Source organism: Motilimonas sp. 1_MG-2023 (assembly GCF_030547455.1).
Lineage (GTDB): Bacteria > Pseudomonadota > Gammaproteobacteria > Enterobacterales > CBDFNC01 > Motilimonas.
Genome location: NZ_JAUOPX010000023.1, coordinates 1 through 57,671 on the forward strand (window position 1 = coordinate 1; position 57,671 = coordinate 57,671).

The 57,671-nt window shown below is 42.9% G+C and carries 54 protein-coding genes, 1 other RNA gene and 1 pseudogene; 31 read left to right on the plus strand and 25 right to left on the minus strand.

Annotation, left to right across the window (positions count from 1 at the left end):
- Positions 1–128 precede the first annotated feature (128 nt).
- Positions 129–1,514: a PLP-dependent aminotransferase family protein gene (locus Q4519_RS12830; protein ID WP_303512807.1), complete on the minus strand. Its 1,386-nt coding sequence runs from the start codon at positions 1,512–1,514 to the stop codon at positions 129–131.
- A 96-nt stretch (positions 1,515–1,610) separates the two neighbouring features.
- Here Q4519_RS12830 and Q4519_RS12835 point away from each other — a divergent pair, with 96 nt between their 5' ends.
- The gene (locus tag Q4519_RS12835; RefSeq protein ID WP_303512810.1) at positions 1,611–2,504 is read left to right on the plus strand and encodes an EamA family transporter; all 894 of its coding nucleotides are present in this window, start codon (positions 1,611–1,613) and stop codon (positions 2,502–2,504) included.
- Positions 2,505–2,799: 295 nt separating this feature from the next.
- Here Q4519_RS12835 and Q4519_RS12840 read toward each other — a convergent pair whose 3' ends face one another.
- Positions 2,800–3,273 (minus strand): GNAT family N-acetyltransferase, encoded by a 474-nt coding sequence (locus Q4519_RS12840; RefSeq protein WP_303512811.1) that lies wholly within the window; start codon positions 3,271–3,273, stop codon positions 2,800–2,802.
- Between the two features lie 396 nt (positions 3,274–3,669).
- Between Q4519_RS12840 and Q4519_RS12845 the strand changes: the two genes are divergently transcribed.
- Complete coding sequence (locus tag Q4519_RS12845; RefSeq protein WP_303512814.1) at positions 3,670–4,515, plus strand: ADP-ribosylglycohydrolase family protein; 846 nt, start codon at positions 3,670–3,672, stop codon at positions 4,513–4,515.
- A 101-nt stretch (positions 4,516–4,616) separates the two neighbouring features.
- Here Q4519_RS12845 and Q4519_RS12850 read toward each other — a convergent pair whose 3' ends face one another.
- From Q4519_RS12850 to Q4519_RS12860, 3 genes are read right to left on the minus strand one after another with little or no spacing between them, the layout of a single operon-like run.
- The gene (locus Q4519_RS12850; protein ID WP_303512817.1) at positions 4,617–5,354 is read right to left on the minus strand and encodes a tRNA-uridine aminocarboxypropyltransferase; all 738 of its coding nucleotides are present in this window, start codon (positions 5,352–5,354) and stop codon (positions 4,617–4,619) included.
- 36 nt (positions 5,355–5,390) lie between these two features.
- A complete protein-coding gene (locus Q4519_RS12855) occupies positions 5,391–5,852 on the minus strand; it encodes a CreA family protein (protein WP_232803263.1) in 462 nt (153 codons plus the stop codon).
- Positions 5,849–6,610 carry a hypothetical protein gene (locus Q4519_RS12860; RefSeq protein WP_232803262.1) on the minus strand — a complete coding sequence of 254 codons (762 nt, stop codon included), beginning with the start codon at positions 6,608–6,610 and terminating at the stop codon, positions 5,849–5,851. Before Q4519_RS12860 ends, Q4519_RS12855 begins: the two co-directional genes overlap by 4 nt.
- A 160-nt stretch (positions 6,611–6,770) precedes the next feature.
- Between Q4519_RS12860 and Q4519_RS12865 the strand changes: the two genes are divergently transcribed.
- A complete protein-coding gene (locus Q4519_RS12865) occupies positions 6,771–7,397 on the plus strand; it encodes a dUTP diphosphatase (protein WP_232803261.1) in 627 nt (208 codons plus the stop codon).
- A 7-nt stretch (positions 7,398–7,404) separates the two neighbouring features.
- Here the strand turns inward: Q4519_RS12865 and Q4519_RS12870 are convergent, their stop codons facing one another.
- Positions 7,405–7,992, minus strand: a complete 588-nt coding sequence (locus Q4519_RS12870) for a single-stranded DNA-binding protein (protein ID WP_232803260.1) — start codon at positions 7,990–7,992, stop codon at positions 7,405–7,407.
- Between the two features lie 275 nt (positions 7,993–8,267).
- Here Q4519_RS12870 and Q4519_RS12875 point away from each other — a divergent pair, with 275 nt between their 5' ends.
- The 6 genes from Q4519_RS12875 to nspC all read left to right on the plus strand — a co-directional run bounded on the left by Q4519_RS12875 (position 8,268) and on the right by nspC (position 15,623).
- Positions 8,268–8,951 carry a DUF3334 family protein gene (locus tag Q4519_RS12875; RefSeq protein ID WP_303512938.1) on the plus strand — a complete coding sequence of 228 codons (684 nt, stop codon included), beginning with the start codon at positions 8,268–8,270 and terminating at the stop codon, positions 8,949–8,951.
- A gap of 150 nt (positions 8,952–9,101) precedes the next feature.
- Entirely contained in the window at positions 9,102–9,641 is a 540-nt protein-coding gene (locus tag Q4519_RS12880) for a YSC84-related protein (protein WP_232803259.1), read from the plus strand.
- Between the two features lie 693 nt (positions 9,642–10,334).
- Positions 10,335–11,750 (plus strand): diaminobutyrate--2-oxoglutarate transaminase family protein, encoded by a 1,416-nt coding sequence (locus Q4519_RS12885; protein ID WP_303512824.1) that lies wholly within the window; start codon positions 10,335–10,337, stop codon positions 11,748–11,750.
- Positions 11,743–13,200, plus strand: coding sequence for an aspartate aminotransferase family protein (locus Q4519_RS12890; protein ID WP_303512826.1), 1,458 nt, complete (start codon positions 11,743–11,745; stop codon positions 13,198–13,200). The genes Q4519_RS12885 and Q4519_RS12890 overlap by 8 nt, the downstream gene beginning before the upstream one ends.
- Positions 13,201–13,215: 15 nt before the next feature.
- Complete coding sequence (locus Q4519_RS12895; protein WP_303512828.1) at positions 13,216–14,436, plus strand: carboxynorspermidine synthase; 1,221 nt, start codon at positions 13,216–13,218, stop codon at positions 14,434–14,436.
- A 53-nt stretch (positions 14,437–14,489) separates the two neighbouring features.
- Positions 14,490–15,623, plus strand: a complete 1,134-nt coding sequence (nspC, locus tag Q4519_RS12900; protein ID WP_232803255.1) for a carboxynorspermidine decarboxylase — start codon at positions 14,490–14,492, stop codon at positions 15,621–15,623.
- An 80-nt stretch (positions 15,624–15,703) separates the two neighbouring features.
- On the opposite strand, the gene Q4519_RS12905 is transcribed toward nspC, so the two are convergent.
- From Q4519_RS12905 to sppA, 3 genes are all read right to left on the minus strand, one after another.
- Positions 15,704–16,288 carry a hypothetical protein gene (locus Q4519_RS12905; RefSeq protein ID WP_303512833.1) on the minus strand — a complete coding sequence of 195 codons (585 nt, stop codon included), beginning with the start codon at positions 16,286–16,288 and terminating at the stop codon, positions 15,704–15,706.
- A gap of 122 nt (positions 16,289–16,410) precedes the next feature.
- A complete protein-coding gene (locus Q4519_RS12910; protein WP_232803253.1) occupies positions 16,411–16,944 on the minus strand; it encodes an aminoacyl-tRNA deacylase in 534 nt (177 codons plus the stop codon).
- A gap of 81 nt (positions 16,945–17,025) precedes the next feature.
- Positions 17,026–17,973 carry a signal peptide peptidase SppA gene (sppA, locus tag Q4519_RS12915; protein WP_303512835.1) on the minus strand — a complete coding sequence of 316 codons (948 nt, stop codon included), beginning with the start codon at positions 17,971–17,973 and terminating at the stop codon, positions 17,026–17,028.
- A 253-nt stretch (positions 17,974–18,226) separates the two neighbouring features.
- On the opposite strand from sppA, the gene Q4519_RS12920 reads away from it, so the two are divergent.
- Both Q4519_RS12920 and Q4519_RS12925 read left to right on the plus strand, forming a co-directional pair.
- A complete protein-coding gene (locus Q4519_RS12920) occupies positions 18,227–18,580 on the plus strand; it encodes a GFA family protein (protein ID WP_303512837.1) in 354 nt (117 codons plus the stop codon).
- Positions 18,581–18,609: 29 nt separating this feature from the next.
- Positions 18,610–18,915: a hypothetical protein gene (locus Q4519_RS12925; RefSeq protein WP_303512840.1), complete on the plus strand. Its 306-nt coding sequence runs from the start codon at positions 18,610–18,612 to the stop codon at positions 18,913–18,915.
- Positions 18,916–18,987: 72 nt separating this feature from the next.
- Here the strand turns inward: Q4519_RS12925 and add are convergent, their stop codons facing one another.
- The 3 genes from add to Q4519_RS12940 all read right to left on the minus strand — a co-directional run bounded on the left by add (position 18,988) and on the right by Q4519_RS12940 (position 22,458).
- Positions 18,988–19,986 (minus strand): adenosine deaminase, encoded by a 999-nt coding sequence (gene add / locus Q4519_RS12930; protein WP_232803249.1) that lies wholly within the window; start codon positions 19,984–19,986, stop codon positions 18,988–18,990.
- 85 nt (positions 19,987–20,071) lie between these two features.
- The gene (locus tag Q4519_RS12935) at positions 20,072–20,815 is read right to left on the minus strand and encodes an outer membrane protein OmpK (protein WP_303512848.1); all 744 of its coding nucleotides are present in this window, start codon (positions 20,813–20,815) and stop codon (positions 20,072–20,074) included.
- A gap of 260 nt (positions 20,816–21,075) precedes the next feature.
- Positions 21,076–22,458, minus strand: coding sequence for a hypothetical protein (locus tag Q4519_RS12940; RefSeq protein ID WP_303512850.1), 1,383 nt, complete (start codon positions 22,456–22,458; stop codon positions 21,076–21,078).
- A 206-nt stretch (positions 22,459–22,664) separates the two neighbouring features.
- Here Q4519_RS12940 and Q4519_RS12945 point away from each other — a divergent pair, with 206 nt between their 5' ends.
- The 5 genes from Q4519_RS12945 to Q4519_RS12965 all read left to right on the plus strand — a co-directional run bounded on the left by Q4519_RS12945 (position 22,665) and on the right by Q4519_RS12965 (position 27,553).
- Positions 22,665–22,835, plus strand: a complete 171-nt coding sequence (locus Q4519_RS12945) for a XapX domain-containing protein (protein WP_232803242.1) — start codon at positions 22,665–22,667, stop codon at positions 22,833–22,835.
- Positions 22,836–22,859: 24 nt separating this feature from the next.
- A complete protein-coding gene (deoD, locus tag Q4519_RS12950; protein ID WP_232803240.1) occupies positions 22,860–23,570 on the plus strand; it encodes a purine-nucleoside phosphorylase in 711 nt (236 codons plus the stop codon).
- 11 nt (positions 23,571–23,581) lie between these two features.
- The gene (tal, locus tag Q4519_RS12955; protein ID WP_232803238.1) at positions 23,582–24,544 is read left to right on the plus strand and encodes a transaldolase; all 963 of its coding nucleotides are present in this window, start codon (positions 23,582–23,584) and stop codon (positions 24,542–24,544) included.
- A 32-nt stretch (positions 24,545–24,576) separates the two neighbouring features.
- Positions 24,577–25,797, plus strand: coding sequence for a phosphopentomutase (locus Q4519_RS12960; RefSeq protein WP_232803236.1), 1,221 nt, complete (start codon positions 24,577–24,579; stop codon positions 25,795–25,797).
- 514 nt (positions 25,798–26,311) lie between these two features.
- On the plus strand, positions 26,312–27,553 hold the full coding sequence (locus Q4519_RS12965) for a NupC/NupG family nucleoside CNT transporter (RefSeq protein WP_232803234.1): 1,242 nt from the start codon (positions 26,312–26,314) through the stop codon (positions 27,551–27,553).
- Between the two features lie 103 nt (positions 27,554–27,656).
- On the opposite strand, the gene ybaK is transcribed toward Q4519_RS12965, so the two are convergent.
- Together ybaK and Q4519_RS12975 are read right to left on the minus strand one after the other, a co-directional pair.
- Entirely contained in the window at positions 27,657–28,145 is a 489-nt protein-coding gene (gene ybaK, locus Q4519_RS12970; RefSeq protein ID WP_303512854.1) for a Cys-tRNA(Pro) deacylase, read from the minus strand.
- Between the two features lie 111 nt (positions 28,146–28,256).
- On the minus strand, positions 28,257–30,629 hold the full coding sequence (locus Q4519_RS12975) for a glycosyl hydrolase family 18 protein (protein ID WP_303512857.1): 2,373 nt from the start codon (positions 30,627–30,629) through the stop codon (positions 28,257–28,259).
- Positions 30,630–30,827: 198 nt separating this feature from the next.
- Here Q4519_RS12975 and trxC point away from each other — a divergent pair, with 198 nt between their 5' ends.
- Positions 30,828–31,256, plus strand: a complete 429-nt coding sequence (trxC, locus tag Q4519_RS12980) for a thioredoxin TrxC (RefSeq protein WP_303512858.1) — start codon at positions 30,828–30,830, stop codon at positions 31,254–31,256.
- On the opposite strand, the gene Q4519_RS12985 is transcribed toward trxC, so the two are convergent.
- On the minus strand, positions 31,244–31,450 hold the full coding sequence (locus Q4519_RS12985; RefSeq protein WP_303512860.1) for a DUF4250 domain-containing protein: 207 nt from the start codon (positions 31,448–31,450) through the stop codon (positions 31,244–31,246). The genes trxC and Q4519_RS12985 overlap by 13 nt on opposite strands.
- A gap of 124 nt (positions 31,451–31,574) precedes the next feature.
- The gene (locus tag Q4519_RS12990) at positions 31,575–31,982 is read right to left on the minus strand and encodes a hypothetical protein (RefSeq protein ID WP_303512861.1); all 408 of its coding nucleotides are present in this window, start codon (positions 31,980–31,982) and stop codon (positions 31,575–31,577) included.
- Between the two features lie 250 nt (positions 31,983–32,232).
- Here Q4519_RS12990 and leuB point away from each other — a divergent pair, with 250 nt between their 5' ends.
- From leuB to Q4519_RS13005, 3 genes are all read left to right on the plus strand, one after another.
- Positions 32,233–33,339 carry a 3-isopropylmalate dehydrogenase gene (gene leuB, locus Q4519_RS12995; RefSeq protein ID WP_232803222.1) on the plus strand — a complete coding sequence of 369 codons (1,107 nt, stop codon included), beginning with the start codon at positions 32,233–32,235 and terminating at the stop codon, positions 33,337–33,339.
- 223 nt (positions 33,340–33,562) lie between these two features.
- Positions 33,563–35,191: a murein L,D-transpeptidase gene (locus Q4519_RS13000; protein ID WP_303512862.1), complete on the plus strand. Its 1,629-nt coding sequence runs from the start codon at positions 33,563–33,565 to the stop codon at positions 35,189–35,191.
- 207 nt (positions 35,192–35,398) lie between these two features.
- Positions 35,399–35,944 carry a YcbK family protein gene (locus tag Q4519_RS13005; protein WP_303512865.1) on the plus strand — a complete coding sequence of 182 codons (546 nt, stop codon included), beginning with the start codon at positions 35,399–35,401 and terminating at the stop codon, positions 35,942–35,944.
- Between the two features lie 58 nt (positions 35,945–36,002).
- Here the strand turns inward: Q4519_RS13005 and Q4519_RS13010 are convergent, their stop codons facing one another.
- Positions 36,003–36,449, minus strand: a complete 447-nt coding sequence (locus tag Q4519_RS13010) for a TerB family tellurite resistance protein (RefSeq protein WP_303512868.1) — start codon at positions 36,447–36,449, stop codon at positions 36,003–36,005.
- A 180-nt stretch (positions 36,450–36,629) separates the two neighbouring features.
- On the opposite strand from Q4519_RS13010, the gene Q4519_RS13015 reads away from it, so the two are divergent.
- From Q4519_RS13015 to Q4519_RS13050, 8 genes are all read left to right on the plus strand, one after another.
- Positions 36,630–37,493, plus strand: coding sequence for a fructosamine kinase family protein (locus Q4519_RS13015; RefSeq protein ID WP_303512871.1), 864 nt, complete (start codon positions 36,630–36,632; stop codon positions 37,491–37,493).
- 23 nt (positions 37,494–37,516) lie between these two features.
- The gene (locus Q4519_RS13020; protein ID WP_303512873.1) at positions 37,517–37,711 is read left to right on the plus strand and encodes a CPXCG motif-containing cysteine-rich protein; all 195 of its coding nucleotides are present in this window, start codon (positions 37,517–37,519) and stop codon (positions 37,709–37,711) included.
- 219 nt (positions 37,712–37,930) lie between these two features.
- Positions 37,931–39,355 (plus strand): basic amino acid/polyamine antiporter, encoded by a 1,425-nt coding sequence (locus Q4519_RS13025; protein ID WP_303512875.1) that lies wholly within the window; start codon positions 37,931–37,933, stop codon positions 39,353–39,355.
- A gap of 176 nt (positions 39,356–39,531) precedes the next feature.
- Positions 39,532–40,320, plus strand: coding sequence for a sulfite exporter TauE/SafE family protein (locus Q4519_RS13030; RefSeq protein WP_303512876.1), 789 nt, complete (start codon positions 39,532–39,534; stop codon positions 40,318–40,320).
- A 184-nt stretch (positions 40,321–40,504) separates the two neighbouring features.
- An RNA gene (gene ffs / locus Q4519_RS13035) (signal recognition particle sRNA small type) lies at positions 40,505–40,601 on the plus strand.
- Between the two features lie 843 nt (positions 40,602–41,444).
- Positions 41,445–42,440 (plus strand): AAA family ATPase, encoded by a 996-nt coding sequence (locus Q4519_RS13040; protein WP_232803205.1) that lies wholly within the window; start codon positions 41,445–41,447, stop codon positions 42,438–42,440.
- Positions 42,441–42,443: 3 nt separating this feature from the next.
- On the plus strand, positions 42,444–43,724 hold the full coding sequence (locus Q4519_RS13045) for a VWA-like domain-containing protein (RefSeq protein WP_303512884.1): 1,281 nt from the start codon (positions 42,444–42,446) through the stop codon (positions 43,722–43,724).
- A complete protein-coding gene (locus Q4519_RS13050) occupies positions 43,721–46,693 on the plus strand; it encodes a hypothetical protein (protein WP_303512887.1) in 2,973 nt (990 codons plus the stop codon). The genes Q4519_RS13045 and Q4519_RS13050 overlap by 4 nt, the downstream gene beginning before the upstream one ends.
- Positions 46,694–46,731: 38 nt before the next feature.
- Here Q4519_RS13050 and Q4519_RS13055 read toward each other — a convergent pair.
- Positions 46,732–46,832 (minus strand): annotated as a pseudogene (locus Q4519_RS13055) (type II toxin-antitoxin system prevent-host-death family antitoxin); the annotation flags it as partial.
- A 160-nt stretch (positions 46,833–46,992) separates the two neighbouring features.
- Here Q4519_RS13055 and Q4519_RS13060 point away from each other — a divergent pair.
- A complete protein-coding gene (locus Q4519_RS13060) occupies positions 46,993–48,147 on the plus strand; it encodes a hypothetical protein (RefSeq protein WP_303512890.1) in 1,155 nt (384 codons plus the stop codon).
- 345 nt (positions 48,148–48,492) lie between these two features.
- Here Q4519_RS13060 and Q4519_RS13065 read toward each other — a convergent pair whose 3' ends face one another.
- The 6 genes from Q4519_RS13065 to Q4519_RS13090 all read right to left on the minus strand — a co-directional run bounded on the left by Q4519_RS13065 (position 48,493) and on the right by Q4519_RS13090 (position 53,374).
- A complete protein-coding gene (locus tag Q4519_RS13065) occupies positions 48,493–49,071 on the minus strand; it encodes a hypothetical protein (protein ID WP_303512893.1) in 579 nt (192 codons plus the stop codon).
- Between the two features lie 148 nt (positions 49,072–49,219).
- Positions 49,220–49,675 carry a hypothetical protein gene (locus tag Q4519_RS13070; protein WP_303512895.1) on the minus strand — a complete coding sequence of 152 codons (456 nt, stop codon included), beginning with the start codon at positions 49,673–49,675 and terminating at the stop codon, positions 49,220–49,222.
- Entirely contained in the window at positions 49,672–50,967 is a 1,296-nt protein-coding gene (locus Q4519_RS13075; protein WP_303512897.1) for a DUF58 domain-containing protein, read from the minus strand. The genes Q4519_RS13070 and Q4519_RS13075 overlap by 4 nt, the downstream gene beginning before the upstream one ends.
- Positions 50,954–51,934: a MoxR family ATPase gene (locus Q4519_RS13080; protein ID WP_303512899.1), complete on the minus strand. Its 981-nt coding sequence runs from the start codon at positions 51,932–51,934 to the stop codon at positions 50,954–50,956. Before Q4519_RS13080 ends, Q4519_RS13075 begins: the two co-directional genes overlap by 14 nt.
- Before the next feature lie 10 nt (positions 51,935–51,944).
- On the minus strand, positions 51,945–52,514 hold the full coding sequence (locus Q4519_RS13085; protein WP_303512901.1) for a hypothetical protein: 570 nt from the start codon (positions 52,512–52,514) through the stop codon (positions 51,945–51,947).
- On the minus strand, positions 52,511–53,374 hold the full coding sequence (locus Q4519_RS13090) for a DUF4129 domain-containing protein (RefSeq protein WP_303512903.1): 864 nt from the start codon (positions 53,372–53,374) through the stop codon (positions 52,511–52,513). Before Q4519_RS13090 ends, Q4519_RS13085 begins: the two co-directional genes overlap by 4 nt.
- Before the next feature lie 380 nt (positions 53,375–53,754).
- On the opposite strand from Q4519_RS13090, the gene Q4519_RS13095 reads away from it, so the two are divergent.
- A complete protein-coding gene (locus tag Q4519_RS13095) occupies positions 53,755–54,822 on the plus strand; it encodes a zinc-binding alcohol dehydrogenase family protein (RefSeq protein WP_303512905.1) in 1,068 nt (355 codons plus the stop codon).
- A 431-nt stretch (positions 54,823–55,253) separates the two neighbouring features.
- The gene (locus tag Q4519_RS13100; RefSeq protein WP_303512907.1) at positions 55,254–56,549 is read left to right on the plus strand and encodes a glycerophosphodiester phosphodiesterase family protein; all 1,296 of its coding nucleotides are present in this window, start codon (positions 55,254–55,256) and stop codon (positions 56,547–56,549) included.
- A gap of 469 nt (positions 56,550–57,018) precedes the next feature.
- Here the strand turns inward: Q4519_RS13100 and Q4519_RS13105 are convergent, their stop codons facing one another.
- The gene (locus Q4519_RS13105) at positions 57,019–57,636 is read right to left on the minus strand and encodes a sugar O-acetyltransferase (RefSeq protein ID WP_232803187.1); all 618 of its coding nucleotides are present in this window, start codon (positions 57,634–57,636) and stop codon (positions 57,019–57,021) included.
- Positions 57,637–57,671 lie beyond the last annotated feature (35 nt).

Below are 57,671 nucleotides of genomic sequence, written 5' to 3' on the forward strand. Positions count from 1 at the left end.
TCAGCCAATGGTGATCTGTCACCAGTGGAGTTTGAAAATTCTCAACTAAAGGTGTCCAGTTTTGGTTGACCAGAACATTAGCTTTTTGGGGCAAAAAGTAGACTAGCCCCTATTCACTTTGATCTGGGTCAGCACGCTTGCTTAATCGCCTCCACCAACTTCACTAACTCTGCTTTGACCTCATTGGTTAGCTCAAAGCCTATGTTGATTCTTAAGCAATCATTATAAAGCGATAGCGTGCTGAACAGTCTTCCCAAGCGAATATCAATTTGATTCTTTGCCATCAAGGATTCGAACTTTTCCGAGTCCAGATCGGGTACTTGTAACCAAAGCACCATTCCCCCTTGAGGGTTACTGATGTTGACCTTCTCAGGCAAATGCTCGGTAAGAAAACCAAGGTAAGCTTGCCTCAAATTAAGCAATTTAGTGCGGCGACGTTTTAGCTGCTTGGCGTAGTGCCCTGATTCGATAAAGTCTGCAATACCAAGCTGAGTTGGTAGAGACACCCCAAAGCTTGAAGCGCTATGTTGCTGACGATAACGTTCTATATAGCACCCAGGTAGACACCAGCCTAAACGGTAGCTAGGTGATAAACTTTTCGACACTGAACCACACCACAAGATGTAGCCACCTTGGTCATAATACTTGGCTGGCAATGGTGTATGCTCGGCGTAAGAGAGCTCTAGATAGACGTCATCTTCGATGATAGGCACTTGGTACTGATTGGCAAGCTCAGCCAACGTTTGCTTTTGCTGGGCTGACATAGTGATCCCTTGTGGATTCATGTGAGAGGTACAAAAAATGCCTGCTTTGACACTACTTTGCTTGAGATGAAATTCAAGCTGAGCCAAGTCGATGCCGTCTTCCAGTGATGGGATCTCAACAATCTTGCGACCCATTTGACCCAGTAAATCCAAAATACCGCTAAAACACGGCGAGCTAATCGCTATCGCATCCCCCACTTGGGTACACGATTCTAACGCAGACTTAATCGCAGGCATGCAACCAGAAGTGATGACCAACTCAGCTGGGTTAATATGCAGTCCACGCTTGGCAAAATGGGCACTCAGCGCATTTCGCAAAGACGGTTCACCTTGAGTATTCGGGTACTGATTGAGCCTGCTATTACCTAAACGCTTACTGGCTCTGCGAAAGCTGCGCTCTAATTCATTCAACGCTTGTTCATCAATGTCCGTGCTAGAGACGCCAAGCGGCCCATTATATTCAGAATGAATCGCAAAGCTTTGGTCAACGCTCGAAACCTTACTGATGAATGGCACGATTTGCGGCGTTCGATGTTGGCTTTTACGAGCCGACACGTAATAACCCGCTTGAGGGCGAGCATGAATCCACCCTTGTGATTCCAGTTCTTGGTAACAGCGTACTGCCGTAGACATGCTCACAGACTGCTGTTTTGAAATCTGCCTAAGTGAGGGCATACGACTACCTTGTGGCAATTTACCTGACTCAATTTCACGAACAAACTGGCTCGCCATCATTCTGTACATAGTCATAAGCGAAAATTGTACCTTATTTTTATTAAAAAATTGTATCTGTACCTATAACTGTACTCAAGCAATAATGTTTTTCAATAATAAGGGAGTACAGTTATGATGCGTAACGATTTATTTTTAGCGGTGCTAGTAATGGCGATCTGGGGGTTCAACTTCTCGATGATTAAAATGGGCATTACCGAAGTTCACCCACTATTAGCAACGGCAGCAAGGTTCTCATTCGCTGTTTTACCAGCGCTCTTTTTTATTCGCAGACCAAATGTGGCTTGGCGCTACCTCATTAGCTACGGCATCGTATTTGGCGTGGGTATTTGGGGCATGGCTTCTTGGTCAATTACAGCTGGCCTTTCTTCAGGCATGTCATCGGTTTTACTCTCATCGAATGCCTTAATCAGCATGGCGGTAGGCGTTTTTATCCATAAAGAGATGACATCAAAACGTAAGGTCACAGGTGCAATTACGGCTCTGGTTGCTCTACTGATTTTGGCATACGCCACCAATGGCAACATTACCCCTCAAGGTCTGGCACTTATTATGATTGCCGCAACGTGTTGGACGATCATGGGGATGATCGTGAAAGCATCTAAAACCACTCAAGCTTTTGCTTTTAATGTTTGGGGGATGTTGTTTGCGCCAGTTCCGCTGGTACTGTTTGCGGTCAGTATGCATGGTCCGAGCATCGTAACCCATGCCTTTGACGTTTGGGATACTAGCACAACTATCGCCGTTGGATTTCAAGCTTACCCAACCACGCTATTTGGTTACTGGGTATGGAACCGTCTGCTGATCCTCTACCCACTAAGCATGACAGCCCCACTGACTTTACTTGTTCCTGTGTTTGCGCTGATATCAGGCTACTTCATGTATGACGAAGTGCTCAGCGTAGCTCAAATAATAGCTTGTACACTGTTTCTGATTGGTATTGGCTTAATCGTGAAACCACCTCAACCACAGAGATCAGTAAACGCTAAGCCAGTAACTCAAAGGTAACATTGCCTCGTACGTGCCGAAGCTGTCAACAAGAAAGGTGGGAGCTGGCCTTTCTTTTTGCCCTACCTAATCTTATCCGAAAGCTAGCCAACTCCGAGAAATCGTAACAAGCTTTTGTCCAGCTTCGAGTTAGTCGGATCTGGGCTGGCACATTTTATGCCCCAAAATGAGTTTGGGGTGACCAGAAATAGTCCTGTATAGGCATCAGCCAAATAATCAAACTAGGTGTCAGTGAACGTCTCACCGTTGCCTGTGGTATCACGAGCGCCTTGTAGAACAAAGAATCATAAATGAGTTACGACAATGCTTGTCTCATTTTACGGCCACCAACAGGGTTCAAACCGTTTTTTTGATAAAAGTTTAACGTACGTTCAAATTCAGGTAGAGGTGGCGTACATAATTCAATACATGCCCATTCATGCTTATTGCCATACTTTTTCACCTGTTCTATTAACATTGAACCTACACCTGAAGCTCTAAAATCAGGTAGAACGTAAAACTCTTGTATGACACCAATTTTACCACCGGCATATAATGCATATGTTTCTGAAATAGTCGCGACTGCAATTGGCGTCTCGTTATGACGTCCAATAATTGCGGCATAGTGACCACCGTTAATTAATTTTTCACAACGTTCAATAGTGCCTGATAAATCGATATCAAAATGTGCTGCATTAGTTAATTCACATATTTCAGCTGTAAGATCTACAACTAAAGAACCTATTAATTCAGCATCATTTACGGTTGCTACTCTAAAGCTAATTTCCATATACCTACTCGATTATTGCTAACGTTGCGATAAAAAGGCGAGCGCTAGCAAGTCCAACCCGCATTTTTTCGGGGGTGAATTGATGGCGATTTAACCCTGTCATTTAAACTAAGTTGTCGTCTTTTGACAAAAAAAACTTTATTCAAATTAAACCGTCCACCACCTTTTTATTTCAAAGAGTAATATATTGATTATTCTGTAACCTGATCGGTTGCTAACCCGTTCGCAGAACGCTTTTAACCTTCTTTTTTGCGACATGCTTCAAATTTAGAAGGGAGTCCTGTCTTTTGCAGCGAGAGAGTGCTAAGTAAACAAAGCGTTGCATGATAAGTATTTAAGAGTTAAACATATCAACTGAAAATAATTTACTGATCTAAATTAAATAAAGGAATAGATATGCTACTTGATATTGCAATTGGAGATGCCTATGGGGCGGGTTTTGAGTTTGCTGAGCGAGAGAAGATAGATTCCTTCAACAATCTGACTACGTACCAAGAGCATGGATTAGGTATTCCAGCCGGAAATTATACTGATGATACCCAAATGTCATTAGCACTTGCAGAATTAATACTGGAATCAGCTGAGTGGAATCAAGAGAATATAGCTGACAAATTCGTAGAGTGCTTTAAGCGCGATATTAGAATCGGTTACTCAAAAGGTTTTTACAACGTTCTCTCAACGGTAAATTCTGGTGAAGAATTGATATCGAAGGTTAAACCAGTTAGTACAGCTAACGGCGCAGCTATGCGGTCTGTTCCTTTAGGTGTGATTAATGAGCTGGAAGCTTTGAAAAATATGGCTAAAATTCAAGCAAGCATAACTCATAATACAGAGGCTGGTATAAAATCATCCCAAGCTATTGCATTAGCTAGTCATTTTTTTATCTTTAAACTTGGTAAACCAAATGAGTTGTTTCAGTTTGTATGTGAGCAAACAAACTACAAATGGATTAACAACTGGGAAAAAGAAGTTGCATGTTGCGGTATTGAAACTGTAAATGCTGTTTTAACTGTGTTGGGAAAATGTAAAAGCCTTAGCGATATGCTTCTATCTAGCGTTGAGTTCGGCGGAGACGTAGATACGGTTGCGGCTTGTGCTCTGGGTATTGCTAGTTTAAGTGATGATTATCATCATGACCTACCCGAATTTCTTTTCAAGGAGCTGGAGAATAATCAATATGGGCATGATTATTTGGTTGATGTTAGTAGTAAATTAATGAGTTACGTAAAAACTAATCGGTAGCTGGAGATCGCTAACTTTCAGCCCCGCCTATCATGTGAGTCTATAATAGGTGGTTTATCCTTTGGGCGATAAAAGGCTTTCAAACGCCTTCAATTACTTAGTTAAGCAATATCAGCAGCGTTATTACCTTGTAATAACGCTAAACGTTGCAGTGCCCCTTGTTCGGGTAGCTGGCGTTGCATTTTGCCGGTAAGGTAATGTTCTTTAAATACGTCAAACCAAGCGTTCATTAACGCGCCATTTTTGGGCTCATTTATACTGTCGTAAACCAGCGCTGCCACTTCAGCTGTCGCGAGTTGATGGTCTTGAACACTTTTTCGAATTAAATAACGCGATACCAAATCAGGTGCAAAAGACAACACCGGCAAGTGGGCAAGCCAAGGGCTCTTCTTGAACATTTTCCGCGCTTGGCTCCAACTTGCATCCAGTAGAATAAATAGCGGAATTTTACCTAGCGGAACTTCTGGCTGGCTCACCACTCGCTCTGACGCGGCATACTCACCGGGAAAAACAACAAACGCTTGGTATTTAGGATCATTAATGGTGTCGAGCATGGCCTGCTCAGGCTCAGTGCGCGACCATATATAAGCATGACAATCACTCGCTACATCTGCTATTAAGCGCCCGGTATTACTGGGTTTAAGCACTTCATCATCATACATGACCAGCATAAAGGCAGCTTGGCTTTTAATACTCGGTCGATGGGCGCAAATGCAAAGATGGGCATTGATCATGCACAATTTACATCTAACTACATTTGCCCCGCGCGCTAAATAGGGTCTTGTCACCCGTTGCATTCGCGCTTGATATAAGCGTTGCACAGCATGAGTTTCGCTCATAAATACCTTATAAATCTTAATATTACAGTCGGAACGCTAGCGTGCTTGCCAAGCTTCACTGCCATAAAGAGGCACCGTCGACAAAGAGTGTTTATGACTACCATTAGTCTCTTTGGTTGAATAACTGAGATAGAGTAATGTTTGATGCTCAGCATCAAATACCCTACGCACTTTCAAGCTTTTAAACAAAATACTTTTAGAGGCAGAAAAAACCACTTCACCACTCTTACTTTTGTCGATTTTTGCTATTTCAGCAGCGCTAATGGGACCCGTTTGGCGACAAGAAATAGCCATGTCGGAAGGATCGGCAAAATCAAGATTGGCTTTAATATGACTTAGGTGACAAGTCACGCCGGGTAGCTTAGGGTCGGTCATGGCTTCGATGATCACATCTTTAGTCGTAAACAAGCCAAGACTAACTTTGCCTACGTCATCGCTGCATCCGCTAAGTAGCAACAGCGCCGTAGTGAAACCAAATAGCGTGAATCTTTTTTTCATTGGGTAATCGCCTTAAAATGAGTCGCTGCTTTTTTTGTTAGCTGTTTGTTTGCCATTTTTACCATGCTACGTAAATGCGGTTTTAAATGGGGCAATGCCTTTTTATAGTCAAGATCATGACTTTGGCAAAACAGTGCAATAGCATAGCAAGTTTCCGCCTCAGAAAGCATCGCTTGGCGGCCTAATTTTGTGTTATGACAACTGCCACAACCGCCACCGCGAAAAGTAAAGGCACTATTGGCGACCATGATCCCTGCCCCTAGTGCGATACTCAGTAACTCTGCCGCTTGTGGTCGCATTTGTTCGCCGCCAATGGCATCCAACTCAGACGGTTGCAATAACCAATGACTTAACTGGATGGCCATGACAGAAACCAAGGCGTTTGGATTATTCAGGTGCGCGGGATGATAATCAATATATACCGGCTGACTAAGGGCATTTTGCTTTTGATTTAGCACCATTGGCTGCAGTAAGTGAGCAGGGAGCGAAACATCAAATTGATTGGGTGCTTTAATGGTAAAACTCTGCTGCTCTAAACCCATATACTGTTTTATCTGTTGCAAGGTTGCCAGCGCAATGCCTTCTGGCGAGTCTGCCTTACTCGGAAAGTCTTTAATTGTTGGGGTTATCAGTCGCGGACTAAATTGATGTAAAGCCATGACACGGTTAAATTGCGCCATGCCCTGCTCTAGCCATTGTTGCTGCTCAGCGCTAATCAGTTCAGCTGGACGCATTAAATTTTTCAACCAAGTTAACACAGGTACTCCTTGCACTGCATTTGCTTAAACTATTTGCTAATTAAACTAGCAACCGTAACAATACCACTTTTTATTACTAAGATCGTGTTTACCCAAGCAGCAAACGCTGAACATGCCGTCGCTTGGGTATAATGGCGCTTTGAATACGAAGGATTATTTTATGTCTCCGCGCTCAGCCGCTAGTCAAATTCAACAAATGTTGGATATGCAGCATCAAATGAATACTAAGGTTCACCCACAATGGTTCAATCAAGGTTTTGCTTGGCATCGTGCTATCTGGGTGGAATGCGCTGAAATGCTAGACCATTTTGGCTGGAAATGGTGGAAAAAACAAAACCCTGATACCGAGCAGGTTATGCTTGAGCTGGTTGATATTTTACACTTTGGTTTAAGTATTCGCATTGATGGCCAAACGTCATTTGACGTTATTTCTGAAACCTTAGCAAGCGAGCTTGAACAACCAAGCTTAGGCGATGACTTTCCCGCTACGTTAGAGCGCTTAGCAAGTGCGGCCGTAACAAATAAATCGTTTGATGCAAGGGCCTTCGCTGGTTGCATGCAACAAATAGGCTTAAGTTTTGATCAGATGTATCGCATGTATGTGGGTAAAAATACCTTAAACATGTTTCGCCAAAATAAAGGCTATCAAAGCGGTGAATACATTAAAGTATGGGATAACAGAGAAGACAATGAGCACTTAATGGACATATTGCACCGCTTAGACAGTCAGTCGGTGCAATTTGCTAAAGAAGTCTATCAAGAGTTAGAGCGAGTTTATCCCGCTTAGAGCGTCACTATTTTACCTCAAAATTGACACAGGTATGGCCGTCAATCCAGTATTGACGCTCATACCCACTAGCGGTTTTAACCGATTTTGAACCTAAGGCCCCTTCAACTAACAGGCTTTGCTGCTCCGTCAGCTTATCCAACATCAGCTCGGCGGTTTTACCACGTAAATTGACTTCTAGAGTCGTCTGTTCAAGCTGCAACACCAACTTAAGGTAATCGGCATCACTCACACTCTTTAGCCGCTCAATTTGGCTCACTACTCCGCTGCAATATACTTGATTCCAAAACAATTTGTTTTTATCTGCCCACTGTAACTGAGCCACCTCGATGTATTTACCCAAGCGACCTTGAACAAATAAAGCATCGCCAGCTTGTACTTGTTTAGCTATTTGCTCTGCTAGCGAATCCAAAACTCGAACGGTAACAAAAGTATCATGGCTTTTAAGCTCGCCTTGAGCGGTTTTCCAGGACTTTTTAACCACAAGATCCAGCATCAGCACAGCCTTGCCATCGGCAAAATAACGCACCGTGTTCTGCTTAGAAACAACATTGCCTAACAAGTTAACTTGGCAACCTAACACTTGATTATTCATGAATACACCTTAAGTTCTAACTCGTTAAAGGATACCCATGCAGGTTTTTTATTCAACGATTATCAACAGTTGGATAAAAATCTCTGAGTAGCACGTTAAGCATAAATGTCACAAAGTGATCAATTAATCCCTTAAAGGAAGGCATTTTTGCTTCCTTCTCCTAATATAACTAGAGACAAAGGTAGCAGATTATCAATTTAGCCATTTTAAAACCCTAAGAGATGACATATATAGAGTAAACATCCATGAAAAAACCGACTGATACGGGAAAATCAATGAGAAAAACAGAAATAGTCACCACCGACGACATTTTATTAGTGTTATGTAAATCAGTCACCGGCGTACTGGCCAGTGCGACCGCTAGCGACATCAATTATTCTGCAATGGTACAAAAAATTAATAAAACATGTTTAAAACCAGACATTGGTTGTTTCGTGTTGTTTGATGGCGGCTTCTCGGGTTTAGTTTTGATCAATTTCTCAGCGGCAGCGGCGTTAGAAATTTATCACAATTACATGGTCAACATGGGCATTCCAAAAGAAGAGCTCGCCACCATGCACACCTCCGATGATGTTGGCAATGTAATGGGTGAATTAATGAACCAAATTGTGGGCGATTTTACCGGCGCTATCGGTAAAGAGCTGCATACTTCAATTACCCAAAACCAACCGAAAATGTTAACGATTAATAAACAAGTGGTGGTGTCGATCGACACAAACTTGGATCGCCCACAGGCAAGGCGGGTAACTTTTACTACCGAAAAGCACAATATTTTCTACCTTGAATTGGCAATGGATAAAACTGAATTTATCAAGCTACACGATTTTGATCCTAAAGCTGACGTTGATCCTGACCAAATCATCAGTGATACGCAGAACAATCAAAAAACATCCGATAAACCTGCGCCAGCACCGACTGTTGATATAGACCAAGATCTACTCGACGAACTTGGCATTTAGTTTCATTTTTACAGTGTTGGTTAAGGTTTGGTTAAACTTTGTTTACCCATAATTTAACCAATACTGGGTCACTGATTTTGTAACAAAGTATCCTTATCATTACTTCATGGTCTAGCCTTTTACGTGTCCTTTGATTTTATGGAGTTTGAAATGAAAAAAGTTCTATTGATATTGTGCCTACTGATATCTGGGCCCACTTTAGCTGACGAAGTGCAAGTGACAATTGATGATTTTAAGCAAGCCCCTCAAGTTAAACCCTTTTTCAAGAACTCTTATGGTTATGCTGTATTCCCAACCGTAGGTAAAGGAGGGTTAGGTATTGGCGGCTCATATGGCGAAGGTGTGGTATTTAAAGGAAATCAAAGGATGGGTGATACTTCGTTAGTGCAACTATCCTTTGGCTTTCAAGCCGGTGGGCAAGCATTTAGCGAGATTGTATTTTTCCAAGATAAACGCGCTTATGACAAGTTTACCAGTGGGAATTTCGAGTTAGCAGCGCAAGTTTCAGCCGTTGTTATCACGTTAGGCGCGCAAGCGAAAGCTAGCACCTCTGGGACATCTGCTGGTACCGATCATAAGCATCAGCATGGTACTTACGTTGAAGGCATGGCCATATTCACTTATGCAAAAGGAGGCCTAATGTACGAAGCGGCCATTGGAGGACAAAAATTTAATTTCACTCCTTACTAAACGGTATTGTTAGACAACAATATTGGTGAAACTAAACCCCACTTTTTGCACCGTTGTTATTCATTACAGTTTTGTTAAAGTTCTAGTGACGAAAAAGCGAGCTTTACTTTCCATTTTAGCTCGCTTTATTTCTCGTCTACTTTTTTCTAACTCTTTCATATAAATGAAAAATACTTTCTCTATATTGGCTAAATTGAATGCAGCATTTTTTTTTACGAGATCAATTTTAAAAAAGCTTGCACATTTACCGATATATGGTATTTTTTCGCCGCTTTTTTATATCCGTCAAACAACACAAATGACGATTTAATTAAGTGTGAGATAGGAAGATCGCTAAGCTTGAAAACATTCAAGTTGGTGATAAAATGAGCAGCCCTTGCCGTATGGCCTTAATCTATACGGACAAGATAATCGGTATGGGGTAACCAGCCCCCGTAATAGTAGGGATAGTGTAAAGACATTTTGTCTTTCATTAACAGTTTTAGGAGCCCGAAATGATTATGATCTCTCAACAGACCAACCTACATCCGGTCACCAGTCAATTTTGCCTGGTGCCAGAGCCTTGATCGCCCCTTACTCAATTTAAATTTCTCCTTATGCGCTTTCGCATGGGTTTATTTTATTTATTCGTTAATTCGAAGCATTTATTGTCGCTTGAATTAATACAAAAAATTTATTGTTGGGATAACCAGTATGAATAACGTTGTTAACCTAGGGGTTGAGGAGCTAATCCACGACCAAATGATTCCTGAATTCAAAACAGTGTACGACTTAACACCTGATAATGTGTTGTTAAGCCAAGAGCACTATGAATCAGAAGTGCGCTCTTACCCAAGACGTTTTCCAATTGCGATCCAACATGCAAAGGGTGTATTGGTTCAAGATACCAAGGGACAAACTTTTCTTGATTGTTTAGCCGGTGCTGGCGCGTTGCCACTGGGTTACAACCACCCAGAAATCAACCAAGAAATCATTAACAAGCTCAACTCAGGTGTACCTTACCAAACACTTGATATTACTACGCCTACTAAAGATGCCTTCATCAAAGAAGTGATGGACTTTTTACCGGCTAAGTTTGCTAATGAATCATGTATTCAATTTTGCGGCCCATCAGGCGCAGATGCAGTAGAGGCAGCAATTAAGCTGGCTAAGCTGTACACTGGAAAAAATAATATTTTTTCTTTCCATGGTGCTTACCATGGTATGACCAATGGCTCACTGGCTTTAACAGGTAACTTAAATGCAAAAGAGCGCCGTACTGGTTTAATGTCAGATGTGCATTTCTTCCCCTTCCCTTATTCTTTACGCTGTAAGTTTGGTTTGGGTGGCGAAGCTGGTGACAAAGCATCGATTCGTTACATTGAGTCAGTATTGCACGACCAAGAAAGTGGCATTGTAAAACCGGCAGCGATCATCGTTGAGCCGATTCAAGGTGAAGGTGGTGCCATCCCTGCTTCTGCTTACTGGTTACAACAGCTACGTCGCATTACCGAAGAGCAAGGTATCCTACTTATTTTTGATGAAATTCAATGTGGTGTTGGTCGTTCAGGTCGTAACTTCGCATTCGAATACGCAGGCGTTGAACCAGACATCTTAATTATGTCGAAAGCCATTGGCGGCGGTTTGCCCCTTTCTTGCTTAGTATTTAAGAAAAAATTTGATAGCTGGAATGCGGGTGAACATACCGGTACTTTCCGTGGTAATCAGTTAGCAATGGCAACGGGCGCGAAGGCATTACAAATTATTAAGCGTGACAAATTAGTTGAAAACGCGCTAAACATGGGCGCTCGTTTAACCGAAAAATTGCTTGATCTACAAAGTAAGCAAGCCTGTATTGCTGAAGTACGCGGCAAAGGCTTAATGATTGGCATTGAAATTGTAGAGCCTGGCGCTACCAACGCAATGGGTGAGCCACTAGCCGACCCACAAATGGCGGCACGTATTCAGCGCGCGGCACTAGAGCGTGGCTTGATTATTGAAAAAGGCGGACGTCACGGTGCGGTACTACGTTTCTTGCCACCATTGATCATCAATGAAGAGCAAATTGATTATGCTGCGTGGGCTTTTGCCGAAGCAGTCAACGCGTCTGTGGAGTGCGCAAGTGAATAATTGGCAACAACATTTTATTCAAGTTGGTGAAAACGGTAGCGATAACTACCGTAATGCAATGTCTAACAGCGTTAACGAAATTGTTAAGGTGTTTGAGTCTGCAGATAAGCCTTACTCAGCCATGGATGCAACGACATTACAACGTGCTATTTATGATTTGCGTCTTGACCAAGGTAGCGTGTCACCATTGAGCCAAGTGATCAGCGAAACCGCTGAACTGGTCGCGCGCAACGCCATTATTGTGCAACATCCAGATTGCATTGCGCATTTGCACACACCGCCACTGATTGCTGGGATCACTGCGGAGAACTTCATTGCCGCGCAGAACCAATCGATGGACTCGTGGGATCAATCGGCCTCAGCCACTTATGTTGAACAATACATAACTGATTGGCTATGCAAGCAATTTGGTTTTGATGAGCACAGTGATGGCGTATTCACCAGCGGTGGGACGCAAAGTAATATCATGGCGCTATTAATGGCGCGTGACTGGGTTGCTGATGTGATGTCCGGTCATAATATTCAAAAAGAAGGCTTGCCTGAATACGCACCGAAACTGCGTATTCTTTGCTCAACCAAGAGCCACTTTACCGTTAAAAAAGCCGCTTCAATTATGGGCTTAGGTGAAAAAGCTGTCGTGTGTGTACCAACGCATCCAGACGGCACACTTATTTTAACTGCACTTGAAGAGACGTTAACTCAATTAAAACAAGCGGAATTAATTCCGTTTGTCGTGGTCGGTACCGCTGGCACAACTGATCATGGCGCCATTGATGATCTAACGGCCATTAGTAACATTGCCGAGCAGCACAAAATTTGGTTCCATGTTGACGCAGCCTATGGCGGCGCGGTGATCCTAAGTCAATCTAAACAGCGCTTAGCAGGCATCGAACTAGCTGACTCGGTAACGGTCGATTTCCATAAATTATGGTTCCAACCGGTTAGCTGTAGTGCGGTGATGCTAAAAAATAAGACGAATTTTAAGTACTTATTACATCATGCTGACTACTTAAACCGTGAAAGCGATGATTTGCCAAATTTAGTGGATAAAACCATCTCAACAACACGTCGCTTTGATGCGTTAAAAGTACTCATGACATTACGTGCTGTGGGCTCTGAAACACTGGGGCAAATGGTTGATCACTTGTTAGCACAAACCCAGCAAGTCGCAACCATGGTGACGCAGCACAATGAATTTGAGTTATTAGCTCAACCTCCATTATCAACTGTTTTGTTTAGATACATTGGTGAAAATACGGGTGCAAATGTTGACGAGTTTAATCGTCAGTTACGAGTGCAACTGTTGAAAGCAGGTATTGCGGTTTTAGGGGAAACAACCGTAGATGGCCAAGCAGCATTAAAGCTGACTATCTTGAACCCTTGTTTAACACTGAACAATTTTAACGAGCTGTTCGAAAAGATCGTGAAATTTGCGAAAGCGCTTAAATAATTTTTAGGAAAAAGTATGTCTATTTTACAAATAGGAGCCGGCGGAGTCGGATGGGTAATTGCGCACAAATGCGCTCAAAATAATGATGTTTTTGGCGATATTACTATCGCCTCACGAAATATTGAGAAGTGTGAAAAGATCATTGCATCAATCGCGTTACGTGATAATCAAAAAGACAAAAATGCCGCTATCCGTGCGGCAAAAGTCGATGCTGACGATTTAGATGCGCTGATAGAGTTAATTGAAGACGTTAAACCTAAACTCGTGATTAATGCTGGTCCTCCATGGGTTAATGTCACCATTATGGAAGCTTGTTACCGCACAAAAACATCGTACTTAGATACCTCTGTTGCGGCCGACTTATGTAGCCCTGGCCAACAAGTGCCAGAGGCATATGATGTGCAATGGGCATACCGTGAACGCTTTAAAGCTGCGGGAATTACCGGCATTTTAGGTGCGGGTTTTGACCCTGGTGTTGTCAGTGTATTTGCCGCTTATGGCCACAAACACTTATTCGATGAAATTGACTCCATCGACGTGATGGATGTAAACGCTGGCGATCATGGACGTAAGTTTGCGACTAACTTCGATCCAGAAACCAACATGCTTGAAATTCAAGGGGATTCTTTCTACTTTGAAAATGGTGAGTGGCACCAAGTACCTTGTCATAGTCGCGTGTTAGAGTTTGACTTCCCAGTAGTAGGTAAGCAAAAAGTGTATTCCATGGCTCACGATGAAGTGCGCTCTATGGCAGAATTTATTCCGGCAAAACGCATTGAATTTTGGATGGGATTTTCTGACAAATACCTAAACTATTTTAATGTAATGCGTGATATTGGCCTATTAAGCCCTGATCCGATTAACGTTGATGGTGTCGAATTGCAGCCATTGCGTGTATTGAAAGCGCTATTGCCTGATCCAACTTCTTTAGCACCCGGTTACACTGGAAAAACCTGTATCGGCACTTGGTTACAAGGTAAAAAAGACGGTCAACCACGTAGTGTATTTATCTATAATATCTGTGACCATGAAGAAGCCTATAACGAAGTTGAACACCAAGCTATTTCATATACCACAGGTGTTCCAGCCATAACAGCAGCGCTACTTTACTTCCAGAATAAATGGGCAGAGTCTGGTCTGTATAATGTAGAGCAACTAAACCCAGATGACTTTTTAGAGTTAATGCCGAAAATCGGCTTAAGCTGGGATGTGCAAGAGCTCACACCTAACGCTTAATCGAAAAGCTCCCAACTGGGGGCTTTTTTTTCGCAGATTTTAAGAGAAATAATATGACTGAATTAGCAACTCCCTACTTCATGATCCATGAAGACAAGTTAATCGACAACCTTGAAAAATGTAAAAAACTAAAAGAGCTAAGCGGCGTTAAACTGGTATTAGCATTAAAATGTTTTTCAACCTGGGGGGTGTTCAACATTATTGAACCTTATCTAGACGGTACCACCAGTAGTGGCCCTTATGAAGTGATGCTAGGCCATGAAACCTTCGGTAAAGAAACCCATGCCTACAGTGTCGGCTACAGTGAGCAAGATGTGCTTGATGTTGCCAACAAAAGCGACAAAATCATTTTTAACTCACAATCACAACTTAACCGTTTTGCGCATCTTGTGCCGGATTCATGTAAAGTGGGATTGCGACTAAATCCACAGCGCAGCGCAGCGGGACAAGACTTAGCCGATCCTGCTCGTCCGTTTTGCCGTTTAGGAGTGAGAAAGTCGATTCTAGAAGCTAACATCGCGGAGAAAATTTCAGGTGTGATGTTTCACATGAACTGTGAAAACAAGTCGGTATCTTCATTTAGCGCCCTACTTGACCATATCACTGAAAACTTTTCTGATTTATTGGCCAAACTTGAATGGGTTAGTTTAGGCGGTGGCGTGTTCTTTACCTACCCCGGTTATGATCTTGAAGCACTCGCCGCAAAGCTAAAAGAATTTAGTGAACTACACGGCGTGCAACTTTATCTTGAGCCAGGTGAAGCCGTCGTCACGAAAACCACTGACTTAGTCGTGACCGTAGTGGATATAGTAGAAAACAAAAAGCTAACTGCCATTGTGGACAGTGCGACTGAAGCGCATCGCTTAGACACCTTAATCTATAATGAGCCAGCAAGTGTCGCAGAGGCTACTGAAGACGGTGAGCACGCTTATGTGATCGGCTCTTGCTCTTGCCTTGCCGGCGATCAATTTTGTGAAGCAAAGTTTGCGGAGCCACTTGAAATAGGCCAACGCCTAACCATCGCAGATAGCGGCGGTTATACCATGGTAAAATTAAACTGGTTTAACGGCATTAAAATGCCAGCGATTTACTGCCAACGCAGCAATGGTGAAGTTGAGCTACTTAACCAATTTGGCTATGAAGACTTCAAACGTATGCTGTCGGTGAATTCCGTTTCGGCTCAATAAAAACGATAGCAATAGGCGGTGACTGATGAAGTTCGCCGCCTATTATGAAAGCACCTAACCTTAGCTAGGTGAGCACTGGATTAAGCGGCGGTTTTTGCCATATTTTCAGTTACTTCACGGCGTTGTTTTTGCGCAGCCAATAAACTCACACTCGCGGCCATTAGCGCTTCATCATATGAAACAAGATAAGGCTCTACACTATTATTGGTTTCTTGTTCATCTGATTCATGGCTCTGCGCCATAAAAGACTCGGCTAATTGTGCTTGAGATTGTGCTGCGTAGACGCCCATTGTCTCGGCTCTGGCATCATCGTGAGTAGACAAATAATACGCTGAAGATGCCGATAGCCCTGCTCCGTTACCCGTTGCTAAATTAATTGCATCCGATGCAGCGTTATATTTATATTGAGTTTTTTTCAGCGCAATATAATCGTCTTTAAAATCGCTTGGTTTTGACCCTTCAGGTAATGGCGCAACAGGATGCACGGGTTTACCTTGCTGCTCTTGTAACATCAGCTGCTTTGCCGCATCTGAAATATTAACGGTATCGGAATATGGGCTCACCGAGGTTTGAGCAGGCTCAGCAACTGAGGCAGAATGAGATAATGCGTTTTTCATTATCATAGGTTGCATATTCGTGTGGGTAGTCGTGTTTGAAATATACATAAGTGGCCTCCTCATCGTTTCATGTATATTATCCTCCTAACACTGAACAGAGCCTGAACTGAGCAAGCCATTTTTATCACTTAGTGATAGTTAAATTTTTTGAGAACATAAAGTATGCATTATTAATGTAGCAAACTAGAGTGACGATGAAACCTTAATTGCTCACGCCATTTTGCATGCTCATCACCGGCGAGGTAAAAACCGTTTTCTATCATCACGGGTGAAACTAAACCAATAAAATCAACGGTTTTCATTTTGATCATTTCTTGGTGATTACCACCATTAAAATATATCCAAGGTTGTAATTCAAAGTCTGCGGCCATATATACCGGTAAATGAAACAGCGGCCCTAACGGAGGGACAGCCCCCGACTCACACTGACTAAAATAGGGCATAAATTCTTCTTCACAGGCGATTAATATTCGCTCAGCATTTAGCTCCGGTGCTAGTTCTTCTACATCCAGCTTATAGGGGGCTGGCACGACAACCATCGCGAGTTGTGCATCCAAATTGACGATCACGGCTTTAGCTAGTTCATAGCCTGAAATGTGTGCTGATTGCGCGCGGTGTTGGGAGGTGTAGGCGGGATCAAATTCACCAATATAATAGCTAATTTGATTTAACTCGAATAAGGCTTGCAGTTTTGCTTGGATCATAGCCGCTTCCTTTCTACTTCATTATGTAAAGTATAGAAGGAAACGGCTTAACAGCATATTTCTCTAAGTAGCAGCGGATTGTTATTGCATAATGATATTAGAGCTAACCACTTGGCTACTGATACCCTGCCCTAACGCTATGCCTAATTTCTTAGTAAATGCATCTATCGGTGACGGCTGCACTGTGTAGTTAATAATATCTTCAGCTTTAATCACATTACGAGCAACTTGCCCTGGGCTGCCTAGACCATCAATAAGGCCAAGCTCAAGTGCTTGTTCACCATTCCAAATTAAGCCACTGTACAAACCATCCGCTTCAGTGGCTTTTAAACGATCGCCTCGCCCATCTTCAACTACTTTAATAAATTGCTGATGAGTCTTGTTTAACACCTCTTGCCAGAACACTTTTTCCTCTTGCTTCAACGGTGAAAATGGGTCTAAGAAAGCCTTGTGCTCCCCCGCCGTAAAGTGGCGGCGCTCCACACCCAGTTTTTCCATGGTGTCGGTAAAACCAAAGCTTGAAGCGGTAACCCCAATCGAGCCCACTAAACTGGCCTTATCAGCATAAATTTCATCTGCGGCAGCAGCAATATAGTAACCACCTGACGCGCCAAGCTCGGAAATAACCGCGTAAAGTTTCTTGTTTGGGTAAATGCCGCGTAAACGCTTTATTTCATCATACACATAACCCGCTTGCACCGGACTGCCACCGGGACTGTTGATATGTAACATAACTGCTTTGCTGTGCTCATTCTCAAATGCAGCGCGCAGTCCGGTCACAATAATGTTGGCGTTAGCGTCTTGATCAGCCGCTATCACGCCCGTCACTTTAACCAGTGCCGTGTGCTCTTTGTCAACAGATGCACCTTGTTTTAAACCACCTATATTTAAAAACATAAACAAGGCGACAAACAAATATATAAAAGTCAGTAATTTGAAAACAATGCCCCAGCGCCGCGATTTTTTCTGCTCGCTAAAGCTTTCTTTCATGTATTGCTTGATCCATTGCTGCTCTGGCTCTTGGCTCACAAGTTAACTCCTTGATTGGATGTCAATATTAGTTAGTTGCTAAGAATATACAGAGCAAACAAACAATGATCCACAAGCGAGATGATGATCATGACGATAACAGTGCTAAAGACAATAGCGCGATAGGTAATGTATTTATCCACCATTGTTGAATTATGTATGAATATACAGTATTTTTAATAATCAAATATTTATATCAAAGAGGCATAGAATGATTAAAGGAAGTTGCTGCTGCGGAGCTGTAGAATTCGAAATGAGCGAAAAACCGAGCATGATGGGCATCTGCCATTGCAGCCGCTGTCGCAAAGTAGGCGCGAGTGCTCTAGCTTTCGTTAAATCAGATACATTTACGATCACAGCGGGTAAAAGTAAAATTACAACGTTTAAAGCTGAGCCCCCATACCAATATGATCGTTGTTTTTGTTCTGTTTGCGGCACCTCACTTGGCGAGATACTGTCAAAAATGGAGTCTTTCCCAATTAATGCCAACTGTATCGACAGTGAACTTGATCTAGAAGTTAAGTTTCATGAGTTTGTTTCGGAGAAACCAAATTGGCTAGCCATTGGTGATAAGGCAAAACAATTTATCGAGCACCCACATGAATAATGAGTAAAATACTCAACTTAGGAGGCAATATGTCTACAAACATAATTAAATCTTCAGTGGCTACCGTTCAAGTTGGCGTAGCAAAAGCCGATGGCAAACTGCTGTTAACAGAATCAGTCGTTATTTTTGAACCTTACAATCAGCAATTTGGACTTGGCCCCTACCAATTTAAGCGCAATGAAATCACCTCAGTGACCAAGTGTTTAGGTAAAGGCGGTGGCATATTACCTATCACAACAGACGCGATACGCATTACCTTGTCAAGTGGACAAGTTTACGAATTGATTATTTCGGATCCCGAGCAATGGATCAGTGAACTAAGTGAGGCCGTCTAATAAAGTATCAAACAAAAATGGCCAAAAAAAGCCGCTGTCATAGCGGCTTAGGCAAGAGTGTAAAACGAAAACTTAGCCCTGCTTAAGGCTGATCAGCGCTTGTTTTTCACTATCAGATAAAAATGCCATTGCTAAGCCATTCTTTTGCAACGTAAATATTTCACTTTGGCTTAAGCCTATCTCGCTAGCGGCAATCTGATACTCGTGAGCGATATCAATGTTACTGACACCTGGATCATCGGTGTTAAGGCTCACGGGCACACCAGCGTTAAGGAAAGTTTTAATCGGATGCGTTTTATAATCTGCCACCGTTGAGGTGTGAATATTGCTGGTTGGACAAGACTCAATACCGATACTATTGGCCGCCATAAACGCGAGTAATTTTTCATCATGTATTGCTTTAACGCCATGGCCAATTCGCGTCGCGCCAAGCTCGTTAATGGCCTGCCAAATACTTTCGCTGCCAGCTGCTTCACCCGCGTGTACAGTGATGGCTAAATCACTTGCACGCACTTTAGCAAAGTGTTCATTAAATAATTCACCTGGGAAGCCAAGCTCATCACCGGCTAAATCCATCGCTACTAAATGCTGTTTACACGCCAATAAAGCGTTTAATTCGTCTAAACACGCTTGTTGACCAAAGGTACGCGACATAATACCTATTAAATTCACTTTGATAGCGTGATCTTTTAAACCTGCTTGAACACCATCAACCACAGCTTCAACCACACCTTGTAGTGGTAACTTATGAGCCATTGCCATGTAATATGGGCTAAAACGTAATTCGGTATAATCCAGCCCTGAAATAGCCGCATCGGCAACGTTTTCATAAGCAATACGTTTCACTGCGTCTAAATCGGCAAGCACTCCCACCATCCAATCCAGTTTAGCTAAAAAAGCCACTAGGCTACTTTCTTTTCCTTGAATTTGAACATAAGGAGCGAGCGTTGCTAGTGAGTCAGCAGGTAACTTAATATTGTGTTGTTGTGCCAGCTCCCAAATGGTGTTAACACGCACATTACCGTCTAAGTGACGGTGTAAATCAACGAGTGGGTATTGCTTATTAATCATTTTTTGCAGTCCAGATTAGGGTTATCGTGGATTATAAAAAAGTCAGGCCTAAGCCTGACTTTCATTAATTAATGGCAAGCATTAATTAGAAGTTGTAACGCATAGAGTAGATCACGGCGTTTAGGTTGTCAGTACTGCCTAGCTTTTTATCAGCGTAACGGTATTGAATACCTGCAGTGATGTTGTCTGTTGCATTCCACCAGAAGCCAAGTGCACCGTTCATTGATGTGCCCTTTTCTTCACCAGAAGAAGCAATGTATGCATCTTTACGGCTAAATTCCATCTCGTGCCAGTTAGATACCCAGAAGTTTTGATCAAATGCAGTAAAGTTGTAAACCGCAGTCCAACCGGCCATGCCACCGTTGAAGCCAGAGAAACCAGAGGTCCAAGATGGGTTAGTAATGGTGTAGTGGCTACCAATGAATGGCGCTACAAACCAGCCTTCACCTTCAAAACGGTATTGACCACCTAGCACTGTGTTACTCGAAGAGAAGCCACTTGAGTCTGTCGCATAGTGCTGAGCATAAGCGCGAAAGCCTGATTCGCCAAGCTTGTAAGCTGCAGTACCTTTGTAAGCAGTACGTAGGTCACTTGAATCTTCTTGTACGTTTTCAACATCGAAGAAACCGTATAGTTCACCCCAAGAGAAGCCTGCGCCACCCTCTAGCTCAAGGTAAACGAAGTCTTTGTGGTGTGCCGCACGCTCTTCACTGCCGTTAGACCAATCAAGTGCGTTAACGCTTACGTTACCAAAACCGTATAAGTATTCTGCGCTAGCAGGTGCACTTAGGCCCAAAGTGATAGCTGCTGCAATGGCAATTTTTTTCATTTTAATATCCCTGTCTTTTTGCTCACGGTAATTAGATTGCAATGTTTAGGTGTTAACCATTGCGTTAATCTGGTGGCCGATTTTAAAGACAGTCAATCAAATAAAGCAGCGCAAAATCACACTTTTAATGCTTTTTCCTATCAGTTTTTACAGTATTAACCACACGTGTTTATTAATGAATAAAATATAAAACACCAATTTATTGTTATATTTTATTTTAATTGTTTGTTTAATAAACAGTTAACAGTGAATCCCCTGATTTAGACCTGTCCACCTTGTACTGCAGTAATGGCTCTGCTGAGCAAATCAGATAAATTCAGCACTTGCTTAGTAAATCCCAGCCGCATTGCCGGCGTATCACCACTTTTCAACAAGTGGCAAAAATTATAAATATTACGTTGGATCTCGATCATTGCATCCAGAGACTTTGCACTTTTTAAGCTAGCTGCTTGATGATCTTGGATCCATTGATGTACTTTCTTTGGCCCGTTAGCATCGAATAATGAAAATGGCACCGGATATTTATTGCGATAAGTAATCGGGCAATAGGCACCATAATGGGTTCCGTACCAACGGTCACTCCACCACCCAATATTATTGCCATTACTTGGCAATTCTTTACCGCCAGTAAAGTGACGATAGACGAAAAAAACTTCCGCTTGCTCGGCTTTAATTTCCTCACTACTGGCCATTAATGCTGCGCCGCGTATGGCACTTTCATGCTCGATGTAGTGATGGAAGTGCTTGGCCGGCTGACAATACAAGCGCAATAACTGAAAATGAGCATACGATAAAGTACTGGGTTTAACGTAATGAGCACCACGCAAAGGCGAATTAATTCCGTAGTGCAGGGACTCAAAATGTGGCCTTCTCATGGTGCTTTGATAGCGAGTCGTTAAGGCGGCTAAAATGGAAGGCACTTTAGGCTCAGGTAAAATACTACTGGCCTTGCCTTCGTAGACGGTATTGGCAGGTGTGGTCAATAACAGGTTATGGTTGTATAACAAACAATAACCTGATTGTGCTTCTGTCGTCGCTAAACACCACAATGTTTTGTCACCAGCGTAGCGCAATAAATCACTTTCTGTATGCAAGGCAAGAAAGTTACTTCGCAATAAAATTTGCTCATTCAGCCTTGCATAAGATCGTAAAATGTCAGCTAGTTTAGCCAGTAACTGGTAGTAAATTTTAGGCGCACAGGCTAACTGTTCGATGATTTCAGAGGTCGATTTATTGTCAGCAATCAGGTGTAGCAACCGCTCTAACTTATCTACTTGCTTAATTGATTTAAGGCTGTAAACATTTTGGCAATTTCCACACTTGAGACGCTGCTGACCGGCACTGGTGTGGCCATATCGTTTCGCACTGTTTTCTGCTGGCTTGTTTGTACAGTACGCAATAAAAAAAACATTCTCACAGTGGGTACAACCGGTTAAGGGTTGGCCAAAATGAATATTAATTTTCTCTTCTAGCAACAGTGCAACACTGACATCATCGACCAGTGGAGGGTAACTACCACACGCACGACAGTGAATGGCAGGATAGCCTAAATGATTACTTTCCATTTGATATTCAGAGCTATTTTCAACGCCTAAGTTATGACACGGATAACTTTTACAACAATTAAAAGTGGTACGAAACACCATTCACCCCTCAACAAAATAGCGAACGAAGTGTCGCTCTTTAATGCTAAAAACCTAGTCCTAATTTTCACGAATAACAACTCAAAGGGTTAATATTGAGATTTAAATAATATATTTGGATGTTTAGTGTGATTTAGATCTCGTTTGATAGTTAGCATGACGCCTAGACTGATTACATCAATTAAACACAACAGAACAGGTAAGGCATGAACGAAATAGTGATAGCAATATTGGCAGGGTTTGTCGTAGGTGTTGTTTTTAGCGCCTTGAAGCTACCTATTCCAGCGCCGCCTGTTTTGAGTGGTGTAATGGGTATCGTCGGTGTTTATCTCGGCGGCAAAGCTTACGCAATGATCATAGAACGTTTTTTTTCATAAGTTATTAGTAAAGGAATTTTTACCATGGCAACTCCACACATTAACGCAAACCCAGGTGATTTCGCAGAAACTATTTTAATGCCTGGCGATCCGCTTCGTGCCAAGTTCATTGCTGAAACTTATCTAGAGAACGTAACGCAAGTAACTGACGTGCGTAATATGCTGGGCTTTACCGGTGAATACAAAGGTAAGCGCATTTCAGTGATGGGTCACGGCATGGGCATTCCATCTTGCTCTATCTATACCCACGAGTTAATTAGCGAATATGGTGTTAAAAACATCATTCGTATCGGCAGCTGCGGCGCGATCAGTGAAGAAGTGAAGTTAATGGACGTAATTGTTGCCATGGGCGCAAGCACAGATTCAAAAATCAACCGTATGCGCTTTAAAGATCACGACTTTGCCGCTATTGCTGACTACAACATGCTAGAAAAAGCAGTTAACAATGCCCGCGCTCAAGACGTTAAAGTGCGTGTTGGCAATGTTTTCTCAGCCGACTTATTCTACACACCACAGCCAGAAATGTTTGATGTTATGGAAAAATACGGCATTCTTGGAGTAGAAATGGAAGCCGCAGCCCTTTACGGTGTCGCCGCTGAATTAGGTGCCAACGCACTGTGTATTTTAACCGTGTCAGATCATATTCGTCGTCATGAATCATTATCAGCTGAGCTAAGACAAACGTCGTTTAACGATATGATGCAAGTCGCGCTTGCTACAGCTATCGAGCTTTAATAGGAAGTAATATGTCAAATCAATTAGAACAATTAAGCCGTTTCACTTCGGTGGTAGCAGACACAGGCGACATTAATGCCATCGTACAATTTAAGCCAGAAGACGCGACCACAAACCCATCTTTAATTTTAGGCGCTTCCAAGTTACCGGAATATGAGGCCGTTTTCAGCCAAGCGATTGACTTTGCAATCGCACAAGGCGGCTCAGAAACCGATCAAGTCAATGCCGCTAGCGACTTTTTAGCCGTTAGCATTGGCGCTGAAATTGTGAAACAAGTGCCAGGCTTAATTTCAACAGAAGTTGATGCGCGTTTGTCTTATGACACCCAAGGCAGCATTGCTAAAGCAAAACAACTGATTGCCCTTTATGAAAGTAAAGGCATTGATAAAAGCCGCGTGTTAATTAAATTGGCATCTACTTGGCAAGGTATTAAAGCGGCTGAGCAACTAGAGCTAGAGGGTATTCGTTGTAACCTGACCTTGCTTTTTTCATTTGCTCAAGCCCAAGCTTGCGCCCAAGCTAATGTCTATTTAGTGTCTCCTTTTGTTGGCCGTATTTACGATTGGTATAAAAAGCAGAACGGTGTTGAATACACCGCTGACAATGATCCAGGCGTAGCGTCTGTTACTAAAATTTACCAATTCTACAAGCAATATGGCTACAGCACGGTAGTGATGGGAGCCAGTTTTAGAAATGTGGGACAAATCATTGCGCTAGCCGGCTGTGATAAGTTGACTATTGGCCCAGGTTTACTGGCGCAATTAGAGCAAAGCAATGAAACCGTCAGCGAAAAGCTATCTGCAGATGTGCCAGTAGAGCCAAAACCAACGCCGTTAACAGAAGCCGATTTTTATTGGCAGCACAACCAAGATCCAATGGCCGTTGAGAAACTGGCAGAAGGCATTCGTTTATTTGCCGCTGACCAAGAAAAATTGGAAGTAGTTATCCGCGAGCGTCTTCAAGCTCGTCACTAACTACCCTAGCCGCACTTACTGAGGTAATAAAAATGAAAAGAGCCATAATATTAGTTGCTGATTCTTTTGGCATTGGCGCTGCAGATGATGCAGTAAAGTTTGGTGACCAAGGGAGCGATACCTTTGGCCATATTGCTCAGCAATGTGCGGCAGGCCATTGCGATAACGAACACCGCAGTGGTTCAATACAACTGCCAAACTTAGAGCGCCTAGGTCTAGGTTTAGCCGCATTAGGCTCAACCGGCCAACTTCCCGCTGGTTGCTCAAGCAGCCCTGAGATTATTGGTGCATACGGTTATGCCGCAGAGCTTTCCACCGGTAAAGACACTCCTTCTGGCCATTGGGAAATAGCCGGAGTACCAGTATTGTTTGATTGGGGCTATTTCCATGAAAAAGAAAACAGTTTTCCAGTTGAACTATTAGACAAGATTGTCGAGCGCGCCAACTTACCAGGTTACCTCGCTAATTGTCACGCGTCGGGCACACACGTGTTAGATCAATTTGGCGAAGAGCATATGGCAACCGGTAAGCCTATTTTTTACACTTCGGCCGACTCGGTGTTCCAAATAGCCTGCCATGAAGAAACCTTTGGCCTAGATCGTTTACTTGAACTTTGCTTAATCGTTCGTGAAGAGCTTGAGCCTTATAACATTGGTCGTGTTATCGCTCGTCCATTTATCGGCCCAGCAAAAGGCGAATTTGCGCGCACGGGTAACCGCCGTGATTACTCTCTTGAGCCCCCTGCACCTACTGTGCTGGACAAGCTAGTTAATGAGATCCAAGGTGACGTGATTTCCGTTGGTAAAATAGCAGATATTTATGCGCACTGTGGCATCACCAAAAAGACCAAAGCAACTGGCATTGGCCCGCTGTTAGATGCCACTTTAGCTGAAATGAGCACCGCGCCCGCTAATAGTATTGTGTTTACTAATTTAGTTGATTTCGACTCTGCTTATGGACACCGACGAGACGTAGCGGGTTATGCGCAAGCTCTTGAGTATTTAGACCAACGATTACCTGAAGTACTCGATGCCATGCTGCCTGACGATATTTTAATTATCACGGCTGATCATGGTTGCGATCCTACTTGGCCTGGTACAGATCATACCCGTGAGCATATCCCTGTACTGATCTACGGTAAGAATGTGAAGCCTGGCGAGTTAGGAAAGAGTGAGACTTTTGCCGACATTGGCCAAACCTTAGCAAGTTATTTTGGTCTGACAAAGATGGATTATGGTGTGAACCTACTTTAATCCAATTTGCCGATTTATCCTTTTCCCCATTATTTGTTATACCCGTTTTTTGTGTTACTTCCCGTTTTGCCAGTCTGTCCATTGACTGGCTTTTTTTTGCCTTAAATTCGCCCTTTACTGGCTACCTCAGCATCAATACCTACTATTAATGACAAGCTAACTTTTATCCGTGGTGATTATTCAGCGTATCTGGCTTAAAAGACGCAATAACGCTTAAAACAATATCCCCTTGATCATGTCCAACAACACAAACGGTAAGCATCTTAAAATTTGAGTAATATCTACCCTAAAAATGTGAGGCATGGTGAAAATCGAGGCTTGTATTTCAGGCATATTGCACGGGTGATTTACAGGCAAGCGCTCAAAGTGGTGCTATGCCCAACGACAGGATTATCCATCGAGATTAATGAAAAAACTCAGTGAATAAACCTGCTAAAACTGATTAACCAAGATTAGGCGTAAGCCAGCCGTCACCGACAGCACAATGATTAACTAGATAATAAAAGGAACTACCATGGCAGCATTAATGAGTTTAATAGGGATAGGTGCATTGCTCTTAATTGCATATCTCTTAAGCGATAATAAAAAAGCAATTAACTTTAGAACCATTTTGGGGGCATTTGCCATTCAAGCTGGCTTAGGTGCTTTTGTACTATACGTCCCATTTGGTAAAGATGTATTAGAAAGCATCTCAGGTGGCGTTCAAGCTGTTATTGATAGTGCCCAAGCCGGTATCAACTTCTTATTCGGCGGTCTCGTCAGCAATAAGATGTTTGAAGTATTCGGTGGCGGCGGCTTTGTCTTCGCTTTCCGCGTGCTGCCTATTATTATCTTTTTCTCTTCACTAATTGCGGTACTTTACTACCTTGGCGTAATGCAATGGATCATCAAACTAATCGGTGGTGGTTTACATAAAGTACTTCGCATTAGTCGTCCTGAAGCCATGTCTGCAACTGCAAACATCTTTGTTGGCCAAACTGAAGCGCCATTAGTTGTGCGCCCATTCATTCCTAAAATGACCCAATCTGAGCTATTCGCTATTATGGTAGGTGGTTTAGCGAGTGTTGCTGGCTCTGTATTGGCAGGCTATGCAGGTCTAGGTGTTGAGCTTAAGTATCTAATTGCCGCTTCTTTCATGGCCGCCCCTGGCGGTTTGTTAATGGCTAAAATGATGAAGCCAGAAACGCAACAAGTTATCGATAACATGGATGACGCGATGGCTGAGCAAGAAGATAAGCCAGCTAACGTGATTGACGCTGCGGCATCAGGTGCATCGTCAGGCTTACAACTTGCTCTTAATGTTGGTGCAATGCTGTTAGCTTTCATTGGTCTTATTGCGCTAATGAATAGTTTTGTCGGCTACGTTGGTGGTGTATTTGGCCATGACAACTTCACAATTCAATTAATTTTAGGTTATGTTTTTGCACCTGTTGCTTGGCTTATTGGTGTGCCATGGGCTGAAGCGGTTACTGCTGGTAGCTTCATCGGGCAAAAGCTAGTACTTAACGAGTTTGTTGCTTACATTGACTTTGTGGGTATGCGTGAAACGCTTTCAATGAACACACAAGTTATCGTTACTTTCGCATTATGTGGTTTTGCTAACCTGTCATCAGTGGCTATTCTACTGGGTGGTTTAGGTACCATGGCACCTACACGTCGTCATGACATTGCTAAATTAGGCGTTAAAGCAATCATCGCGGCTTCATTAGCTAACTTAATGAGCGCGGCATTAGCAGGTTTGTTTATCGCTCTATAGGCTCTTTTGCTGCAACTGAATATATTAAAACCGGCCGATTGGCCGGTTTTTTATGGCTGGTGACATGCCATAGCTAAGCCTTGTAAGCTTGTTGCTTAATTGGTTAACTTCTTCCCTTTTCTTCTCTAATATCAGCAAGCGTAGCCCCTGTTGCTTTCATTAAACCTTCGCAACTTAAGGCAAGATCAAGCCCGCGTTTCCCGCCACTGATATACAAAGTTTCTAAACCGGCCGCAGAGCTGTCTAAAAAAGTAGGTAGGCGTTTCTTCTGGGCAATGGGGCTAATGCCGCCAACAATATAACCCGTTACTCGCTCGGCATGCATCGGTTCAGCCATCACCATTTTTTTTATTTTGGCGGCTTTAGCTAATGCTTTTAAATCAAGTAAACCTGCCACGGGAACAATCGCGACCACCAGTTTATTTTTATCTGTTGCGTCACAGGCCAATAAAGTTTTAAAGACTAGGTTTTGATCTAAGCCTAGCTTTTCAGCAGCTTCTTTACCAAAGTCATGATTGGCTTTGTCATGCTGGTATTCATGAATTTCGTAGGGGATGTTTTGTTTTTTAAGTAATCGTACGGCGGGTGTCATAACAGTACCAAAGACTTGTTTATTATTAGTAATTACACCTATCATATTGAAATTTTTAGATAAAAAAAAGCCCTAACATTGCTAGGGCTCATTCATTTTATTAGCTAAGTGCTATTTAGTCACTGGTGGCAAACTGTCAAAGTAGCTAGCGTGACCGTTAACAAATTTACTACCTTGGGTACGATCCCAGTTAATTGACCAAGTCATTACACCACGTAGATTATTGTAACCTTCTGGGTTTTGCAGTACATATTTACCACCAAAGCTCTTACCTGAAATCAAGTAATCCATTGCTTTTTGGGTATCTGATACACTGACAAAGCCGCCAGATGGTGCTGCCGCTGGAATTGACGGAAGACCAATGGCCACCTGATCAGGGCGTAGGCCTGGGAAGAAGTGATCGCCGACTTTAAAGCCAGTTAACATCATTTCAGTCATCGCCACGATGAAGTCAGGTGTACCTTGACCGTATGCTTGTCCATCTAGAGCGTTAATGCTACCCGTGTTGTACAGCTGTACATGGATAACTGTTAACTCATCACGTAGTGCGTGGATAATCGGCAAGTAAGCACCTTCTAATGGGCCGTAAGCACGGTAACCACTTTGCACGTAGAGCGTTTCCGGCGCCATAGACAAGATTAAATCACCGTTAAAGTGAGCAATAATGTCTTTAACCGCGCGGATCATGTTCACTGTGGTTGGCGTGGTTGGATTACGGAAATCCTTATCATCGCTGTTCAGAGCTAACGTTGAACCACCTTCAAGGTCAATGTCCAGACCGTCGAAGCCGTAGTTTTCAATCATCGCTATCATACTGGCAGTGAACTCTTCGCGTTCAGCATCTGTTTTCAATTTCACATGAGCATTGGCACCGCCAATAGAAATCAACACTTTCTGGCCACGCGCTTGAACAAACTCGATGTCTGATTTCATTTGCGCTTCACTGTGACCTAACTTGGTCTGAATTTCTAAAATCATGTCTGATTCGCTGCCACGTTTCGGCTCAGCAAAAGAAACATTGATAATATCCCATTCAGGCGACACTTCAGGTAGTAGCGGGAAGCCACTGCCATTTTCAAAGTTATGCCAGTAACCAATCACTGCGCGATCAGCTAATGGAGGAATACTCGTCGCTTTAACGGTTTTAGTATCTTCTGCAGCATTCCCTTTACTGTCGGTAGCGACTACTTTAACTAAGTGATCACCGTCTGTCGTGAATGTCATGTTATAGCTGTATGGGTAGCTAGTATCGCTGCCAACCATCGCGCCATCTTGATAGAAATCAACTTTAGAAATAGCAGCAGGAATTGACTCAGCTGATACTTCGATTGCAACCGCTTTACCTGTGTTTACTTTACCTTTACTTGGTGCAGTAATTTCAACTACAACAGGTTTATCGCTTACTTTGATGTTACTTAATGCCACACCAACTAGGTTTTTACTGTCAGTAGCCACGGCTTTAAGGGCTACATCACCTAAGTCCATTGCTTTATAAGACACGGTAAACGGTGCGTTAGTGTCTGTGCCAATAGAGACGTTGTTAGCAAAAAACTCAACACTGGTAATGGTGCGGTTAGCATCGGTTGATTTAGCGTTAACGGCTACATCTATCAAACTGCCTTGTAAATGTGCGCTGCCTTTAACGGGCGCGGTAAAGGTAACGTCTGTAACCACTGCTGGACAGGCTTTAACTTCTGCCCAAGCATCTTGCCATGCACTGCCCACACCAGGCTCATAATAGAAGCCTTGGTCAGATGAACACCAACCACCAATGAGACACTCGTAGCCTTTTTCATTATTTTGAACAACATCGCCAGCCGCATAAGGCGTACCAGCAACATAAGTAGGCTCATCACAAACGCCAGAAGATGGCGGTGGTGTTGGCTCTTGTGTTGGTTCTAATGTTGGCTCCTGGGTAGGCTCTTGAGTCGGAGGTAAGGTCGGCTCTTGCGTTGGTTCTTGGCTCGGCTCTTGAGTCGGCTCCTGGGTAGGCACAGTGCCACCACAACTAATTTCATTCCAGAACCAGTTGCCGCCAGCCGCAGGCGTTTCCCAAGGACCTGGATTATTTTTCGCTTCAAAGCAGCGGTTGTTGTAACTGACTTGGTCGCCGTTGCTCACACTGGTTTTGCCTGGTACCCAAACAATCATATCGACCGGTGGTAGAGATGGCTCAATAGTAGGCTCAGTTGTTGGTGGAACAGAAGGCTCTACAGTTGGAGTAACAGTAGGGGCAACTGTTGGCTCAACAGTGGGAGAAGTGCCACAGCTTGTCGCTGACCAAAACCAAGAAGTGGCAGTTGGGGTTTCCCAAGTGCCGGGATTATTTTTAGCAACGTAACAGCTGTTATTATAAATAACTAAATCACCGTTACTGACTTGTGTTTTTCCGGCTTGCCACTGAATTGGCTCAGCCGCCATCGCTTGCGAACTAACGCAAGCGCCAATCACCAAAGAGGCGATGGTCGATAGTTTCATATTCATCGTATTCATCCTGAAGTTGTTACAATAAGTTCCTTTATTGCCATTTCATCATAAATCAAAATACCTAAGCGGCACTAATTACATTAGGAAAAATTGGATCAGTCTCAACTTTTTGATGTAAAACAGGGGGTTTTACCTACGCTTACGCATGTATTAAATTAGCATTCATACGCAATCAACATACAAACTGGAAATATCATGGACACTTGTATTATTCGCTGCCCCCACTGCAGTATTAAAAACCGTATCGCAACCAACAAGCTAGCGCAGCAACCACAATGTGGTAAATGTAAAGCAAATTTATTCGCAGGTATGCCAGTCGAGGCGACCAGCGATAATTTTACGCACCTTATTAATAGTGGTGTCCCAATTGTGGTTGATTTTTGGGCAAGCTGGTGTGGTCCCTGCCAACAGTTTGCCCCGGTATTTTCACAAACGGCCAATGGCTATAAAAACCGTGCTATTTTTGCCAAAGTAAATACTGAAGTAGAAACACAATTAGGTAGTCAATACCGTATTCGCAGTATTCCAAGCTTAATGGTGTTTAAGGATGGCAAAGTGGTACAGCAATTAGCAGGCGCTCTGCCCGCCGGCCAGTTTAGCCAATGGCTAGATCAAGTTCTTTGATCTGTTTGAGAGAACTGATTACGACTGGGTTGATAGAACCAGCCATGATTATTCAAACGCAGCTCAAGCTGCGTTTTATCCAATTCATAGCGCTGGCAAAAATCGTCTAACTGCTCCCCTTCATCACGCAACTTCATATTAACAATGCTCAGTAACATATTAATATCCATGGTTAAGTATTGGCTGAAGTTCATTTTTTCTCCAAACAGTAAAATACAAAACTACATTGTTGTCTTTATACAGGCCCGAGTAAATAACCTCAGTGTTACTTAAGCGGATAAAACGTACCATTTGCTGATCCATAACGCGCTAAAGTCGCTACTCATCCTTTAACAGTTGCATTTTTTGACACTGCTGTCGCATAAACAGACTCGCGCCGCTCAACAACAAAATTAAGGTAAAAATAGCCATTAAATGAAGATTCTTTTCCGACTCAGGTAGCGCTAAACCTGCTTTAAATATGTTGAGAACCGCATCTGGGTCATTGTTTGCCCCCGAAGTTTCGAGGTGCGCTTTAGAATTATCCAATAATGATGCTCCGACTGTACTTGCCATCGCCCAACCAGAATGAGAAAGCGCTTCAGTTAACTGCCCTTCCAAACTCTCAGCAACGTCTCGCTCCGACCAAGTGGCAGCCTTTAACGGTTGCAGTAAATTCGTTAGAAATAGTAATAGTAAAGTAATGAGCACGCTGTTGAGTATTGTTTTTCCTAGTTGATATTTCATTGTTCCCTTCCTTCATTGAACTGCCTATAGAAAACATTACAACAATAAAAAAGGGTTATTTGACGGCTAAACTGAGGCAAATCTGGGTGCAATAATGACAAATTATGACGTAGGCGATGATCACTTTTGAAAAGTTACTTACTCATTGTGCATAACTATTAACATTGCACCACACTCGGATTGCATTAAGGCCCCCTTTTCCTTATTATTCTGCGCAGAAATTAGGAAGTAGCGCTAGCTAAGGAAAATAATGAAAAACTATAAAATTGCATTACTTGCAGGTGACGGTATCGGTCCAGAAGTAATGAAGGAAGCGGTAAAGGTACTAAAGTTAGTTGAACAACGTAACAAAGATGTATCTTTTGAACTTAACGATGTGCTATTTGGTGCAGCAGCCTATTTTGCCACCGGCAAATCATTCCCTGAAGAAACAATTAAAGCTTGTGATGAAGCTGATGCTATCTTAAAAGGCACCATTGGCTTAAGCCATGAAGAGTCGAAAAAGATCCCAGTAGACGAGCAGCCAGAGCGCGGTGCGTTATTACCTCTGCGTCGTCGTTACAACACATACGCGAACTTCCGTCCAGTTTATTTACCAAAAGCCCTATCTCACTTCTCTCCTCTTAAGCAAGAAGTGATTGGCGAAGGTATCGACATTATGATCATCCGCGAGCTAGTGGGTGGTCTTTACTTTGGTCATAAAGAAGTTGGTGTTAACGAAGACGGCAAGCGTTATGTCCGTGAAGTGCTTGAATACGATGAAGACCAAATCCGTCAAATCATTGTAGTTGGTTTTGAAGTTGCGCAAAAACGTAAGAAAGTACTGCACAATATTCATAAATCAAACGTACTTAAATCATCTGTGCTTTGGAACGAGATTGTCGATGAAGTAGCTGTAGACTTCCCTGACGTTGAAGTGAAAAACATCTTAGTCGATGCGGCAGCTACCTACCTATGTTTAAACCCAGCACAATTTGACGTGATGGTAATGGAAAACATGTTTGGTGACATTCTAAGTGACCAAGGTGGCGGTATTCTTGGCTCTCTAGGTCTAATGCCTTCAGCATGTAAGGGCCCAGAGAAATCTTACTACGAGCCTTCTCACGGCAGCGCACCTGACATCGCAGGTAAAGGCATTGCCAACCCTTACTCTATGATCGGCTCAGTAGCATTAATGCTAGAAATGAGCTTTGGCATGGAGCAAGAAGCGAAAAACCTGTGGGCAGCAATGCAAAGTGTATTTGGCGCTGGCTTTTCAACGCCTGACCTGTCAAAAGACAGCGAAGCTACATTAATCAGCACCGAAAAATTCGGTGACATGGTATGTGCCGCACTCGCTGAAATGCCAGTGGCATAATTTCGCCTAAATCGTATTTCAAAGCGCACCTTCGGGTGCGTTTTTTCGTTATATCAAGATTAATCTTTATTAATAATTGACAAACAGCCTCTTACTTTCTACCTTGTGCAATATAAAAATAATGCGTTTACTAATACGCTATAAAACCGCACAAACATAATAATATTTTCAGCTCTCCAGCCTCTTGGCTTATAGCCAACTTTGAATATTTTGGAGTTATACAGTGAAACCTTTCTTAGCCGCGTTTGCGTCGATACTACTGACCCCTGTGGTAAGTGCTAGCCCGCAGCACAGTTTTCCTAGTGAATGGCAAGTACAAACCGATGTATCAAATGTCTCCTTGCAAGGAGAGAACTACCAACGGTTGATGCATTATGACACTTGGCTAGACAGCCGTCATTTTGAAGCAGCCAAGCAACAGATTACGATGGCTGGTGAGTCTCGTGTTGATGAACAACTCACCAATAACTGGCAGCAACTACAACAGGTCAATTTTTCGTTATCCAGCGCTGAAAACCGTCAGCTATTTGCTAATGCCTTGCTTTATGTTTATCGCTACAAAGAATCAATGCAACAAGTCGGTGTAGATTGGTTCTTTCAGCCAAACTCAAAGAAAAAGCAAAAGGTTGTATTGATAGGAGAGCGAACTCAAGCCTATGCCCTTTATCAGGCTCTAAAGCTAAATCAATTATCAACTTTTATCGAAGAGCAGCAGTCTCACTTTAGCCAATACCAACAAATGGCGGCAGTTAAAGAGCATTTTAATACCTTAGCAGGCGTAAGCTGGCCAGTTGTAAACGAGCCAGTGCGAGTGGTTAGAGACAATGACCCTCTACAGAGTGCTGAGCAAGTGATTGATATTCTTGCCCTACTCGGTGATATTTCAGCCGAACAGGCACAACAGCTAAAAGATTTACATCTCACTTATTTGTCTGCTGAACTGCAAGAGCATATCCGAGTGTTTCAACGCCGTCATGGCTTATATGCAGACGGAATTATCGGCCCCAAAACATTAGCATGGCTCAATGCTTCTATCGAAAAGCGTCAGCAATTATTAGCCCTTAACATGTTACGTTTATCATTATGGCCTGAAGACAAAAAAGGCATAGTGGTAGTAAACGTACCTGCGTTTGAAATGGATGTATGGGTTGACGAACAACGGGTGTTTGAAACGCGTGTAATTGTTGGCCGCCCTTCTCGTCAAACGCCGATATTTATCACTCGACTCGACTCCATTGTGTTTAATCCAGGCTGGAATATCCCGGTAAAGATAATGCAAGAAGATATTATCCCAAAGGCCAAGCGTGATGAAAGTTACTTACCGAGCAAAGGCTACCAAGTGATCCAAAGTTGGAGAGCGAATGCTCCAGTGATTGCTCCTGAGGAAATAGACTGGCAGACAATTAACCCAAAACGTTTTCCTTACCGTATGCGTCAACCGCCAGGTAACAGCAATGCATTAGGTCGTTATAAGTTCAACACCCCTAATGACATGGCGATCTATTTGCACGACACACCAGGGAAATCGCTATTTAATAGAGAAAATCGTTCTCTTAGCTCCGGCTGTGTCAGGGTTGAGCACGCAAGTAAGTTTGCAGAAAAATTGCTTACATTATCGAAGAAGAATCCAAAAGATTTTGAGTACCTGCAAAAAAATGAAGGCGAAATTAAAACCAAAGCGATTTCATTACGCTTAAAATTGCCGGTACACACCATCTACCAAACAGCGTGGGTCGATGATAAGGGCAAATTAAATTTCAGAAATGATATTTATGATTTTGATCAACCAGTTATTGACACAAACATTCGCCAGACTGTTCGTAATAGTGCAAAACCGCTGGCAAAATTATAATAATTTGACGGTGCATCTCTCACAAAACACGCTAAAGGGTCAAACATAGGTTTGACCCTTTTTTGTACTACCGTTATGGTGACTGGGCTTGGAACGGCTCATACTTTTCTAATACGGATATCATCCTACAATAAAGTTTGTTGCACACGAATGGCAACATAATTGCTTTCCACGTTTTACCCATTCCATAACAGTTGAGTAGTATTTATGGCTTCGATAAATCGTAGACAATTTTTAGCATTAGGCGGGCTGACAGCAGCTTCAACCCTATTACCTAACCTTGCTCATGCAACTAAAACCGTTGTACCAAGTAATCGCATTTTGACCCTTTCAAGTGTTCATACTGGCGAGTCTGCTAGTTGCGAATACTTCAATGGCTCACAATACGTACGCAAAGGATTACTGGAGCTAAATCATATCTGCCGTGACTTTAGACAAGATCAAGCCACTATGATGGACGCAAGGTTGTACGACAAGCTAAACGCAATCCGCCTTAAACTTAAGGTTGAAGATGCGCCAATTAAAATTATCAGTGGTTATCGCTCACCTGCTACTAATAAAATGCTACGTAGCAAATCAAGCAAGGTCGCCAAAAAAAGCTTTCACATGACAGGTCAAGCAATCGACTTTTTTATTGAAGGTGTGCCAATGAAAGATGTTCACCAAGCAGCGATGTCTTTACGCTCTGGTGGTGTCGGTCGCTACCGCGATTTCATTCATATTGACACTGGGCCTACTCGCGCCTGGGGATAATAATAGATACTCAGGAAAAGTCCTCAGCCAAATAAATAGGTTTGGCTGAGCCTTAATGCTACTTGCTCTGTGATTCAGCGCTGAGTTTAGTTTGAATAAAATCACTGTGTTTTAGATAGAGTAAATCCGCAATTTTGCGAATGATGTAATCTTCATAGGGGTCTAGCTGATTGTCAGCATAAGCTACTAACCACATACCTTTAACGAAACGAACTCGCTGCTCGTAACTGAGTTGCTCTTTTAGCACCGACGTAAACGTTTGCATTGAAACTGACTTGTCTTGCTGTTGTTGCGCTTTAAGTAACAAGGCTTTTGCCTCTTCATCACTTAAACCAAAAGCCTTCACCAACATGTGCTCAATCTTGTCTTGTTCTGCCGTTGACATCTGACTATCAGCTTGTCCAACTTCTGTCAGAAGCACCGCCACCGCTAGCTCAATCTCAATTCGATCTGGTTTTTCTTCTATCTGTAAATCAGCAAAAAAACTTTTTAATGCAGCAATCATAATATTCCTATTTTTAACAAGACAACACTGGTGATACATTCAACCTTTTATAACGTGATTGTCACGCTAGCAAAAAACAAACAACAAAAAAGCCAATAACAAACATCCTATCTAGCAGATAGTCTACTATACTTGATTTTGACTAAACGCTTGTTTTATTTAACTACAAGGATACTTCCTATGTGGTCAGACATCTGTAAAAACATCAGCAGCGCGCTCAACCAAGAATTCCAACCCATAGAGAAAAAGCCACTATTAAATGGGAACATATCCCATACTTATCGATTAAGCAGTGCTCATGAACAGTTTTTTGTCAAAATTGATGAGCTCGATAAACTCGAACTTTTTGCTTGCCAGACCGATAACTTAAGTAAAATCAGCCAAAGCCAAACAATCCAATGTCCAAAAGTAATTTGTTATGGCACTACCAGAGCGTTTAGCTACTTGGTACTTGAATACTTTAACTTTTCCTATGCAAAGGATCAAAGCTGGTATGCTACTGGCGAACAAATAGCACGTATGCATCAATACGGTGAGCAAAAAATGTTCGGTTGGGACACAGATAACTACATCAGCGCCTTGGTACAACCGAATCGATGGGCCAAACGTTGGTCTACCTTTTTTTCAGAACAGCGCATTGGCTGGCAACTAGAGCTAGCCTTAGAAAATGGCATGGCATTTGGAAATATCGACTCAATTGTTGACCAATCCCACCAGGTATTAATCCATCATAAACCGACCCCTAGCCTACTTCATGGCAACTTATGGCTAGGTAACATTGGCTTCCATCTTGATGAGCCCGTTGTGTTTGGTACAGCAAGCTATTGGGGTGATCGCGAAGCTGAAATTGCACGAAGCCGTTTATTTAATGTATTTCCCGAGTCTTTTTATCAAGGTTATGAACATGTGTGGCCACTGGCCCATGACTACACCGACCGCGAACTGATCTATCAGTTATACTATCTATTAACCTTGTGTAATCAAGATGGCAGCGACCATCAATTCAAAACTGAAATGTTGGTTAAACGAATAATGTTACTGTAGTCAACACATAAAAGAGGTGTAGCATGATCAACTTTTATGAAGCATCAATTACTTGCCCTATTTGTGGTAATCACACTGACGTATCTCTCGACGCCAGTAATGGGGATCAAGATTTTTACGAAGATTGCCGTCAATGTGGCCATCCTATTCATATTCATTTACACGCAAATGAACTAACAAACCGACTAGAAGTCATCGTTAATTCAGATGATGAATAGCTTATTAGGCTAATATTTTTTGACATAAACCAACATTAAAAGAGAATTTTTATTCATTTTTGTGTTTTACACACCTTGCTAGTTGAATTCTCAACACATTACATTTATTGTGCCCGACCTGCTAACCAACCCTACTTATATTTGTTAATTTAATATATGGCAGAATGGTGAGCTCAATAATATTAATTATATAAAATTATTCACTAATCGAGGTTTCCTTTGCAAAAACAACTAGGCATTGCATCATTAGTCGCTTTAGTCATTAGCACTATGATTGGGGCTGGTATTTTCAGCTTGCCACAAAACATTGCGGCCGGCGCTTCTGCGGGTGCGGTTAGTATCGCTTGGTTGATCACCGGCGTAGGCATGTCAGCCTTGGTTCTGGTGTTTCATTTTTTAGCCAAAGTGAAACCTGAGCTTCAAGGTGGCATTTTTGACTATGCCAAGGCAGGGTTTGGCGATTTTATGGGTTTTAACTCCGCTTGGGGTTATTGGATCTGTAACTTATTGGCCAATGTGTCTTATGCCGTAGTGTTTTTCGGTGCATTAAGTATTTTCACCGACACCACTGATTGGGTACTGTTCGGTGAAGGAAATACCGTTGCCGCTATTATTGGCGCCTCTATTTTAGTCTGGACCATGCACTTTTTGGTACTGCGGGGCGTGCAAGTGGCGGCAGCTGTCAACATCGTGGCCACGATAGCTAAATTACTGCCAATTATCGTATTTATAGTGGCAGTGATCTTAGCCTTTCAGTATGAAAAATTTAGCTTCGATTTTTGGGGAACTGCCACACCTGAGCTCGGTAGCGTTATGGATCAAGTTAAAGCCTCAATGATGGTGACCTTATGGGTATTTATTGGTATTGAAGGCGCGGTGATCGTTTCTGGTCGCGCCAAAAACCGCAGTGACGTTGGCAAAGCGACGATCATTGCGCTGATCTGCGCCCTCACCTTATATATCATGGTAACGCTGTTTACCTTTGGTGTTATGACACAACCAGAAATAGCCGCTTTACATAACCCATCTATGGGGCAAATTTTAGCGCATATCTTAGGCCCATGTGGGGCTAAATTTGTTAGTGCAGGCTTGGTTATTTCGGTATCAGGTGCATTACTAAGTTGGACTGTGGTATCGGCTGAAGCGCCATTTGTTGCCGCTAAATCGGGGTTATTTCCTCGTTGTTTTCGTCGTGAAAACAAAAATGGCTCAGCCTCGTTTTCATTATGGGCATCCACGTTATTAGTACAGTTTTTCTTGATCATGACACTGGTACAAGAAAGCACTTACTTAGCGTTGGTTTACATCGCCACGTCAGCGGTACTGCTACCTTACTTATTAGCTGCCGCCTACGCCGTTAAATTGGTTATTAGCCAACAAAAGCGTGAACACAAAATGAGCAGCTTAATCATTGCCATTATCGCTACTCTCTACAGCTGTTGGCTAGTTTATGCCGCTGGTTTAGACGCACTACTACTTTGCGCATTATTATATGCACCAGGCATTTGGGTATATCGCAAAGCCAAAAAAGAAGCCGATGAAAGCTTCTTAACTAGCCACAAAGAAAAAACCTTTGCTGCTTTACTTATTTTTATGGCCATAACGGCCTGTTACATGATTGCAACGGGCACCATCAACCTATAACAACATTGCCATCTGACAGGATAATGACAAACTCGGTTTGACTTTAACGCGCCAAGCTGAGTTTTTTGTTTATTCACTCAACAGCTCAAAAACAGCCTAGATAAACACTGTTGTTCTCAAACGCCCAATGGTAACCTGCTGCAAAATAAATCAAATTTCCAGATTAGCAGGCAAATATGAGCATTATAATATACTTAATTTTGGGGGCCTGTGCAGGGCTAATCGCTGGCTTATTTGGCCTTGGCGGTGGTGTGATTATCGTCCCTGTGCTGATTTTTTCTTTTGGACTGCTCAACTTCCCAGCCGATGTCTTGGTACATTTAGCCGTAGGAACTTCCCTTGCTACCATCATCATCACTTCAAGTAGCTCTGTCTTAGCTCATCACAAACGCAGAGCTATTTCTTGGCCAGTGGTTAAGCAAATGAGCATAGGCATCATTATTGGCACTTGGCTCGGCGCATTTGCCGCTGATTATATTTCAGGCCCTGCATTACAAAAACTCATTGGCGTATTTTCATTATGCGTAGCATTGCAAATGGCACTTAACCTCAAACCCAGCGCCGCGCGTAAGCTGCCTAATAAATGGGGACAAAGTGTTGCAGGCACGGTGATAGGTAGCATATCGTCTCTATTTGGTATTGGTGGTGGCTCACTTTCTGTGCCTTTTTTATCTTATTGTAGCGTTGCCATGCCCAATGCCGTGGCGACCTCCTCAGCCCTCGGCCTGCCCATCGCCATTTCAGGGACCTTAGGGTATATTTACTCAGGTTGGGATAGCGCGCAATTACCTGAATACAGCCTTGGCTATATTTACCTTCCTGCATGGCTAGGCATTATTTTAACCAGTGCCCTATTTGCTAAATTAGGCGCAAAACTAGCCCACCAACTGCCTCCACTGCTAATGAAGCGCTTGTTTGCAGCTATCTTATCGCTGGTGGCCATTAAGTTTTTGTTCTTCAGCTAATGTTAAACAAAACTCATATTCTAATGGGCAAAAAAACAGCAACTCTAAACACCGAGTGCGCAACAAAAAATCAAATTGCTTTAAAAATCAGCATTCAAACAAAAATGATAGATTAAAGATTGAAATGACCAGTCCGTTAGGTAATAATCCACACCGTTGCGAAAGCAATGAATCAATGGTGACCCTAGGGTCCTCTCGCATTGATACTCCGTGAACTCGGCCAGGACCGGAAGGTAGCAACCGCAGCGGATGACTCAAGTGCTGGGATGTGGCTTTAGGGTTACCACCCAACCTAAATTATTCTAAAATTCAACATCTTACTTCATTCATAATTTAATTATAGTCTAATCGTTATTTTTCGATAGCTCTAATGCCAAGAAATACCATTATTTTATCTCATCAATTCTTTGACTATTCCTGCTTAATTCTGTGTCGTTGCTAAGCACATTGTTCCCTGCTCCGAAACACCAACAACAAGCCACTTAAATAAACAACATGCGCTCTTAATATTGCCAATCTTCATAAGCTAGCGGAAGGCTGTTTTGTAAATTACGGAGCTCTCGCCATTGTGGTAAGCAGAGAAAAAGCCTTTGGCAGTTTTGCATTTGCCAACTTAAAAACCGATGAAAATGGCAACACGGCGGCTTGGACCAAGGCAAGTTTACTTGGCCCTAGGATTTTCAAAGAACATACTCAATTTTGTATCTTGGCCTAAAACGATCTAAAGATAATAGAATCACATCAAAATAGATCATTGATAGCACAATTTCATAAACAGTCGGAAAAAGCTCAACCAAAAATGCCCTTGCAAAAGGATATGAAACACTAGATAAAAAAATTGCCAAGCACCAGATAATAAACGACTTCTTATTCAACAAAATTCTTTTGTGTATATCAATACACATGATACAAGACTCAGTACCACCTCAATAAGCAAAATTGGGCAAGTCTAAAATACCCACTTCAGTTTTGTGGTACTCCATTACATCAAATAAATATAATGACAAACCTCACAGAGGTGCCATTTCTCTCTTATGACAAAAAGATTAAATGTCTATAGTTCTAGATCTCTCTTTATTGCACATATAGCAACATAAGCAGTCAGCTTTTAAAAAGGTTATTTAATGTCACCATCTGAACTAGTTACCTTCCTTGAATCCATTGTTGAAAATGACGTAAAACATGCCGTGATGATTTGGGGCCCACCGGGCGTAGGCAAATCGTCTATCGTTTCTCAACTTTGCAAAACGAACAAAATAGGCTTTGTTGATGTGCGCTTGAGTCAGTTGATGCCCAGTGACCTGCGTGGTTTACCCTCACCCGTAAATGGGGTGACTCATTGGAACCCTCCGGCATTTCTACCGACAGCGGGACGCGGTGTATTGTTTATGGACGAGCTCAATATGGCTCCGCCTGCACTGCAAGGCGTGGCACAACAACTTATCCTAGATAGAAAAGTAGGCGATTATGTATTACCTGAAGGCTGGCTAGTTTGGGCAGCAGGTAACCGAAACACCGATCGCGCCGCGGTATATGAGATGCCTGGGCCACTGGCAAACCGCTTTTTACATTTAGAAGTTGCCCCCTCACTTACCGATTTTAAACAATTTGCTTTTGCTAATAATGTTTGCGAAACCATCATAGGTTTTCTGACATACCGTCCTGATCTGCTGCACAAAATGCACCCATCAGACCCAGCTTGGCCTTCTCCTCGCACCTGGGAAATGGCATCCAATCTGGTTCGCGCTGGGCTATCTATTGAATCAGCTGTGGGTCAAGGCCCTGCTGAAGAATACCGTGCCTTTGTACAACTTCGTGACCATCTACCAAATATTGACGCGATTCTTGAGGGTAAAACATCCGAGGCCTTCCCTCCCGACCCGTCCATAAGATATGCCACCATTGCCGCATTGGTGTCACGGTTCCAAAATACTGAACAGGCCGTAGCCGCATTTCAATGGTTAATTACTAACGCCAATGAAGAATGGGTTCATCTTTTCGCTAGTGACCTTTTCCCGCGCCTTCGAGCATTGGAACAGTATCAAGGGTTTGCACGCAAAATAGTGACGGACAACTCAGCCAAACGCTTCCTTGCTGACTTTGTCTCACTGGTGTCCTAGCAAATGAATGCAACAAATGACTCTGCGAAGCTATGGAGTAAGTTTTTGCTCAAGCTCAAAATGCAGAACCCTTTTTTTTCAACGTTAGCGATGTTCGCAACCTTTGAGCTCAATGACAACATTACTCACGCTCAAACACAGCATAAAAAGCTGGTCATATCGCCGGCGTTTTTACAACAGTTTAGCGAGCAACAACAGTTTAGTTACATGCTACATCAGGTGTTACATCTTGCCTTGCAGCACATTAAACGAGGTGAAGGACGCTACCAGCCATTGTGGAATATCGCTGCCGATATATCAGTGAATCAAATTATCAGCGATACCACAGACTGGCCTATAGCCCCGATGACTGCCTGGGACCACCGCTTTAAAGGACACTCAGTTGAGCGAATATATGCTTCACTGCAAAAAGAAGTAGCCAAAACAGCTGCTCACTTAAATGCCTTGGCGGTCCAGTCAAGTTTTCATGCACAAAACAGTAGCTCAGATGGTAAGCCTAAAGACGACATCTCGACTGAACAGATCAACGCACCTGAACACCTTCAAGGTATAGGCGAAACGCAAGCAATTAAACAGCTTATAAAGCTATATGAGATCCATGCTGATTTCAGCACTCTTCCTAGTGAAGAGACCGAATTGGCGAAAACCTATTGGCGCAGCGCGGCGACTAAAGCCACTCAATTGCATCCCGATCCTCACTACGGCAATCATTCCGATAGCTTGGCTCGAGAAGTTGAGCTCAGTTGCAAAACACAGCTCGACTGGCGGCAAATGCTTTGGAAATATGCAACCCCCACTCTGTCTGACTATACCGAGTTTGATAACCGCTTTATCTATTGTGGGTATTACACAGAAACATTACAGGCTGAATCTCTTAGTATTGATGTGATCATTGATACCAGTGGTTCAATCTCAAAACGTGAGCTATCAAGTTTTGTCAGCGAAATGATTGCCATAAAACGCTGCCACCCGCTGGTAAATATTAAGGTGTATTACGCAGACGATGAATTATATGGCCCCTACGAGATGCCTGAGAAGGTGTCTGAATTGCAGATGCCGATTGGCTGTGGGGGAACAAGCTTTGCACCTTACTTCAATGCGTTAAAGCTGAAGAATCGATTTACTGATGCACCTCAAGCCGTGATTTATTTCACTGACGGCTTTGGGGATTACCCTGCTCAAACCCCCTCAATCCCGGTCCTCTGGCTAATTACCGAAGATGGTTGTGATGATAGCAATGTGCCATTTGGCATCATCGTAAGACTTAAGGAGACATCCGTATGACACTAAATGAGATATACCAGGCTGAAACATGCCCGCCTAAAACCCAGTGGATCCCTGAGTTAATCGCCGCCAGCCGTGAGAAAATAGATAACTTTGTTGCGTCAGAAAATACCCAAGGCTGGTTCTTAAATGGGGTATTCCATCACCGGGTGGATAATGATGATAAGGTATATCAGTCTATTTTTCAGCATCCTAATTGCCCACCAAGATTGATCGCCATAGCGCAACGGTTTAAACCTGAGTGGATAGTCGACTCCCCTGCACTGGCGCTGATCCAGCTTGGCATGTTAGATCCAGATGGTAAAAAAGAATGGGAAACGACTAAAAGTTCGCTCGCCCATAAAGAGCTAGCGATGTTTATCTATTCTGGTTTGTTTCAACAAGAAAGACGCTATATTCTGAATCACTACACTTACGACAAAGACCACTTTGATGAAATCCTAGTGCTTTGCGCTAACCGTAATCGATATCAAGAATACCGACAGGGCCTGATGCGTAATTTGTTTGCATTAACCCCTTCATTCATTTTCGACGCCTTTGCCGAGGAGGCAAAAACCCCAATCTCCCTTGCCGCTTTTCAACCTATCCAAGCTCTCGCTAATAGATTAGCGGCAATGAAGGTCACCGAACTTGAGTTTGTTGCACAAAGAGACGACCTGACCGTTGAAATCCAACACTTTCTAGCATCTCATCGCTCTGTAAAAGTTAAAAAGCGATTGTTAGAAAACAAATGGGCTGATGAAACGGTGCTGCTTCAACTAGCACAAGATTTAAACGCCAAAGTAGCTGAGATGGCTAAAAAAAAGCTTTCTAAGGAACGCCTGAGTGAGCTGAATCAGGCTCTAACCACTACAGCTCTTAATAACAAGCTGGATGACAAAGCACTGCTTGATTTACTGCGAATTGAAGCAGTATCCACACAAGCATTATTAGAAATAGCCACAACCGCTGAGCCGCTCTGGTGCTGTGCAGCCACTCTGCACAAGTCTGCAACACAAGAGGTGTTTAACGCTGTTTGGCAGCGAGAGGATTTGCCTAACTGGGCCAAAATAGGTATTGCACTGCATACGCAAGATGCTGCACAAATCGATGCATTGATAGCAACGGGCAACAAAGATCTCTGGTTTGCGTTAAGTGATAACCCAAACCTTAGCGCAGCTCAGGCAGAAACACTCATCGTTAAAAGTAAGGATGAAGTTATTTGGTGTGGGATTGCCAACTCCTTTATTGATAACCATGAAGTCCTTAACATTATCCTCAACCAGCGTGGCAAAAAAGTACTTTGGCAAAAACATCTAAAAATGTTGCTCGACCCTGACACCTCAAGTAAAGATGTTGTTAAAATCCAAGGCAAAACAAACCCTCATGGCATTGTGTTTTCTCGATTGATGGCCCGCCACGCTCGCTGTCCAATCAACTTCATTATTCGACTTGCAGCGTATTTTCCGCAAGACACTAAGCTCAATACAAAATATGTGCTTAAGCTACAAGAAGATCCTGAAAGTGCGCAAGCCGAACAATACAGCACTGGAAAAATTGAAAACTTGTTGATGACAGGTGAAGGCTACAGTTTTGTATACGAATGGGTACTTGAGAACTTAACCGATGAACGTGATATTCGCAGGTGTATATCAGTACCAAGGTTAAACCCAAATAAAGTGCGCCACTTGGCTATCTCAGCTGATGATCAAACGCTACGACGCTTTGTTGCCACGTCAGCTAGGAAGTATTCATTCTATGAGTATCGGATGTTAGCAACCATAGGCAATGCAACAACCCTTAAAAGTCTGATCAAATCTGAATATATTGATAATGATTCGTTGAAAGAATTACTTGAACACAATGATAGTTCAGTGAAAACTTACGCATTAAAACTTGCGAAAAAACGCAAGCTTAATGTCAACACGACAACTGCCGTAAAGAAACACCCACGCCAGAATAGCCTAGGTAACAAACCAGAACGGGTAGAACTTGCAAAGGAAACGTCAGATTTAGCACTACTGACTATTCTTGCATCTGATAAAACCCGAGATGTAAGAGAACAAGTCACCAACAACAAGAATGTTTCACCCGAGCTACTCCTATTGCTCGTAGCCGATAAAGATGATTTGATCACTCTATATGCACTTAAAAATTTGAAAGAACTTACACTGTCTAAGTCTGAAAATGAACGCTTGCAACAAGTAATCAAGGATATATTTGTTGATGATAACCGCGCTGAGCGCCTCCGCGTCGAGGCGGCTAAAGTCATCGATGATGGAATTCTATTAGCTTCTCAGTTCATCAACGGTGCCAGTGATCTGGACAAAATTATCTTGGCGAAATCAAATTGCAGCGAGTTTCTTGATAAAGCCTTCTTTGCCGCCCAGCGCGGGGATGTAAATATACACTATCCGAGTTTGGCTAGTAATAAGCACCTGAATCCCCTTCACGTGAATCAGTTAATCAACAGCAAGGATATACAAGTACGAAAAAACATCGCGTGTAATCAAAGGTTAGATAATGATCAGATTTTACGTCTTTGCCATGATCGTGAGTTTATCGTTTATAACCTAGCAAGTTCTGAACATTTAGATCTAAATTGCCTACCTACCTGGGCTTTATGTAAAGCTTATCACTACACTAACTGGGGGACTGTTCGTGAGCGTGTTGCCCAAGTCCTCGAATTAAGAGGAATTAAAAGTCACAAAATCATAATGACTCTACCGAACTTACTAAAGCTGTTTGACTTAAAGATGACGGTTAAGAATTTCAATAAAAAACTACTGGAAAACGGGCTAGTTGAAATAACAAATATGGCTCATCATTCCGTTAAGCCCATTAGCAGAGAGCGATTTGCCAATGAAGCTTATTTATATGGACATGATTCAGACGTTCCAGGGAATATGTTCACTCCTTTATATTACCCACACAGCTTCGCTGAGCTACTTACGTTACTTGAAATAGAAGTTAAAGAGCCCATGTCTTAACTTGGCGTAAAGAGGCCAGCATGCGCTGGCCTCTTCTGCTCTGCATGTTCGGTGATCAACACTGCTCTTTAGAAGCGTGTAGCTCTGATAAGATCTTGAAGGCTTGTCGTTTGAGTGTTGTTACTAATTCTACTTTCATGGGTGTTTCCAGCACAAAATGTATCACTGTCGTCGCTGTTAGGAATACAGCTCATTGTCACTGACACAAACCTACGCTTAATTACTATTAGCTTTGCACCTTACATTTGTTTGGTATAGAGTAGTACAATATTTTTGTACTTTATAATACTGGGATGGGTATGAGACAAGTTGATTGGCATTATAAGCGACCTGAGCTTGCCACTCAGTATCTAAAATCCGTTGGCTTAAGTCCTATTTCGCGGATTGCGCTGTTAGGGGTACGGCGCATTGGTAAGACCGCATTTTTGCTGAAAGATCTTGCGCCAAAAGCATCTGAGCTTGGCTTTGTGCCGATTTATCTCAATATTTGGGAGAATGAAGAAAGCCCGCAAGAGCATATCATTATGACCCTTGATCGCTTTATCAGTTCAATGAAATCGAGCGCTAAGCAATCGATAAAGGACTTACTTGCGTCTGAGGTAAAAAAACTGGATATCAACCTAGGTTTGATCAAAGCAACGGTTGATACATCAACAGTGCACACCACGGTGACACCTTCTGAAATTTCTCAAATAAGCGAACAGATCAAAGAGGTGATCAGACTAGCGAATGAGATGAACAAGCGCCCTCTATTTATCATAGACGAGGTGCAGATTTTAAATTCATCTGAAAAATTTTTGCCCCTGCAAGCCTGCTTGCGAACCAACTTTGACACCTTTGATGAAATTTGCGCTATATACGCAGGCTCTTCACGCGGCGGTGTTGCTGCCATGTTCAATCAAAAGGAAGCTGAAGTATTAAGTGGTGATAAATTTGCGAAGCGGGAAATGCCCTTTTATAACAGCGCATCTTTGGTTGAGTTCCCTCACCTTGAGCCTGAGTGTATTGATTTTTTTCTTGGTGTGTTGGCGCAGCGATTTAGTATTAACTGTGCTAAGCGCGAGTTGTCTGATGCCTTTAAAGAGCTAGACTACTCACCTTTTTGGTTGCGTATGTTACTCACCGAGATGACCGCCAATATGCAAGATGTTAGCTCGGCGATGAAGACCATTAAGGGAAAAATAGAGGTGGATGGTGCGCTGGATTACATTACTGTTGGGCTCAGTAAACTTGACAAGTTGGTTTATCTTCGCCTTCATGGCACCCGTAGCAAATATTCGCAACAAGACATGCTGTTTTACTCAGAGCAGATGGGGAAAAGCATTAAAAAAAGCTCAGTGCAAAATGCCATCAGTAAGCTTAAACGACTGAAACTCGTCACCGAATATGATGCAGGTATGTTTTTTGAGAAAGCTGGCCTTAAGGCCTATATCGAGAAAGATTTAAATCTTTAAGCTGTTATTGTTCGTGCGCTTGTGCGCCTTGAGGCGATGACTGGCTAGGTAGGAAGATAGCTGTCATGTAAGTATTCAATCAATTTGGAGATGCTTGGTTTCAGCAAGCGTTTTCAGGCGTTTAGGCAAGGCATTGATGCAGGTAATGGCTTTCCCTTATCAAAACCAATCACGTGGCATAAACGCCTGTAAAACTTGCCCTTTGGGAGTGCCACCGTGTTTCCCTAATTTAAAATTAAGATCCTTGTTAACACGGTGACGCTCTGAAACATGCATCTTCAAGTTGATTGGGCATAAGCTTGATGTGGTTCAGGTTACTACATCAACAGCGCTTGCATGTGCGAGTTATGCTGCACTTAACACAAAGGTGCGGTAATCTTCGCTAACCAAGTCTTGGTCTAATTCAAGTGATAACTGTGACACTATTTGCTCAACTGCAGCAAACTTCCAAGTTAAACCACTGGCTTTATTTTTTGCAAGAAAAACTTCGCCCGCTGGCGTTGCTTGGCGCGCTTTACCTGTTTGTTTGGCTTCTTGAAAGGCAATATCTTCAAGAAGTTTATTCACTTTTGCCGCGCCCACATTAAGCAGTTTACCCATGATGGTTGGCGTTAAATCGTCAGCTTTAATTGCTGTGTCAACGGCCTTGACCACGTCTAGTGGGTGCTTCACGTCAAAAGCAGTGGTTGGCTCAGCAGGCTTAGCTGTTGCAACGGGCTTAGCAGCTTCAGAATGAGTAACTTCAGATTTGTTTGCTGCAGCCTTAGTTACTTTAGTCGCTGTTGTTTTAGCAACAGGTTGGCTTTTTGATGCCGAGGTAGCTCTGTGCGCGACTTTATTAACAGATTGCGCTTTATGTGCTTTTTGTTGGTTAAATTTTTGTTTTTTACTTTTCGCTCTTGCTTGGCGTTTTGATAACTTCATTACAGCTTGTTTTCCATTATTTATTGCGTTTGCATACTTCGCCGAGTCATCCATCTCGGCCACTTCATGCCCTTATTTTTCGCGGCTATTATAAAGCAACTGAGCAAAGCTTCAAATTGCGCCAGCGCAAGAACAGCGCACATGCTATTTATTTATCTCTAACGCACTGAATTGCAAAAACAAATAAACAAAACACCATTGAAACCAACAACACCGCCCACACCATGTTTAAGCCAAGTTGTAATGAATTAAGTAAGCTAGTTACAAGCAGTAACACAGTACTTAACAACATTAATTGTTTAAATTTTTGCTTTAATGAGGCGGGTGTATCTTGTTCAAGCTGCTGCTGGCGTAATTGCCAACCTGCCAGCCCGGCAGCAAAAGCGGTAACAATAAAGTAAAAGTCTCCCTGCCCTCCCGCACTATTTATGGCAATTAAACACAGTGCCACATTGCTAAGGTAAAAAATGGTCGCAGAGATATTTTTATGGAATCGATAAAAAGGAAATAAACACACAATAACTAACACCATCGTCCCCGTTGGATAATACATAACGCCAATACCAAGCACGGGTAATAGTTGTAATAAAAATGCATAGATCATTTCATCTTCCTCTGTAGCCGCAAAGCAGGTAGTAACTTTTGGTGGTAAAAAGCGTTAAAAGATTGCTCCATCTGCCAATTGATTAAATAAAAGCCTTGTTGCCTAAATTTATCCAAGATGCTTTGCCGCGCTAAATGATACAACGCTTTTATCTGCTCGTGATGCTCGCCTGTCACTAAACCAGAGGGATCGGGTACAATCACCGTTATACAATAACCGGCGCGTTTAAGACCTTTTAGCAGCGGCAAATCACTGGGCTGTAATTGACTAATAAATACGATATTCGCTTTATTTGGAAAGTACATCGTCGGTTTGTGCTCAAGAGCCCACAGGTTAATTTCACTTCCCGTTGATGGCTCCACTTTAGTTAATGCTTGCTCTATTTTGAGCAATTGCCTACGACCAAAGTTTGGATACACATAATCCATTTTCTGGCCGAGAGTAAGCAAGCCTAGACGGTGACCGCTGTTCAGTAAGCTCTTAGCCATGGTTAAACCAAGCGATAACGTGTTGTCTAAACAGGTTGCCAGCGCCTTAGCTAGCTCACTGCTGCCATGTAAATGGCCGTGTTGACGACCATCAACAATCAAGCCAACATTCATATTGCTGTCTTGTTCAAACTCGTTGGCCAGCAACAACTCTTCATGTTTTGCACTGGCACGCCAATTGATCCCTCGACTTGACATCTGGTCTTGATACTGAGTTAAACCAAAAAAAGCCTCACCCGTGCCCGCCTTACCCGCAGCTACCACACCATTAAAGCCAAAGGTTTTATTAGATTTAAGTGGAATACTGCCCATGTGTTTTGCCACAGGAGCCTTACTCACAGTTTGAACATCACGTGCATTTTCACGGTGATAAACTTGGCCAATAAAATCTGCTACAGATATTTCCATGTCACTAAATTCAAAATGCCCTCTCTTTGCCACTAATTCATGTTGGTGATTGAAAACTCGCTTTTGTGTTAACGGCGCAGCCATGGTTACACTGGTCCCGTTAGCTTGGTTCAATGCCTGTTCATTAAGCGCTAGGGCCTCTGGTATCGCCTCTTTGAGGTATATCAGCTGTAAACTGCTTGCCAAATTTTCAACCTGATAACTCAGGGTAAAGTGGCTCTCGCTTGTGGCCACATCACGACTTACTTTTAATTTAACAGGCCGCTGAGTTGCTGCAGCCGCTAGTAAGTACGCCAGCGGGAACAAGCTCATTGCGACTAACGTGACATTGGTGGTAACCAAGCCCATTACAAAAAAGATAACAAACAACAGCTGTAAGGATTTAGTTTGCTCCATTACCTTGCTCCATTGGCACGGCAAGTTTATTCAAAATGCCTTGAATGATTTTTTCAGCGGCTTGATCTTGCCCCCATAGCTCAGGCGATAAACTTAATCGATGGGCTAAACACGGTATGGCAATAGCTTTAATATCGTCTGGCAATACATAATCGCGTCCCTGCATGGCAGCCCATGCTCGGCTAATACTGAGCAACGCGAGACTGGCTCGCGGACTGGCGCCAACCACTACATTGGGCAAATTGCGGGTAGCTCTAACAATTTGCACTATGTAGCTTTGCAGTGCATCGCTCACTGTGACTTGCTCGACGGCATTTTGCATCGCAACAAGTTCACTGCGCTCGGTGATCACCTCTAAACTAGCTTGCGCTGTATGGCGGTGTTGTCTGGCGGCTAGAATGGCTATTTCTTGCTCTTGCGAGGGGTAACCGACAGAGAGCTTGAGCAAAAACCGATCTAACTGCGCCTCTGGCAACGGAAAAGTAGACTCATACTCAATCGGGTTTTGTGTCGCCATGACAAAAAACGGCTGTGGCAACATTAAGGTTTCACCATCTAGGGTCACTTGCTTTTCTTCCATCGCTTCTAACAAGGCCGACTGCGCCTTAGGTGATGCGCGGTTAATTTCATCGGCTAATAGCAGTGAGGTAAAAATGGGGCCTTTTTTTAGCTGAAACTGATTGTTTTGGCGATCAAATATAAAGCCACCTAGAATATCACCAGGGAGTAAATCAGGGGTAAATTGAATGCGCTTAAAGTCTAATCCTAACACCCTGGAAAAGCTTTTCGCTATTTGGGTTTTAGCCACCCCCGGATTATCTTCAAGTAACACATGCCCTTGCGACAATAACGCTGCAAGCACTTGTTCTAATACGTGCCTTTTGCCGATAATTGCTTTTTCAACCTCTGCCAATACCGCCTGACAGATATCAGGAACTTGTTTTAAGCCTATTTTATGTTCGTTCATCGCTGATTCCTTAAGATTGATTAGAGTGATGGCTACACAAAGCCGTTAAGATAATTTGAGTATGTGGCAAGTAAGGCTGCGTATTCACTGGCCAATAACCAAAGCTCAAGGTTTGTTGCCAATTTGGCTTTACCGCAAACGCCAGCGCTTGTTTTAAGTCCGTAGCAATGGCGGGGTCTTGCTGCAACTGTTTCAGTCCGTCTCTGCTGCTCAGCTGATGTTGCGTACAATACCTGTTCATATACAAACCTTTTACATAGCTGTGTAATTTGGACTCATTTCCCGCTTCAAAATAATCACTTAATGTTTGCAGTAAATGCTCATCTGTTGCTGGCGTTCCTTGGTAATTAATCAGCAACACTTCTGCAGCCAAGTCCGCTTTTCTAATGCGTTGTATACTGATAAAAAACAGCATCAATAGTAATGACACCCAAACAAACACCGCTGGCAGCGCCAATGCCCAAGTGAATAATGTCAACAGCCATAGTGGTGGGTAGCTAGCCAGTATTAGTAGAGTGACCAATGACATCAAAATAAAGAACAATACTTTTCGAATGCTATAAGCGCTGCTTTTGTTCATGCCTTCGCCTCCGCAATTTGATTTAAATAGCCAATAGCTAGCGACAAGTCTTGTTGGTCAAATGGTGCTTGGCTGTAACAGGCTTTTTCAAACAACAAGGTTATTTGATAAAGGGGCTTGGCAGGCAAGTTCCCTTGACATAACAACTGATAAAACTCATGTGCAGTTTGCGTTGGCTGCCGCACTAGTTGGTATTGCTCAGCCAGTAACGTTAATAATTGTTGATAACATTCAATAATTTGTTCTTTACCTGCCGCTTGGTTAGTTTGCATCGTTTCTGCTTGGGCCTTTGCTAGGCTTGCCAGCACTGGCACAGGAGCAACGGGCGCACCTATGTCCCTGCGCGAGCGCCGCTTTCGTAACGTTGGTGCGACGATCAACCCTAACAGTGTGGCTAAAATAGCGGCAATCACCCACGGACTAATGTGAATAGATTGGCGAATCTGTTGCTGAAGTTGCTCAGGCTTGGTCTCAGTCCAAAGGGGTAAGACTTGCTCATTTTCAATGGAAGTCGGCCTTTCTTGTTTCGCCACAACAGACGCTGAGAATTCTGTTTGCTCGGTTGCTACCGAATTCATAAATAAGGTGAATGCACCAAAGAAAAGCACCATGCCAATGGCATAAGCAATCACAATTTGACGAATATGAGCCGCGTTAAACAAAATAAAAAAACATCCGCCAGCTGCCACTATCATAAAGCCTATAAGGGGGATCCCCATTGGACTGCCAAGCATGATGTTGAGGGCATCTTTATAATACTCAGGCACCTGAGTTTGCAACGCGATGCTGTTAATGCAACTAAGCAATAAAGCCGCCAGAATAAAAGCCGCAAGATAAAAACGTGTGGCGCGATTTAACATTCAATAGTCCTTTTTATTACACATGCAAGAACGATATATACCTAATCAACCTAGAAATGCATAATTTCAATGCACCTTCAAGATGATTGGGTATATAGCACTTAAAAATCATATATATAGACTTGCTTACAGCAATGGACTTAGATTATATACTGAAGGGAAAAAAGTCTGACCCAAAATGCGTAATTGCAGAAATTTACGAATTTGACGTAAGCAAAAGGGATTGATTCACTTAAAATTAACTGAGTTTATGTGGTGAATGATTAAGCTTGGATCAGCTTACAGCAACATATTAACGTAACTAACGGAATGATATCGCAGGCAACAGTTTACAACACGCATTTTAATCGCGTAACACCTCAGCTTTACAAGGATCAGCTATGAAAGCAGTCGGATATTTACAACAGCAAGACATAACACAAACAGACAGTTTGATTGATATTGAGCTAGATATACCTCAAGCACAAGGCCACGATCTTCTTATTAAGGTTCATGCCATTTCTGTCAATCCCGTCGATACTAAGGTACGTAAATCGGCATCACCTACGCCCGGTGAACATAAAATACTGGGTTGGGATGCCGTTGGCGAAGTGGTTGCAACCGGCAGCGAAGTAAGCCTGTTTACGGTTGGCGACAAAGTGTGGTATGCCGGCGATATCACTCGCTCAGGCTCTAATGCTGAATATCAATTAGTTGACGAGCGTATTGTAGGAATTAAACCTGCCTCATTATCAGATGTTGAAGCAGCGGCAATGCCACTAACAGCTATCACCGCATGGGAATTATTGTTCGATAGACTCGACTTTACACCGAACTTACCTACTCAATCAGATTCAAATGTAGCCATACAGCAAGCAAAACCACCTGCACCCAAACCCATCATTTTAATCATGGGCGCGGCCGGCGGCGTTGGCTCGATTTTAACGCAGTTGGCGGCAACATTAACTCAGGCTACGGTCATTGGCACCGCATCGCGGCCACAAAGCCAAGATTGGGTTAAAGCGTTAGGTGCTGATCATGTTATTGATCACCATCAGCCACTGCTACCTCAACTCAACAAATTAGGCATTTCACACGTCAGTCATGTAATCAGCCTGACCCATACTGATCAACACTTCAGCCAATTAATAGAAGTGCTCGCGCCGCAAGGTAAGCTAGCGCTGATTGACGACCCACAGCAAGATATCGACATTAAAAAACTTAAGCAAAAATCCCTCTCATTGCATTGGGAGTTGATGTTTACACGCGCCATGTTTACTACTTGGGATATACAAAAACAGCATGATCTCTTAACTCAAGTTTCGCAACTGGTTGACGCGGGGATACTGAAAACAACCTTAGGGCAGCACTATGGCGCAATCAATGCAAGTAACCTTAAACGCGCTCATGCCTATATTGAAACCCATCAAGCCGTGGGTAAGGTGGTATTAGAAGGGTTTGACCAATAACCAACTCTTTAGGGATAAAGAGCAGGGCTGTAGGTTATTATTTACATGTAACCTTGACCGCCCTGCTCGCTATCTTGCCAGCGTGGAGTCAGCACGACAGTTACAATTAAATAGCTCATTTATGCTAGTTAAACTGTCATCCATACTTATTTTACTTGTCACATTAACAACTTAGTCTAACCATTGTTTTTATAACTAACCTCAGTTTTGCTAAGCCAATTACGAGCGGATACCGTATATTTTACTGCAAAGTTCGTTTTCAGTGATGAAAGCGCAAAGCGTATAGGGGTATATACCCAAACAATATCAAGAAGCAAAGTCTAACGTTATTTTTTAGGTCTATTTACCGCGTTTTGCAGGGAAAATACTGCTTTGCTTATCCAGAGCTCGGGTTAACTATCATATCTATACAATTACAATGGAGCCATAACATGTCGATAAGTTGGAAACGTAAACTGGGAATGGCAAGTACATTAAGCAGCGTATTATTTCTCAGTGCCTGCAATGACAATGACAGTGTTGAGAAAACGGCAAAAAATGTGATTAACGAAGTCGTTAAACCAGACGCTAACGCGGTTACTGTTGGCCCTCGCCCACTGTTTCTGGTGTCTGAAATGCAATCAAGCCCACTGAAAACCAAGCTTGAACAATGTGCATCTGGCTCATTTTATCGCAGCGATTTCTCCATTGGCCACCGCGGCGCAGCGCTACAATTTCCGGAGCACACTAAAGAGTCTTACCAAGCAGCCATTGATACTGGCGCAGGCATAGTAGAATGTGACGTCACTTTTACTAAAGATAAAGCGCTTGTGTGTCGCCATTCGCAATGTGATTTAGCCACCACTACCAACATTCTGGCAATGCCAGAATTGGCAAAAAAGTGTTCTGTGCCATTTAGCCCAGCCGATCCCGCTAACGGTGTAAAAGCCACCGCAACCTGTTGTACCAGCGACATTAGCCTAGCAGAGTTTAAAACCTTGAAAGGCAAAATGGATGGCAGTAACCCTAATGCAACCACAGTTGAAGAATTTATGGCGGGTACCCCAACTTGGCGAACTGACTTGTACTCTGGCAATGGAACATTGATGACTCATGCCGAAAGCATCGCGTTATTTAAAGCTGCTGGGGTTAAGATGACACCAGAGCTTAAGTCTGCCAGTGTGACGATGCCGTTTGATGGCTTTACTCAACAAGACTATGCGCAAAAAATGATTAACGAATATACTGCTGCTGGTGTTGATCCGGCCGACGTTTACCCACAATCATTTAATTTAGAAGATGTAAAATACTGGATAGCGAATACACCAGAATTTGGCCAGCAAGGTGTCTATCTGGACGACCGTTACGACTTTGCTAATTTTGATCCACAAAATGCGACGACTTGGTCACCCTCTATGACAGAGTTAGCAAATGATGGCGTTAAAATCATCGCCCCACCGCTATGGGTATTGTTAACCTTAGATGCCGACAACAACATTGTCCCATCCGAGTATGCTAAGGCAGCGAAAGCGGCTAATTTAAAAATCATTACTTGGACGTTAGAGCGCTCTGGGCTACTCAGCCAAGGTAATGGCGGTTGGTACCACCAGTCGATTGCAAACGCAATTGACAACGAAGGCGATACCTTTGAAGTATTAGACGTACTAGCAAAACAAGTCGGCGTGATAGGTGTGTTTTCTGACTGGCCTGCAACGGTAACTTACTACGCAAATTGTATGGATAATTAGCAGAAATACATCAACATTAAGCGGCTGGAAGCAGCCGCTTAACTTTGTCACTTTTGCACATGGTTAACACGCTGCTACACAAAATGTTTAATTTTAACTCTCTATAACGCTATATATGACCACCAGCCCCATCGAATCACTTCACCAGCTTCTTTATTAGCAGACAATTAATGTTACTGATATGAATGCTCACCTAAAAGCACTAACCAACACATAGCATGATGGCATAACAAAATTACTTAAAGGTTGCAGCTTGCGACCTGTTTTCCACGCAAATTTTTCAACGTCAACATTAGCCTGAAACGGTTTGTCTTTCTGGATTGGAACCAGCAACCTTCACGATGAAAGTTCCTCAGTGTCACGCCTTCGCTGATAACGATATCATCACAAAGGGCCTGACTGCGTGGATTGTCCTGAACATCATTTAGTAAAAAAGCGTTTCCAAACAGCGAGCTGCGTTTTTAGTGTCTCAGCTTGATGATTTAAGCTCTATCATCGGCTTCCACATTTCATATAGCTCTTCTTCAGAAGGCACTTCGCCGTGCTCAAGTTTACGGATCACTTTACATGGGTTGCCAAAGGCTAAACAATCTTCAGGGATATCTTTGGTAACAACACTGCCAGCACCAATCACGCTGCGAGCACCAATGGTAACGCCGTCTACAACAACAGCCCCTGCACCAATCCAAACACTATCACCTATGTGGATAGGATTGCCTAATGCCAAAGGTAATACGCGCTCCGCTATATCAAGTGGATGCCCTGCGGTGCTGATGACCACATTTGGCCCGATTTGCACATAACGGCCAAAATAGACTGGGGCAATGTCTAAAATAGTCACGCCGCTGTTGAGAAACCCTCCTTCTGCAAAGTGGATATTTTTACCCATGTCGCAATAGAATGGTGGCACAATAGTGGCGCCATTATAGCTACCAAGAATGTCCCCCAGTAGCGTAGCTTTTAATGCGTGTTGAGAAGGCCGAGCATGGTTAAAGTCATAAAGCTTTTCTTTCATTTGAGTTTGAAATTCAAACAACTCAGGGTTGATAGCAAGTTGCACTTCAAAATCAGATATTTTATGGCTCATTGTCTATTGCCTCTCATCAAAGGAATACTTCATCC

Excerpts from the sequence above, each read along its gene's own strand:
- Q4519_RS12830 (WP_303512807.1), bottom strand. The coding sequence starts at position 1,514 with ATGACTATGTACAGAATGATGGCGAGCCAGTTTGTTCGTGAAATTGAG.
- Q4519_RS12975 (WP_303512857.1), bottom strand. The coding sequence starts at position 30,629 with ATGAATATGAAACTATCGACCATCGCCTCTTTGGTGATTGGCGCTTGC.
- Q4519_RS13070 (WP_303512895.1), bottom strand. The coding sequence starts at position 49,675 with ATGATCTATGCATTTTTATTACAACTATTACCCGTGCTTGGTATTGGC.
- Q4519_RS12885 (WP_303512824.1), top strand. The coding sequence starts at position 10,335 with ATGAATAACGTTGTTAACCTAGGGGTTGAGGAGCTAATCCACGACCAA.
- Q4519_RS13095 (WP_303512905.1), top strand. The coding sequence starts at position 53,755 with ATGAAAGCAGTCGGATATTTACAACAGCAAGACATAACACAAACAGAC.
- Q4519_RS13075 (WP_303512897.1), bottom strand. The coding sequence starts at position 50,967 with ATGGAGCAAACTAAATCCTTACAGCTGTTGTTTGTTATCTTTTTTGTA.
- Q4519_RS12990 (WP_303512861.1), bottom strand. The coding sequence starts at position 31,982 with ATGAAATATCAACTAGGAAAAACAATACTCAACAGCGTGCTCATTACT.
- Q4519_RS13020 (WP_303512873.1), top strand. The coding sequence starts at position 37,517 with ATGATCAACTTTTATGAAGCATCAATTACTTGCCCTATTTGTGGTAAT.
- add (WP_232803249.1), bottom strand. The coding sequence starts at position 19,986 with ATGATTAATAAGCAATACCCACTCGTTGATTTACACCGTCACTTAGAC.
- Q4519_RS13080 (WP_303512899.1), bottom strand. The coding sequence starts at position 51,934 with ATGAACGAACATAAAATAGGCTTAAAACAAGTTCCTGATATCTGTCAG.
- nspC (WP_232803255.1), top strand. The coding sequence starts at position 14,490 with ATGACTGAATTAGCAACTCCCTACTTCATGATCCATGAAGACAAGTTA.
- Q4519_RS12875 (WP_303512938.1), top strand. The coding sequence starts at position 8,268 with ATGAGAAAAACAGAAATAGTCACCACCGACGACATTTTATTAGTGTTA.
- Q4519_RS13105 (WP_232803187.1), bottom strand. The coding sequence starts at position 57,636 with ATGAGCCATAAAATATCTGATTTTGAAGTGCAACTTGCTATCAACCCT.
- Q4519_RS13010 (WP_303512868.1), bottom strand. The coding sequence starts at position 36,449 with ATGATTGCTGCATTAAAAAGTTTTTTTGCTGATTTACAGATAGAAGAA.
- Q4519_RS12845 (WP_303512814.1), top strand. The coding sequence starts at position 3,670 with ATGCTACTTGATATTGCAATTGGAGATGCCTATGGGGCGGGTTTTGAG.
- Q4519_RS12880 (WP_232803259.1), top strand. The coding sequence starts at position 9,102 with ATGAAAAAAGTTCTATTGATATTGTGCCTACTGATATCTGGGCCCACT.
- Q4519_RS13060 (WP_303512890.1), top strand. The coding sequence starts at position 46,993 with ATGAGACAAGTTGATTGGCATTATAAGCGACCTGAGCTTGCCACTCAG.
- ybaK (WP_303512854.1), bottom strand. The coding sequence starts at position 28,145 with ATGACACCCGCCGTACGATTACTTAAAAAACAAAACATCCCCTACGAA.
- Q4519_RS12865 (WP_232803261.1), top strand. The coding sequence starts at position 6,771 with ATGTCTCCGCGCTCAGCCGCTAGTCAAATTCAACAAATGTTGGATATG.
- Q4519_RS12910 (WP_232803253.1), bottom strand. The coding sequence starts at position 16,944 with ATGATCCAAGCAAAACTGCAAGCCTTATTCGAGTTAAATCAAATTAGC.
- Q4519_RS13045 (WP_303512884.1), top strand. The coding sequence starts at position 42,444 with ATGAATGCAACAAATGACTCTGCGAAGCTATGGAGTAAGTTTTTGCTC.
- Q4519_RS12965 (WP_232803234.1), top strand. The coding sequence starts at position 26,312 with ATGGCAGCATTAATGAGTTTAATAGGGATAGGTGCATTGCTCTTAATT.
- Q4519_RS13005 (WP_303512865.1), top strand. The coding sequence starts at position 35,399 with ATGGCTTCGATAAATCGTAGACAATTTTTAGCATTAGGCGGGCTGACA.
- Q4519_RS12855 (WP_232803263.1), bottom strand. The coding sequence starts at position 5,852 with ATGAAAAAAAGATTCACGCTATTTGGTTTCACTACGGCGCTGTTGCTA.
- Q4519_RS12985 (WP_303512860.1), bottom strand. The coding sequence starts at position 31,450 with ATGAACTTCAGCCAATACTTAACCATGGATATTAATATGTTACTGAGC.
- Q4519_RS12895 (WP_303512828.1), top strand. The coding sequence starts at position 13,216 with ATGTCTATTTTACAAATAGGAGCCGGCGGAGTCGGATGGGTAATTGCG.
- leuB (WP_232803222.1), top strand. The coding sequence starts at position 32,233 with ATGAAAAACTATAAAATTGCATTACTTGCAGGTGACGGTATCGGTCCA.
- Q4519_RS13100 (WP_303512907.1), top strand. The coding sequence starts at position 55,254 with ATGTCGATAAGTTGGAAACGTAAACTGGGAATGGCAAGTACATTAAGC.
- Q4519_RS13050 (WP_303512887.1), top strand. The coding sequence starts at position 43,721 with ATGACACTAAATGAGATATACCAGGCTGAAACATGCCCGCCTAAAACC.
- Q4519_RS13030 (WP_303512876.1), top strand. The coding sequence starts at position 39,532 with ATGAGCATTATAATATACTTAATTTTGGGGGCCTGTGCAGGGCTAATC.
- Q4519_RS12850 (WP_303512817.1), bottom strand. The coding sequence starts at position 5,354 with ATGAGCGAAACTCATGCTGTGCAACGCTTATATCAAGCGCGAATGCAA.
- Q4519_RS13065 (WP_303512893.1), bottom strand. The coding sequence starts at position 49,071 with ATGAAGTTATCAAAACGCCAAGCAAGAGCGAAAAGTAAAAAACAAAAA.
- Q4519_RS12935 (WP_303512848.1), bottom strand. The coding sequence starts at position 20,815 with ATGAAAAAAATTGCCATTGCAGCAGCTATCACTTTGGGCCTAAGTGCA.
- Q4519_RS13015 (WP_303512871.1), top strand. The coding sequence starts at position 36,630 with ATGTGGTCAGACATCTGTAAAAACATCAGCAGCGCGCTCAACCAAGAA.
- Q4519_RS12960 (WP_232803236.1), top strand. The coding sequence starts at position 24,577 with ATGAAAAGAGCCATAATATTAGTTGCTGATTCTTTTGGCATTGGCGCT.
- Q4519_RS12870 (WP_232803260.1), bottom strand. The coding sequence starts at position 7,992 with ATGAATAATCAAGTGTTAGGTTGCCAAGTTAACTTGTTAGGCAATGTT.
- Q4519_RS12945 (WP_232803242.1), top strand. The coding sequence starts at position 22,665 with ATGAACGAAATAGTGATAGCAATATTGGCAGGGTTTGTCGTAGGTGTT.
- Q4519_RS12925 (WP_303512840.1), top strand. The coding sequence starts at position 18,610 with ATGTCTACAAACATAATTAAATCTTCAGTGGCTACCGTTCAAGTTGGC.
- Q4519_RS12905 (WP_303512833.1), bottom strand. The coding sequence starts at position 16,288 with ATGTATATTTCAAACACGACTACCCACACGAATATGCAACCTATGATA.
- Q4519_RS13085 (WP_303512901.1), bottom strand. The coding sequence starts at position 52,514 with ATGAACAAAAGCAGCGCTTATAGCATTCGAAAAGTATTGTTCTTTATT.
- Q4519_RS13040 (WP_232803205.1), top strand. The coding sequence starts at position 41,445 with ATGTCACCATCTGAACTAGTTACCTTCCTTGAATCCATTGTTGAAAAT.
- Q4519_RS12920 (WP_303512837.1), top strand. The coding sequence starts at position 18,227 with ATGAGCGAAAAACCGAGCATGATGGGCATCTGCCATTGCAGCCGCTGT.
- trxC (WP_303512858.1), top strand. The coding sequence starts at position 30,828 with ATGGACACTTGTATTATTCGCTGCCCCCACTGCAGTATTAAAAACCGT.
- deoD (WP_232803240.1), top strand. The coding sequence starts at position 22,860 with ATGGCAACTCCACACATTAACGCAAACCCAGGTGATTTCGCAGAAACT.
- Q4519_RS12840 (WP_303512811.1), bottom strand. The coding sequence starts at position 3,273 with ATGGAAATTAGCTTTAGAGTAGCAACCGTAAATGATGCTGAATTAATA.
- tal (WP_232803238.1), top strand. The coding sequence starts at position 23,582 with ATGTCAAATCAATTAGAACAATTAAGCCGTTTCACTTCGGTGGTAGCA.
- Q4519_RS12835 (WP_303512810.1), top strand. The coding sequence starts at position 1,611 with ATGATGCGTAACGATTTATTTTTAGCGGTGCTAGTAATGGCGATCTGG.
- Q4519_RS13090 (WP_303512903.1), bottom strand. The coding sequence starts at position 53,374 with ATGTTAAATCGCGCCACACGTTTTTATCTTGCGGCTTTTATTCTGGCG.